General features: G+C 41.7%; 52 protein-coding genes, 3 pseudogenes and 1 riboswitch (1 of these 56 running past the window's edge). Of the genes and pseudogenes, 47 read left to right on the forward strand and 8 right to left on the reverse strand.

What is annotated here, in order from left to right:
• Positions 1 to 172: 172 nt before the first annotated feature.
• From SST111_RS10815 to SST111_RS10840, 6 genes are all read left to right on the forward strand, one after another.
• On the forward strand, positions 173 to 616 hold the full coding sequence (locus SST111_RS10815) for a zinc-dependent MarR family transcriptional regulator (protein ID WP_012774904.1): 444 nt from the start codon (positions 173 to 175) through the stop codon (positions 614 to 616).
• Positions 617 to 1,321 carry a metal ABC transporter ATP-binding protein gene (locus SST111_RS10820; protein WP_024404806.1) on the forward strand — a complete coding sequence of 235 codons (705 nt, stop codon included), beginning with the start codon at positions 617 to 619 and terminating at the stop codon, positions 1,319 to 1,321.
• Complete coding sequence (locus SST111_RS10825; RefSeq protein ID WP_099811314.1) at positions 1,314 to 2,126, forward strand: metal ABC transporter permease; 813 nt, start codon at positions 1,314 to 1,316, stop codon at positions 2,124 to 2,126. The genes SST111_RS10820 and SST111_RS10825 overlap by 8 nt, the downstream gene beginning before the upstream one ends.
• A 9-nt stretch (positions 2,127 to 2,135) precedes the next feature.
• Entirely contained in the window at positions 2,136 to 3,644 is a 1,509-nt protein-coding gene (locus tag SST111_RS10830; protein WP_029172118.1) for a zinc ABC transporter substrate-binding protein AdcA, read from the forward strand.
• A 102-nt stretch (positions 3,645 to 3,746) separates the two neighbouring features.
• The gene (locus SST111_RS10835; protein WP_161944730.1) at positions 3,747 to 4,193 is read left to right on the forward strand and encodes a CopY/TcrY family copper transport repressor; all 447 of its coding nucleotides are present in this window, start codon (positions 3,747 to 3,749) and stop codon (positions 4,191 to 4,193) included.
• Complete coding sequence (locus tag SST111_RS10840; protein WP_004195563.1) at positions 4,190 to 4,399, forward strand: heavy-metal-associated domain-containing protein; 210 nt, start codon at positions 4,190 to 4,192, stop codon at positions 4,397 to 4,399. Before SST111_RS10835 ends, SST111_RS10840 begins: the two co-directional genes overlap by 4 nt.
• Positions 4,400 to 4,445: 46 nt before the next feature.
• Here the strand turns inward: SST111_RS10840 and SST111_RS10845 are convergent, their stop codons facing one another.
• From SST111_RS10845 to tyrS, 3 genes are read right to left on the reverse strand one after another with little or no spacing between them, the layout of a single operon-like run.
• Positions 4,446 to 4,694: an HIT family protein gene (locus SST111_RS10845; protein WP_373560745.1), complete on the reverse strand. Its 249-nt coding sequence runs from the start codon at positions 4,692 to 4,694 to the stop codon at positions 4,446 to 4,448.
• A 53-nt stretch (positions 4,695 to 4,747) separates the two neighbouring features.
• Entirely contained in the window at positions 4,748 to 5,530 is a 783-nt protein-coding gene (locus SST111_RS10850; protein WP_099811318.1) for a TMEM175 family protein, read from the reverse strand.
• A gap of 3 nt (positions 5,531 to 5,533) precedes the next feature.
• Positions 5,534 to 6,790, reverse strand: a complete 1,257-nt coding sequence (tyrS, locus tag SST111_RS10855) for a tyrosine--tRNA ligase (protein WP_099811320.1) — start codon at positions 6,788 to 6,790, stop codon at positions 5,534 to 5,536.
• Positions 6,791 to 6,943: 153 nt separating this feature from the next.
• Between tyrS and pbp1b the strand changes: the two genes are divergently transcribed.
• The 4 genes from pbp1b (at position 6,944) to SST111_RS10880 (ending at position 18,133) form a co-directional block, all read left to right on the forward strand.
• Entirely contained in the window at positions 6,944 to 9,367 is a 2,424-nt protein-coding gene (pbp1b, locus tag SST111_RS10860; RefSeq protein WP_099811322.1) for a penicillin-binding protein PBP1B, read from the forward strand.
• Between the two features lie 853 nt (positions 9,368 to 10,220).
• Complete coding sequence (rpoB, locus tag SST111_RS10870; protein WP_099811325.1) at positions 10,221 to 13,793, forward strand: DNA-directed RNA polymerase subunit beta; 3,573 nt, start codon at positions 10,221 to 10,223, stop codon at positions 13,791 to 13,793.
• Between the two features lie 177 nt (positions 13,794 to 13,970).
• Positions 13,971 to 17,618, forward strand: coding sequence for a DNA-directed RNA polymerase subunit beta' (gene rpoC / locus SST111_RS10875; RefSeq protein ID WP_099811327.1), 3,648 nt, complete (start codon positions 13,971 to 13,973; stop codon positions 17,616 to 17,618).
• A 149-nt stretch (positions 17,619 to 17,767) separates the two neighbouring features.
• On the forward strand, positions 17,768 to 18,133 hold the full coding sequence (locus tag SST111_RS10880) for a DUF1033 family protein (protein ID WP_099811329.1): 366 nt from the start codon (positions 17,768 to 17,770) through the stop codon (positions 18,131 to 18,133).
• Between the two features lie 31 nt (positions 18,134 to 18,164).
• Here the strand turns inward: SST111_RS10880 and SST111_RS10885 are convergent, their stop codons facing one another.
• Complete coding sequence (locus SST111_RS10885; RefSeq protein ID WP_099811331.1) at positions 18,165 to 19,115, reverse strand: S66 family peptidase; 951 nt, start codon at positions 19,113 to 19,115, stop codon at positions 18,165 to 18,167.
• An 85-nt stretch (positions 19,116 to 19,200) separates the two neighbouring features.
• On the opposite strand from SST111_RS10885, the gene comGA reads away from it, so the two are divergent.
• The 13 genes from comGA to SST111_RS10955 all read left to right on the forward strand — a co-directional run bounded on the left by comGA (position 19,201) and on the right by SST111_RS10955 (position 31,458).
• On the forward strand, positions 19,201 to 20,151 hold the full coding sequence (gene comGA, locus SST111_RS10890; RefSeq protein WP_099811333.1) for a competence type IV pilus ATPase ComGA: 951 nt from the start codon (positions 19,201 to 19,203) through the stop codon (positions 20,149 to 20,151).
• Complete coding sequence (gene comGB / locus SST111_RS10895; RefSeq protein ID WP_257211908.1) at positions 20,063 to 21,100, forward strand: competence type IV pilus assembly protein ComGB; 1,038 nt, start codon at positions 20,063 to 20,065, stop codon at positions 21,098 to 21,100. The genes comGA and comGB overlap by 89 nt, the downstream gene beginning before the upstream one ends.
• Before the next feature lies 1 nt (position 21,101).
• Positions 21,102 to 21,383 carry a competence type IV pilus major pilin ComGC gene (gene comGC, locus SST111_RS10900; RefSeq protein ID WP_024376296.1) on the forward strand — a complete coding sequence of 94 codons (282 nt, stop codon included), beginning with the start codon at positions 21,102 to 21,104 and terminating at the stop codon, positions 21,381 to 21,383.
• On the forward strand, positions 21,364 to 21,771 hold the full coding sequence (gene comGD, locus SST111_RS10905; protein ID WP_024419533.1) for a competence type IV pilus minor pilin ComGD: 408 nt from the start codon (positions 21,364 to 21,366) through the stop codon (positions 21,769 to 21,771). The genes comGC and comGD overlap by 20 nt, the downstream gene beginning before the upstream one ends.
• Positions 21,743 to 22,036: a competence type IV pilus minor pilin ComGE gene (gene comGE / locus SST111_RS10910; RefSeq protein WP_024419534.1), complete on the forward strand. Its 294-nt coding sequence runs from the start codon at positions 21,743 to 21,745 to the stop codon at positions 22,034 to 22,036. The genes comGD and comGE overlap by 29 nt, the downstream gene beginning before the upstream one ends.
• A complete protein-coding gene (gene comGF / locus SST111_RS10915) occupies positions 22,023 to 22,457 on the forward strand; it encodes a competence type IV pilus minor pilin ComGF (protein ID WP_024419535.1) in 435 nt (144 codons plus the stop codon). The genes comGE and comGF overlap by 14 nt, the downstream gene beginning before the upstream one ends.
• On the forward strand, positions 22,435 to 22,962 hold the full coding sequence (gene comGG / locus SST111_RS10920; RefSeq protein WP_099811335.1) for a competence type IV pilus minor pilin ComGG: 528 nt from the start codon (positions 22,435 to 22,437) through the stop codon (positions 22,960 to 22,962). Before comGF ends, comGG begins: the two co-directional genes overlap by 23 nt.
• 56 nt (positions 22,963 to 23,018) lie before the next feature.
• Positions 23,019 to 23,972 (forward strand): class I SAM-dependent methyltransferase, encoded by a 954-nt coding sequence (locus tag SST111_RS10925; protein ID WP_099811337.1) that lies wholly within the window; start codon positions 23,019 to 23,021, stop codon positions 23,970 to 23,972.
• 50 nt (positions 23,973 to 24,022) lie between these two features.
• A complete protein-coding gene (locus tag SST111_RS10930; protein WP_099811350.1) occupies positions 24,023 to 25,210 on the forward strand; it encodes an acetate kinase in 1,188 nt (395 codons plus the stop codon).
• Between the two features lie 125 nt (positions 25,211 to 25,335).
• Positions 25,336 to 25,480, forward strand: a riboswitch (THF riboswitch).
• Between the two features lie 44 nt (positions 25,481 to 25,524).
• The gene (locus SST111_RS10940; protein ID WP_099811354.1) at positions 25,525 to 26,076 is read left to right on the forward strand and encodes a folate family ECF transporter S component; all 552 of its coding nucleotides are present in this window, start codon (positions 25,525 to 25,527) and stop codon (positions 26,074 to 26,076) included.
• Positions 26,077 to 26,129: 53 nt separating this feature from the next.
• A complete protein-coding gene (locus SST111_RS10945; RefSeq protein ID WP_099811356.1) occupies positions 26,130 to 27,386 on the forward strand; it encodes a bifunctional folylpolyglutamate synthase/dihydrofolate synthase in 1,257 nt (418 codons plus the stop codon).
• A 140-nt stretch (positions 27,387 to 27,526) separates the two neighbouring features.
• Entirely contained in the window at positions 27,527 to 31,135 is a 3,609-nt protein-coding gene (locus SST111_RS10950) for an SEC10/PgrA surface exclusion domain-containing protein (RefSeq protein ID WP_099811358.1), read from the forward strand.
• A gap of 218 nt (positions 31,136 to 31,353) precedes the next feature.
• The gene (locus SST111_RS10955) at positions 31,354 to 31,458 is read left to right on the forward strand and encodes a putative holin-like toxin (RefSeq protein ID WP_257211909.1); all 105 of its coding nucleotides are present in this window, start codon (positions 31,354 to 31,356) and stop codon (positions 31,456 to 31,458) included.
• Between the two features lie 323 nt (positions 31,459 to 31,781).
• Here SST111_RS10955 and pepA read toward each other — a convergent pair whose 3' ends face one another.
• Complete coding sequence (gene pepA, locus SST111_RS10960) at positions 31,782 to 32,843, reverse strand: glutamyl aminopeptidase (RefSeq protein ID WP_099811363.1); 1,062 nt, start codon at positions 32,841 to 32,843, stop codon at positions 31,782 to 31,784.
• 146 nt (positions 32,844 to 32,989) lie between these two features.
• On the opposite strand from pepA, the gene SST111_RS10965 reads away from it, so the two are divergent.
• Genes SST111_RS10965 through ytpR form a run of 4 tightly spaced genes read left to right on the forward strand, consistent with a single transcriptional unit; the run spans position 32,990 to position 35,234 of the window.
• Positions 32,990 to 33,274, forward strand: coding sequence for a DUF4651 domain-containing protein (locus SST111_RS10965; RefSeq protein WP_044682592.1), 285 nt, complete (start codon positions 32,990 to 32,992; stop codon positions 33,272 to 33,274).
• Entirely contained in the window at positions 33,271 to 33,591 is a 321-nt protein-coding gene (locus SST111_RS10970) for a thioredoxin family protein (protein WP_024375735.1), read from the forward strand. The genes SST111_RS10965 and SST111_RS10970 overlap by 4 nt, the downstream gene beginning before the upstream one ends.
• Positions 33,592 to 33,635: 44 nt before the next feature.
• Positions 33,636 to 34,592: a DUF1002 domain-containing protein gene (locus SST111_RS10975; RefSeq protein WP_099811365.1), complete on the forward strand. Its 957-nt coding sequence runs from the start codon at positions 33,636 to 33,638 to the stop codon at positions 34,590 to 34,592.
• A gap of 18 nt (positions 34,593 to 34,610) precedes the next feature.
• Positions 34,611 to 35,234 carry a YtpR family tRNA-binding protein gene (ytpR, locus tag SST111_RS10980; protein ID WP_099811367.1) on the forward strand — a complete coding sequence of 208 codons (624 nt, stop codon included), beginning with the start codon at positions 34,611 to 34,613 and terminating at the stop codon, positions 35,232 to 35,234.
• 31 nt (positions 35,235 to 35,265) lie between these two features.
• On the opposite strand, the gene SST111_RS10985 is transcribed toward ytpR, so the two are convergent.
• Positions 35,266 to 36,045: a DUF2785 domain-containing protein gene (locus tag SST111_RS10985; protein WP_099811369.1), complete on the reverse strand. Its 780-nt coding sequence runs from the start codon at positions 36,043 to 36,045 to the stop codon at positions 35,266 to 35,268.
• 54 nt (positions 36,046 to 36,099) lie between these two features.
• Here SST111_RS10985 and SST111_RS10990 point away from each other — a divergent pair, with 54 nt between their 5' ends.
• Complete coding sequence (locus SST111_RS10990) at positions 36,100 to 36,495, forward strand: single-stranded DNA-binding protein (RefSeq protein ID WP_099811371.1); 396 nt, start codon at positions 36,100 to 36,102, stop codon at positions 36,493 to 36,495.
• Between the two features lie 126 nt (positions 36,496 to 36,621).
• On the opposite strand, the gene SST111_RS12240 is transcribed toward SST111_RS10990, so the two are convergent.
• Positions 36,622 to 36,858: a hypothetical protein gene (locus tag SST111_RS12240; RefSeq protein ID WP_099811373.1), complete on the reverse strand. Its 237-nt coding sequence runs from the start codon at positions 36,856 to 36,858 to the stop codon at positions 36,622 to 36,624.
• A 197-nt stretch (positions 36,859 to 37,055) separates the two neighbouring features.
• Here SST111_RS12240 and groES point away from each other — a divergent pair, with 197 nt between their 5' ends.
• From groES to fusA, 5 genes are all read left to right on the forward strand, one after another.
• Entirely contained in the window at positions 37,056 to 37,337 is a 282-nt protein-coding gene (groES, locus tag SST111_RS11000) for a co-chaperone GroES (RefSeq protein WP_023369107.1), read from the forward strand.
• 11 nt (positions 37,338 to 37,348) lie between these two features.
• Entirely contained in the window at positions 37,349 to 38,971 is a 1,623-nt protein-coding gene (groL, locus tag SST111_RS11005) for a chaperonin GroEL (protein WP_099811375.1), read from the forward strand.
• Between the two features lie 230 nt (positions 38,972 to 39,201).
• Positions 39,202 to 39,615 carry a 30S ribosomal protein S12 gene (gene rpsL, locus SST111_RS11010; protein WP_002940030.1) on the forward strand — a complete coding sequence of 138 codons (414 nt, stop codon included), beginning with the start codon at positions 39,202 to 39,204 and terminating at the stop codon, positions 39,613 to 39,615.
• A gap of 16 nt (positions 39,616 to 39,631) precedes the next feature.
• Complete coding sequence (rpsG, locus tag SST111_RS11015; RefSeq protein ID WP_002940031.1) at positions 39,632 to 40,102, forward strand: 30S ribosomal protein S7; 471 nt, start codon at positions 39,632 to 39,634, stop codon at positions 40,100 to 40,102.
• 365 nt (positions 40,103 to 40,467) lie between these two features.
• Entirely contained in the window at positions 40,468 to 42,549 is a 2,082-nt protein-coding gene (gene fusA, locus SST111_RS11020) for an elongation factor G (protein ID WP_099811378.1), read from the forward strand.
• 48 nt (positions 42,550 to 42,597) lie between these two features.
• On the opposite strand, the pseudogene SST111_RS11025 reads toward fusA, so the two are convergent.
• Positions 42,598 to 42,741: pseudogene (locus SST111_RS11025) on the reverse strand (transposase); the annotation flags it as partial.
• Between the two features lie 39 nt (positions 42,742 to 42,780).
• On the opposite strand from SST111_RS11025, the pseudogene SST111_RS12500 reads away from it, so the two are divergent.
• The 14 genes and pseudogenes from SST111_RS12500 to SST111_RS11115 form a co-directional block, all read left to right on the forward strand.
• Positions 42,781 to 43,934 (forward strand): annotated as a pseudogene (locus SST111_RS12500) (IS630 family transposase).
• Positions 43,935 to 44,321: 387 nt separating this feature from the next.
• Positions 44,322 to 45,349: pseudogene (gene galE / locus SST111_RS11045) on the forward strand (UDP-glucose 4-epimerase GalE).
• Between the two features lie 26 nt (positions 45,350 to 45,375).
• Positions 45,376 to 46,113: a YveK family protein gene (locus tag SST111_RS11050; protein ID WP_099811382.1), complete on the forward strand. Its 738-nt coding sequence runs from the start codon at positions 45,376 to 45,378 to the stop codon at positions 46,111 to 46,113.
• Positions 46,114 to 46,137: 24 nt separating this feature from the next.
• The gene (locus SST111_RS11055; protein ID WP_099811384.1) at positions 46,138 to 46,860 is read left to right on the forward strand and encodes a CpsD/CapB family tyrosine-protein kinase; all 723 of its coding nucleotides are present in this window, start codon (positions 46,138 to 46,140) and stop codon (positions 46,858 to 46,860) included.
• Positions 46,861 to 46,877: 17 nt separating this feature from the next.
• Complete coding sequence (locus tag SST111_RS11060) at positions 46,878 to 48,674, forward strand: nucleoside-diphosphate sugar epimerase/dehydratase (protein ID WP_099811386.1); 1,797 nt, start codon at positions 46,878 to 46,880, stop codon at positions 48,672 to 48,674.
• Between the two features lie 549 nt (positions 48,675 to 49,223).
• Complete coding sequence (locus tag SST111_RS11075) at positions 49,224 to 50,474, forward strand: DegT/DnrJ/EryC1/StrS family aminotransferase (RefSeq protein ID WP_099811393.1); 1,251 nt, start codon at positions 49,224 to 49,226, stop codon at positions 50,472 to 50,474.
• A gap of 13 nt (positions 50,475 to 50,487) precedes the next feature.
• Entirely contained in the window at positions 50,488 to 51,117 is a 630-nt protein-coding gene (locus tag SST111_RS11080; RefSeq protein WP_099811395.1) for a sugar transferase, read from the forward strand.
• Entirely contained in the window at positions 51,114 to 51,599 is a 486-nt protein-coding gene (locus SST111_RS11085) for a GNAT family N-acetyltransferase (protein ID WP_099811397.1), read from the forward strand. Before SST111_RS11080 ends, SST111_RS11085 begins: the two co-directional genes overlap by 4 nt.
• Positions 51,574 to 52,629 (forward strand): GNAT family N-acetyltransferase, encoded by a 1,056-nt coding sequence (locus SST111_RS11090; RefSeq protein ID WP_029187897.1) that lies wholly within the window; start codon positions 51,574 to 51,576, stop codon positions 52,627 to 52,629. The genes SST111_RS11085 and SST111_RS11090 overlap by 26 nt, the downstream gene beginning before the upstream one ends.
• 22 nt (positions 52,630 to 52,651) lie before the next feature.
• On the forward strand, positions 52,652 to 53,761 hold the full coding sequence (locus SST111_RS11095) for a glycosyltransferase family 4 protein (RefSeq protein WP_099811399.1): 1,110 nt from the start codon (positions 52,652 to 52,654) through the stop codon (positions 53,759 to 53,761).
• 19 nt (positions 53,762 to 53,780) lie between these two features.
• On the forward strand, positions 53,781 to 54,587 hold the full coding sequence (locus SST111_RS11100; RefSeq protein WP_099811401.1) for a glycosyltransferase family 2 protein: 807 nt from the start codon (positions 53,781 to 53,783) through the stop codon (positions 54,585 to 54,587).
• 1 nt (position 54,588) lies between these two features.
• The gene (locus SST111_RS11105; protein WP_099811403.1) at positions 54,589 to 55,659 is read left to right on the forward strand and encodes an EpsG family protein; all 1,071 of its coding nucleotides are present in this window, start codon (positions 54,589 to 54,591) and stop codon (positions 55,657 to 55,659) included.
• An 8-nt stretch (positions 55,660 to 55,667) separates the two neighbouring features.
• Positions 55,668 to 56,783: a glycosyltransferase gene (locus SST111_RS11110; RefSeq protein ID WP_180274065.1), complete on the forward strand. Its 1,116-nt coding sequence runs from the start codon at positions 55,668 to 55,670 to the stop codon at positions 56,781 to 56,783.
• Positions 56,784 to 56,848: 65 nt separating this feature from the next.
• Positions 56,849 to 57,671, forward strand: partial view of a polysaccharide pyruvyl transferase family protein gene (locus tag SST111_RS11115; protein WP_099811408.1) — the 5' portion only. Its footprint extends 140 nt past the window's final position; 823 of the gene's 963 nt are visible here — the first part of the coding sequence; it begins with the start codon at positions 56,849 to 56,851; the stop codon falls past the right edge of the window.

A 57,671-nucleotide genomic window follows, 5' to 3' on the forward strand; every position in this document is an offset into this window, starting at 1 on the left:
TTCTACCTTATTTCTTTGTCTCAGTCTAATTTCCAGTTTTTAAGACAGACTAGAACTTACTTTGGGAATTTAGCCTATGAATAGATATACTCTTTTTCAGTAAATTTTCCTTGTTTTTTTGTTTTCTATGTGGTATACTTAACAAGTTAATTAAAAGGTTAAGGGGATGCCTATGAATCGTATTGCATTAGAAATTGAGAAGTACCTGCACGAGATTGTTTTGAGTTCGGAGAATCAATTGGAGATTTTGGTTGGTTCTTGTCAAAGCACGGTGAAGTTGACGAATACGCAGGAGCATATTTTGATGCTTATTGAAAAGGCTGCATATACTAATACTGAGATTGCTAAGGAGTTGAATGTTAGTCAGGCTGCGATCACGAAGGCTACAAAGTCATTAGTTGCTCAGGGGTTATTGGTGGCGGTTAGAGATGATAAGGATGCTCGTATTGTTCGCTTTAGTTTGACTGAGGCTGCTAAGCCTATTGCTGCAGAGCATGCTCATCATCACGCGCATACCTTGGAAGCTTATGAAGAGCTTTTGGAAAATTATAGTCTCGAAGAGCAGGAGTCAATTGCTCGATTCTTAAGTGAGTTAGTGGAGAAGATTAGAAAATAAATGAGATATATTACTGTGGAAGACTTGTCGTTTTACTACGACAAAGAACCGGTTTTAGAACATATTCATTATTATCTTGATAGTGGGGAATTTGTGACTTTGACTGGTGAGAATGGCGCAGCCAAGACAACCCTCATTAAGGCGACTTTGGGGATATTGAAGCCCAAACAGGGGAGGGTTTCTATTGCTGAGAAGAGTATAAAAGGTAAGAAGTTGAGAATGGCCTATTTACCTCAGCAAATTGCAAGTTTTAATGCTGGTTTTCCGAGCACGGTTTACGAATTTGTAAAATCAGGGCGTTACCCTCGACAAGGTTGGTTTCGTCGTTTGACAGCCCATGATGAGGAACATGTTCGGATTAGTTTGGAATCAGTTGGAATGTGGGAACATCGGGATAAGCGCTTAGGTGCTTTGAGTGGTGGGCAGAAGCAGCGTGCGGTCATTGCGCGTATGTTTGCTTCGGATCCGGATATTTTTATTCTGGATGAACCGACAACAGGGATGGATGCAGGGACCAAGGATGCTTTTTACCAGCTCATGCATCATTCGGCTAAGAAGCATGGAAAGTCGGTTCTGATGATAACTCATGATCCCGATGAGTTGAATAGGTATGCTGATCGAAACATTCACTTGGTTCGTGATCAGCAGTCTCCTTGGCGTTGTTTCAATGTTCATGAAGCGGATGAGGAGGTTGCCGATGTTTGATCTATCTGTATTTCATTATGACTTTATGCAGCGTGCTTTCCTGGCAATCATTGCGATGAGTCTGTTCTCGCCCATTTTGGGGGTCTTTTTGATACTTAGACGGCAGAGTTTGATGTCGGATACTCTTAGTCATGTTTCGTTGGCGGGGGTTGCATTTGGTTTGGTTTTGGGGATTTCGCCTACTCTTTCAACAGTACTTGTTGTAATTGTAGCGGCTGTATTTTTGGAATATTTGAGGACTATTTATAAAAACTTTATGGAAATCGGAACGGCGATCCTCATGTCGACTGGTTTGGCTATTTCGCTCATTGTCATGAATAAATCTGGTGGGAAATCAGGGCTTAGCCTGGAACAATATCTGTTTGGTTCGATAGTGACCATTAGTCAGGAGCAGATAATTGCTTTGTTTACGATTGCTGTGATTGTCATCGTGCTGACATTGTTGTTTTTACGTCCGATGTATATTCTTACCTTTGACGAGGATACGGCATTTGTAGATGGGTTACCTGTGCGAGCTATGTCCATTGCCTTCAATGTGGTGACTGGTGTTGCCATTGCCTTAATGATTCCTGCGGCAGGTGCTTTGCTGGTTTCAACAATTATGGTTTTGCCTGCTTCTATTGCATTGCGACTTGGTAAGAGTTTTAAAGCTGTTATCTTTACTGGGATGGGCATTGGCTTTTTTGGAATGGTCATGGGGTTGCTGACTTCTTATTATGCAGAAACCCCAGCGAGTGCAAGTATTACCTTGATTTTCATTAGTATTTTCTTACTGGTGAATGTTGTTCAAAAATTTAAAAAATAAGGAGTTAAGATGAAAAAAGTTGGTTTATTATTCTTGTCTGTCTCAGCTTTGCTTTTAGGTGCTTGTGGCAATAGCACAGCTTCTGAAGATGGGAAGTTGAATATTGTAACGACCTTTTATCCTGTTTATGAGTTCACCAAGCAGGTGGCAGGTGATGAGGCAAATGTTGATCTGTTGGTTAAGGCTGGGACAGAGGTTCATGGTTATGAGCCGTCAGCTAAAGATATTGCTCGTATCCAAGAGGCAGATGCTTTTGTTTATGAAAATGAAAATATGGAAACATGGGTTCATGATGTTGAAAAATCACTTGATACAACAAAGGTTAATGTGATTAGTGCGACGGAAGGGATGCTCTTGTTACCAGGTAGTGAAGAAGGTGAGGATCACGACCATAGTGAGGAGGGGCATAGCCATGCTTATGATCCGCATGTATGGTTGTCTCCTGAGCGTGCCATCACACTTGTAGAAAATATTCGTGATAGTTTGGTAGCTAAATACCCAGAAAAGAAAGATGCTTTTGAAACAAATGCGGCAGCCTATATTGAGAAATTAGATGCTTTAGATATGAAGTATTCTGAAACATTATCTGCTGCGAAACAGAAATACTTTGTTACACAACATACTGCATTTGCATATTTGGCTTTGGACTATGGTTTGAAACAAGTTTCTATTACAGGTGTTGCTGCAGATGAGGATCCGACTCCATCACGTCTAGCAGAATTGACAGAGTATATCAATAAATATGGTATTAAGTATATCTATTTTGAAGAAAATGCGTCAAAATCTGTTGCAGAAACACTTGCTAAAGAGACTGGGGTTCAGTTGGACGTTCTTAATCCTCTTGAAAGTTTGACGGATGAGGATATGAAAAATGGTAAGGATTATATTTCTGTTATGGAAGATAATCTGACTGCCCTTGAAAAAACAACTTCCCAAGAAGGTTCTGAAATTTTGCCAGAAGAAGGTGCTGAGACTGCGCAAACTGTCTATAATGGTTATTTTGAAGATAGTGCCGTAAAAGATCGTACTCTTTCAGATTATGCAGGTGAGTGGCAGTCGGTTTATCCATACTTGCTTGATGGTACACTAGATCAGGTCTGGGATTACAAGGCTAAGATCAAAGGTGGTATGACAGCTGAAGAGTACAAGGCTTATTACGATACAGGCTACAAAACAGATGTTGATCAAATTAACATTACAGATAATACCATGGAATTTGTAGTAGGAGATAAGAAAGAAAAATTCACATATAAGTATGTGGGTTATAAGATTTTGACCTACAAAAAAGGAAATCGTGGTGTTCGTTTCTTGTTTGAAGCAACGGATGCAAATGCTGGTAACTATAAGTATGTTCAATTTAGCGACCACAATATCGCCCCTGTTAAAACAGGTCACTTCCATATCTATTTTGGTGGAGAGAGCCAAGAAAAACTCTTGGAAGAGTTGGAAAACTGGCCGACATACTACCCTGTTGGTTTGACTGGTTTGGAAATTGGTCAGGAAATGCTGGCTCACTAAGAATAATGAGAAGACTGGGCAAGATGTTCAGTCTTTCTTCTTGACAATTTTTGACTACAAATGTAAACTAAAGTTAGAAAATGATTGTTGGGAGGTGAATGTGTGGAGCAGACAATTTCTGCTGCGGAGTGGCAGGTCATGCGGGTCCTGTGGGCCCATCCTGGTGCAACTTCTCAGGAAATTATTCAGGCTTTGCAGGAAGGCTTTGATTGGCAGGCGACGACTATTAAGACACTTTTAGGGCGGCTGCGGAAGAAAAACTATTTGAGAATGGCTAAGGAAACTAGCAAGTACCACTACTATCCGCTGATCAGTGAAGAGGAACATTTGCAGGGGCAGGTGGAGCTCTTACTAGCTACCATCTGTTCCACAAAACAGGGGCAACTGGTTGAAAAACTGCTAGACACAGGGACATTTTCCCAAAAAAGCCTAGAAAATCTGGCCAGCAAAATCTCGCAGTTACAAAGGACTGCACCCGAGCAAATCGCTTGTCGGTGCTTGGCGGGGCAATGTACCTGTGGGCATCATAAAAAAGGAGAACTACGATGAAACAAATCTTGAAGTTGAAAAACCTGTCTTGTCAAAACTGTGTTAAACATGTGACCAATCGCCTCTTGGACTTGGATGGGGTGGAAGAGGTGAAAATCCAGCTGGATCAGCAGTTGGCGGAGGTGGAAACCTCTGTAGCCTATGACTTGGAAGGTTATCAAGAGGCCTTGGAAGATACGGTCTATGAAGTAGAAGAGTTGGTATAAGCGAAAAAGCAGCTGTCGGGCTGCTTTTTTTCATGTTTTGAAAAATCTATGTAGGTCCAGTTGCACTTGTGCAAGTGAAATCTGGTCCCAAGAGTTTTTCAGTCAAAAAGACTTCCAAGTCCGATAGTTCATAGCGAACAGCAGAAGGGACTTGGCTGAGCGTGTCATAGTGTTCCTTACTAACAATCAGCAAATGTCCAGTTTGAACCGGGTCAATATCCCAGACGACCTTGAAATGTTCCGTCTGGTAGAGAATATCTTCTTCTTTGAGTTGGTGGCAAAAAATGCAGGTCATGTCTTTTCTCCTAGGTTAGCAGAAAAGGAAATCACATAGGATTTCCTTGGGAATTATATGTGTTTTACTCTAACTGCCATTTTTTCTTTCCGCTTCTGCCGTCTCTTTTCGAAGAAGGCTGCTCCTAGGAAAGATACGATTGGCCGTAAAATGTAGAAATAAAAGGCAAGTGTCGGATTAAAGTAAGCAAATAGGATGACGACGATGTTGAAAAGGGCGACGGTCACCAATTGCCGTAAGTGTGCCATGGAAACAAACCGCTTTGTATATGTTGTTCCGGCAAACTTTTCTTGTAGGACAAAGTAATTCAAAATGGATTGACAGAGATTGACTGCAATGGTCACGACCCCATAACCAACAACAGCCGTGGTGGTTATGCCTTCCATCATCCACCGAGTAAAGAGGGGAATGAGGGCCAGCGTTGCCATAAAGTTGAATTGAACAATTAAGATTTTGCTGGTTGCGTGCTCAATCTGCCCCAGAATCTTGTGATTGTCATACCAAAAATCCGCCACGATGAAAAAGGATACAAAGAAGATGAGGATTCCAGTGAAAAAGTGATGTGTATCGACAGTGTCGCTCGGTAAAGGAATTTCCAGCAACATCATGGTGATGATAACCCCAATCACTGCGTCGGAGAACACCTCTAGATGTTCCTTCAGGCGTTTGGCACGACGTGTCTCATCCTCACGATAGAGTTGGTCCAAAAATGCTTGACGTTCATCGGCAGACAAATGCTCTAACTCAGGATGCAAAAGACTGGCTTCCGGAGCCATTTGTTCAAAGTAGTCGTTCAAAAATTCTTGATTTTTAGGATTTTGCTTGGTATTTTTCATCGCTTAATAAGTCAAAACTGAATATTTTTTCTTACCACGACGGATAACGGTTAACTCGCCGTCAATCTTGTCACTGTCAGAAAGGGTATAGTCCAAGTCCTGCACACGCTCACCGTTGACATAAATGGCACCATTTTGCACATCTTCACGAGCTTGGCGTTTTGAGTTGACAATACCAGAGGTGACTAGGAGTTCAACGATGTTAAGGTTGTCTTCAGCCTGGACAGCGTAGTTTGGAACGTTGCTGAGGCCCTGCTTGAGTTCTTTTGCGGACAGGTTTTTGATGTTGCCTGCGAACAATTGCTCGGTGATGTTAAGGGCCTGGTTATAAGCCTCTTCACCGTGTACCAATGTCACGACTTCCTTAGCCAAAATCTTCTGAGCCAGGCGTTCATGACGGGCAGCGTCAAATTGTTTCTCGATTTCAGCAATCTCATCTAATGATAAGAAAGTAAAGATCTTCAAGAAACGAACGGCATCATCGTCCATGACATTGAGCCAGAATTGGTACATTTCATAAGGAGAAGTCTTGTCGGCATCCAACCAAACAGCGTTGCCTTCTGACTTACCAAACTTCTTACCAGTCGAGTCGGTGATGAGGGGAACAGTCATCACGTGACCAGACTTGTCAGCCTTGCGGCGAAGCAATTCAGTACCTGCTGTCATGTTGCCCCACTGGTCAGAACCACCGATTTGTAGGGTCACATTGTGCTTGTCATTAAGCTCGTAGAAGTCATAACCCTGCATGATTTGGTAGGCAAACTCGGTGTAGGAAATCCCTGTTTCAATCCGTTTTTTCACAGAGTCCTTGCTCATCATATAGTTGACCGTGTAGTATTTACCAACATCACGAAGGAAGTCGATAAAGCTGATGCCTGAGAACCAGTCGTAGTTGTTGACCATTTCGGCCTTGTTGTCACCATTTTCAAAATCCAAGAAGCGAGAGAGTTGACCTTGAATTTTTGTCACCCAACCGTCCACGGTGTCCTTAGTTTGCAAGCTCCGCTCCGCATCCTTGAAGGAAGGGTCGCCAATCAGACCAGTTGCACCACCAACTAGGGCGTAAGGCTTGTGGCCAGCCAACTGCAAGCGACGGCTAGTTAAGATAGCAACCAAGTGCCCCAAGTGTAAACTATCTGCTGTTGGATCGTATCCTGTGTAATAAGAAACCTGTCCTTCTGTCAATGCTTTTACCAAGGCTTCTTCGTCTGTCGTTTGAAAGACCAAGCCACGAGCTTTTAGTTCTTCAAAAATGTTCATGTGGGCTGTCTCCTTTAGGTTTAATATACAGGACCATAAACCATTTTATATGATTTTTGGACCGAACTTCATTTTAAACAATTCCTCCCTATTATACCACGAAATTGCGGAAAATAAACAAAATTTGGTATAATGGAACGATAAGGAGTTAATATGGCGACTAAATCAGATAAGCAAGATTTTAAAAAGAAAATCAGTGCCCTAGGCTTAGGGGATGTAGCAGGAGTTTTCCTTCGGACGCTGAAATTATTATTCAATTCAGTAGCTGTCTTGGTGTTCCTATTCGGTCTTTTTGGTGCGGGCATAGGAATTGGTTTCGTGGTTAGTCTTTTTGATGACGTTAAGATTCCCAAAACAGAGGAACTGGTAGCGAAGGTTTCAGAAGTTAGTCGGATTTCCACCGTTACCTATTCGGATGGTAGCTTGGTGTCGGAAGTTAATTCAGATCTGCTTCGTGTACCCATTACTTCGGAAGAGGTCTCGAATTATCTAAAACAGGCTGTAATTGCGACAGAGGATGAAACATTTGAAACCCACAATGGGGTTGTGCCTAAGGCTGTTTTGCGTGCGGCATTGGGATCAGTTGGTCTAGGTTCATCTAGCGGAGGTTCAACCTTGACGCAGCAATTGATAAAACAGCAACTTGTCGGAGATGCTCCAACCTTTACGCGTAAGGCTAATGAGATTGTTTCGGCTTTGGCATTAGAGCGGAATATGACCAAGGAAGAGATTTTGACCATTTACTTAAATGTTTCTCCATTTGGTCGAAATAATCAGGGACGAAATATTGCAGGGGTAGAAGCTGCGGCTCAGGGAATTTTTGGTAAACCAGCGAAAGACTTGACTGTTCCGCAGGCTGCTTTTATTGCAGGCTTACCGCAAAGTCCAATCGTGTATTCCCCTTATGCTTCTGATGGTACTCGTAAGGCGGATGAGGACATGGTATATGGAATCGAACGCTATCAAGATGTTCTCTTTAATATGTATCGGGCGTCATTCTTGACCAAGGAAGAATACGAAACCTACAAAGCTTACGATATTAAACAAGATTTTATTGCTCCAGCTCCTGTAATGGCGGATACGAAAGATTATCTCTACTACGAGGTCATGGAAGAAGCGCAAGAGGTTATGTTTGATTATCTGGTAAAACGCGATAAGGTTTCTGAAAATGACTTGAAAAACGATGAAACTAAGTCTTCCTATGAAGAATTGGCTAAGCAAGAATTGAGTCAAGGTGGTTATACGATCAAGAGTACCGTTGATCAAGTAATCTATGCGGCGATGCAGTCTGTTGTGGCAAATTATGGCTCTGTTTTGGATGATGGAAACGAATATGTCGAGACAGGCAGTGTCTTAATTGATAATGCCACAGGAGCCATTTTAGGATTTGTGGGTGGTCGCGACTATGCAACCAACCAAAATAACCATGCCTTTGATACCCTTCGTTCGCCAGCGTCAACCATCAAGCCTCTGTTGGCTTACGGTATTGCGATTGATCAAGGTTTGATAGGTTCTGCCAGCATCCTTTCCGATTATCCAACGAACTTCTCAAGTGGACAACCGATTATGTATGGTTCAGGACGTGGTACTGGTATGATGAACTTACAGACGGCTATTGACCGTTCTGTTAACATTCCTGCTTTTTGGACCTATAAGATGATGAGAAATGCAGGTGTAGATGCCAAAGCGTACATGGATAAAATGAATTATCATATTCCTATGTACGATATTGAAAGTGTACCGTTGGGCGGTGGTGTTGAAATTTCAGTATTGACAAATACCAATGCCTATCAAACTTTGGCAAATGGTGGCGTTTATAACAAACATTACATTGTTGAAAGCATTACTGCTTCTGATGGAACAGTAGTGTATCAGCATAAAGCAGCTCCGGTTCAGGTCTATTCTAAAGCAACTGCAAGTATTATGAACCAGCTTTTGAGACAGGTTGTCAACTCTGGTTATACTACGACGTTCAAGAGTCGATTGAGTGGTTTAAACCCACAGGCAGCCTCATCTGATTTCGTCGGTAAGACGGGAACAAGTAATGAAGTCAATGATGTGTGGCTCATGCTATCAACCCCTAGAGTAACTTTAGGTACCTGGGCTGGGAATGATGATAACTCAGAAATGTATGTCTGGACAGGCTACCACAATAATTCACAATATGTGGCCTATATGGTTGATGCGCTTTACAATGTTAATGCGGATATGTTCGCAGGAAAATTTGAATTAGACAGTAGTGTTATTGCTTCTAGCGTTGTTGCTTCTACAGGTCAACGTGCAGGGACGACACAGGTAAATGGGCGCCAAGTAATAGTTGGTGGTGCGATGACAACTAGTTATTGGGCTAAAAATGGTGCACCAGTAACGAGCTATAACTTCATGGTTGGGGGGACAGATAGTGACCGAGCACAGGCTTGGAATACAATTATCGGTTCCCAAACGCCAACATCAAGTAGCTCAACCCAACGAAGCAGTTCGACTCGGAGTAGAACGAGTTCTTCAGCTAATAACACGAACCAGTCATCAGAAACGCAAACAGCAACTAGTGAGCAAGCGAATAATGATTCACCTTGATTTTTTCTAGTACTTGTGCTATAATAGTGTAAATTATTTGTCGTGTGTCTTGTTTGAAATATTGTCCAAACAAGGCTTGCAGCAGTTAAATCAAACTTTTTCAAAGGAAGATTTAGCTGCTCTTTTTGTGTCTATGAGGAATTTTTTTGAGAATTGTTACCTATTCTTAAAGATTCTAAAAATTCAGAAAAAGGATGAATGTTGGTCATCACATGGCTGTATATAATTGAACTCGGGCTACACTCCTGTAGAACTTTGACTTTGTTTACCCCTTGGCGTCGTAAACGTCTGAACTTTCTTCGACATTCTGTCTAGAAAGTCCTAGTCGTTCTGACGAGGGTGCGTCAACGAAATCAAAGATTTCGGACTTACCGCTTATTTTCTTTTGGAGTGTTAAACGCCCTCGTATCTTTTAATTGAACTCGCCTACAACTCTGTGAAAAAAGATAAGGTTTGTAGTGCTTTGGTTTTGTTTACTTCGTGGCGTCGTAAACGACTGAACTTTCTTCGACGATTTGTCAAGAAAGTCCTAGTCGTTCTGACGAGGGTGCGTCAACAAAATCAAAGATTTTGGACTTACCGCTTATTTTTCTTTGAGTTGTTTACGGCTTAGTATCTTTTAATTGAACTCGGACTAAATTCGTCGGAAAAAAGATAAATCTCCTAGTGTCTGATGACACTTCGTTGATTTCCTATTTTTCTCTCGAATTTTACGTCCTCGTATCTTTAATTGAACTCGACCTAAAACCTGTGTGAAAAAGATAGAGCTCCTAGTGTCTGATGACACAACGTCACTCTCCTATTTTCACTTTGGTTTTCACGGTCTCGTATCTTAATACAAAGGAGAAAACTTTTGGCAGGACATGAAGTTCAGTACGGTAAGCACCGTACCCGTCGTAGTTTTTCAAGAATCAAGGAAGTTCTTGATTTACCAAATTTGATTGAAATCCAAACGGACTCTTTCAAAGACTTTTTAGATTATGGTTTGAAAGAAGTCTTTGAAGACGTACTTCCAGTATCAAACTTTACGGATACCATGGAATTGGAATTCGTTGGTTATGAATTGAAAGAGCCTAAATACACATTGGAAGAGGCGCGTGCGCATGATGCGAACTACTCAGCTCCAATTTATGTAACTTTCCGTCTGGTGAATAAAGAAACTGGCGAGATCAAGACACAAGAAGTCTTCTTCGGTGAGTTTCCAATCATGACTGAAATGGGTACCTTCATCATCAACGGTGCAGAGCGTATCATCGTTTCTCAGTTGGTTCGTTCACCAGGTGTCTACTTCAATGATAAAGTAGATAAGAACGGTAAAGTAGGTTATGGTTCAACGGTTATCCCTAACCGTGGAGCTTGGTTGGAATTGGAAACAGATTCGAAAGACATTGCCTACACTCGTATTGACCGTACGCGTAAGATTCCGTTCACAACGCTTGTTCGTGCGCTTGGTTTCTCAGGTGATGATGAAATCTTTGACATCTTTGGCGATAGCGAATTGGTTCGCAATACCATTGAAAAAGATATTCACAAAAACCCAGCAGATTCTCGTACGGATGAAGCGCTTAAGGAAATCTATGAGCGCCTTCGTCCAGGTGAACCAAAGACTGCTGAAAGCTCTCGTAGCCTTTTGACAGCTCGTTTCTTTGACCCACGTCGTTACGACTTGGCACCTGTTGGTCGTTACAAGATTAATAAAAAACTCAACCTCCGTACTCGTTTGCTCAACCAAACACTTGCTGAGCATGTGATTAACGGTGAGACAGGCGAAATCGTCTTGGAAGCTGGTACTGTATTGAGTCGTGATGTGCTTGAAAAAGTAGAAGCACAATTCGATGAGCTCAACTTGGTAGAATATATTCCAAATGACAACGCTGTTCTTCTTGAGCCAGTTCTTTTGCAGAAATTCAAGATTGTAGCTCCTAAGGATCCAGAACGTGTTGTGACGGTGATTGGTAATGCTAATCCTGCAGAAAACGTACGTACAGTAACACCTGCGGACATCTTGGCTGAAATGAGCTACTTCCTCAACTTGGCTGAGGGTCTTGGTCGCGTAGATGATATTGACCACTTGGGTAACCGTCGTATTCGTGCCGTTGGTGAATTGCTTGCTAACCAAGTACGTATCGGTTTGACTCGTATGGAACGTAACTTGCGTGAGCGTATGTCTGTTCAAGACAATGAAGTATTGACGCCACAACAAATCATCAATATCCGTCCTGTTACAGCCGCAATCAAAGAATTCTTTGGTTCATCTCAGTTGTCACAGTTCATGGACCAACACAACCCACTTTCTGAGTTGTCTCACAAACGCCGTTTGTCAGCCTTGGGACCTGGTGGTTTGACTCGTGACCGTGCTGGTTATGAGGTTCGAGACGTTCACTACACTCACTATGGTCGTATGTGTCCGATTGAAACGCCTGAGGGACCAAACATCGGTTTGATCAACAACTTGTCTTCTTATGGTCACCTCAACAAGTATGGCTTCATCCAAACACCATACCGTAAGATTGACCGTGCAACTGGTACAGTTACAAATGAGATTGTTTGGTTGACAGCCGATGAAGAAGATGCCTACATCGTAGCGCAATCAACATCACCTCTTGATGAAAACAACCGTTTCGTTGATAAGATTGTTATGGGACGTCACCAAGGTAACAACCAAGAGTTCCCAGCAGATTCAGCAGATTTCATGGACGTTTCTCCTAAGCAGGTAGTTGCTGTTGCGACAGCATGTATTCCTTTCTTGGAAAACGATGACTCCAACCGTGCCCTCATGGGTGCCAACATGCAACGTCAGGCTGTTCCATTGATTGATCCAAAAGCACCTTACGTTGGTACTGGTATGGAATACCAGGCTGCCCATGACTCAGGAGCTGCAGTTATTGCCCAACATGATGGTAAGGTTGTTTATGCAGATGCGGACAAGGTAGAAGTACGTCGTGAAGATGGTTCCTTGGATGTTTACAGCATTCAGAAATTCCGTCGTTCAAACTCAGGTACTGCCTACAACCAACGTACCCTTGTAAAATTGGGTGATGTCGTTGAAAAAGGTGACTTTATCGCAGATGGCCCTTCTATGGAACGTGGGGAAATGGCCCTTGGTCAAAACCCTATCGTTGCCTACATGACGTGGGAAGGTTACAACTTCGAGGACGCGGTTATCATGTCTGAACGCCTTGTGAAAGACGATGTCTATACATCTGTTCACTTGGAAGAATACGAATCAGAAACACGTGATACCAAGTTAGGCCCTGAAGAAATCACTCGCGAAATTCCAAACGTTGGTGAAGATGCTCTTCGCAACTTGGATGAAATGGGGATTATCCGTATCGGTGCCGAAGTTAAAGAAGGCGACATTCTTGTTGGTAAGGTTACACCAAAAGGTGAAAAAGATCTTTCTGCTGAAGAGCGCCTCTTGCACGCTATCTTTGGTGATAAGTCACGTGAAGTACGTGATACATCTCTTCGTGTACCACACGGTGCCGATGGTGTCGTTCGTGATGTGAAAATCTTTACCCGTGCTAACGGTGATGAATTGCAATCAGGTGTTAACATGTTGGTTCGTGTCTACATCGCTCAAAAACGTAAGATCAAGGTCGGAGATAAGATGGCCGGTCGTCACGGTAACAAGGGTGTCGTTTCACGTATTGTACCTGTTGAGGATATGCCATATCTTCCAGACGGAACACCAGTTGACATCATGTTGAACCCACTCGGGGTGCCATCACGTATGAACATCGGTCAGGTTATGGAACTTCACTTGGGTATGGCGGCTCGCAACTTGGGCATCCATATCGCAACACCAGTTTTCGATGGTGCAAGTTCAGAAGACCTCTGGTCAACTGTTAAAGAAGCAGGTATGGATTCAGATGCCAAAACCATTCTTTACGATGGACGTACAGGTGAGCCATTTGACAACCGTGTATCTGTCGGTGTCATGTACATGATCAAGCTTCACCACATGGTTGACGACAAGCTTCACGCCCGCTCAGTCGGACCATACTCACTCGTTACCCAACAGCCACTCGGAGGTAAGGCTCAGTTTGGTGGTCAGCGTTTCGGTGAGATGGAGGTTTGGGCCCTTGAAGCCTACGGTGCTTCAAACGTCCTTCAAGAAATCTTGACTTACAAGTCAGATGATGTGACAGGCCGTCTTAAAGCCTATGAAGCCATCACAAAAGGTAAACCAATTCCAAAACCAGGTGTTCCAGAATCATTCCGCGTTCTTGTCAAAGAATTGCAATCACTTGGTTTGGATATGCGTGTCCTTGATGAAGACAATAATGAAGTAGAATTGCGTGACCTTGATGAAGGTGAAGATGATGACATCATCCACGTAGATGATCTTGAAAAAGCACGTGCAAAAGCCGCAGCTGATGCAGCCGCTGCCTTTGCAGCAGAAGAAGCAGAAGGCAAAGAATAATGAGAATGGATGGAACAAGTTGGTCCAAACCTCAGAACTGAAAGAGATAAGGGCCAACGGTCTTCCACCATCTGATTTATAGAAAAATAGCTTGCTAGCTATCCATTCTGCTGATTATTGTTCAAGAATTTGAGGTCTGGGAATCCAGCCTCTCACAAGAAAAGAAAGGGATTATTAGTGGTTGACGTAAATCGATTTAAAAGTATGCAAATCACGTTAGCTTCACCAAGTAAGGTTCGTTCATGGTCTTACGGTGAGGTTAAAAAACCTGAAACAATCAACTATCGGACACTCAAGCCAGAACGTGATGGACTCTTTGACGAAGTCATCTTCGGTCCAACAAAAGACTGGGAGTGTTCATGTGGTAAATACAAGCGTATCCGTTATAAAGGGATTACTTGTGACCGCTGTGGTGTTGAAGTAACTCGTGCAAAAGTACGTCGTGAACGTATGGGACACATTGAGTTGAAGGCACCAATTTCACACATTTGGTATTTCAAAGGTATTCCAAGTCGTATGGGCTTGACCTTGGATATGAGCCCACGTGCGCTTGAGGAAGTTATCTACTTCGCGGCTTATGTGGTCATCGATCCGAAAGATACACCGCTTGAGCACAAGTCCATCATGACAGAGCGTGAATACCGTGAGCGTTTGCGTGAGTATGGTCATGGCTCTTTCGTTGCCAAAATGGGTGCAGAAGCAATCCAGGACCTCTTGAAACAAGTCGATCTTCCAAAAGAAATTGCAGCCTTGAAAGAAGAATTGAAAACAGCTTCTGGTCAAAAACGTATCAAGGCAGTTCGCCGTTTGGACGTATTGGATGCCTTCAACAAATCTGGTAACAAGCCTGAATGGATGATTCTTAACATCCTTCCAGTTATTCCACCAGATTTGCGTCCAATGGTGCAGTTGGACGGTGGCCGTTTTGCCGCGTCTGACTTGAACGAACTCTACCGCCGTGTTATCAACCGTAACAACCGTTTGGCACGTCTCTTGGAACTTAATGCTCCAGGGATCATCGTACAAAACGAAAAACGGATGCTCCAAGAAGCTGTAGATGCCTTGATTGACAACGGTCGTCGTGGTCGTCCTATCACAGGACCGGGTAGCCGTCCGCTCAAATCACTCAGCCACATGCTCAAAGGTAAGCAGGGACGTTTCCGTCAAAACTTGCTTGGTAAGCGTGTTGACTTCTCAGGACGTTCGGTTATCGCCGTTGGTCCAACCCTGAAAATGTACCAATGTGGTGTGCCACGTGAAATGGCGATCGAACTCTTCAAGCCGTTTGTCATGCGTGAAATCGTTGCCCGTGAAATTGCAGGTAACGTGAAAGCTGCGAAACGCTTGATTGAACGTGGGGATGACCGTATTTGGGATATCTTGGAAGACGTCATCAAAGAACACCCAGTTCTCTTGAACCGTGCACCTACCCTTCACCGTTTGGGTATCCAGGCTTTTGAGCCAGTTCTAATCGACGGTAAAGCCCTTCGTTTGCACCCGCTTGTCTGTGAAGCCTACAACGCCGACTTTGACGGTGACCAGATGGCGATTCACGTTCCATTGTCAGAAGAAGCTCAGGCAGAAGCACGTATCCTCATGCTTGCCGCAGAGCACATCCTTAACCCTAAAGATGGTAAACCAGTCGTAACACCGTCTCAGGATATGGTTTTGGGTAACTACTACTTGACTATGGAGGATGCTGGTCGTGAAGGCGAAGGTATGGTCTTCAAGGATGCGGATGAGGCTGTTATGGCTTACCGCAATGGCTATGTTCACTTGCATACCCGTGTTGGTATCGCAACGGATAGCCTTGACAAACCTTGGAAAGACAATCAAAAACACAAGATTATGATGACAACTGTCGGAAAAATCTTGTTCAACGCGATTATGCCAGAAGGACTTCCTTACTTGCAAGAGCCAAACAATGCAAACTTGACAGAGGGAACTCCTGATAAATACTTCTTAGAACCAGGTTCAGATATCAAGGCTGCTATCGCAGAATTGCCAATCAACCCACCATTCAAGAAGAAAAACCTTGGTAACATCATCGCTGAAATCTTCAAGCGTTTCCGTACAACTGAAACATCAGCCCTGCTTGACCGTTTGAAAGACTTGGGTTACTATCACTCAACACTTGCTGGTTTGACAGTGGGTATTGCCGATATCCCAGTTATCGACAACAAGGCTGAGATCATTGAAGAATCTCACGAACGTGTAGAACAAATCAAGAAACAATTCCGTCGTGGTATGATTACAGATGATGAGCGTTATGCAGCTGTTACAGATGAATGGCGTTCAGCTAAGGAAAAATTGGAAAAACTTCTTGTTGAAAAACAAGATCCGAAGAACCCAATCGTTATGATGATGGACTCTGGTGCCCGTGGTAACATTTCCAACTTCTCCCAGTTGGCCGGTATGCGTGGTCTGATGTCAGCGCCGAACGGACGTATCATGGAATTGCCGATTTTGTCTAACTTCCGTGAAGGTCTTTCTGTATTGGAAATGTTCTTCTCAACTCACGGTGCCCGTAAGGGGATGACGGATACGGCCTTGAAGACAGCCGACTCAGGTTATCTGACTCGCCGTTTGGTTGACGTTGCCCAAGACGTTATTATCCGTGAAGACGACTGTGGAACAGACCGTGGTCTTGACATCCGTTCTATCACAGATGGCAAGGAAATGATTGAGCCACTTGAAGAGCGTTTGCAAGGTCGTTACACTAAGAAAACTGTTAAACATCCTGAAACAGGTGCCGTTATCATTGGTCCAAACCAATTGATTACCGAAGATATTGCCCGTGAAATTGTCAATGCAGGTGTTGAACAAGTAACCATCCGTAGCGTATTTACATGTAACACTCGTCACGGTGTCTGCCGTCATTGTTACGGTATCAACTTGGCGACAGGTGATGCGGTTGAAGTGGGTGAAGCAGTTGGTACGATTGCAGCCCAATCTATCGGTGAGCCTGGTACACAGCTTACGATGCGTACCTTCCACACGGGTGGTGTAGCCTCAAACAGCGATATCACGCAGGGTCTTCCTCGTGTCCAAGAGATCTTTGAAGCCCGCAATCCAAAAGGGGAAGCGGTTATCACTGAGGTCAAAGGTGAAGTTATCGCTATTGAAGAAGATGCTTCTACTCGTACCAAGAAAGTCTTTGTTAAGGGTGTGACTGGCGAAGGCGAATACGTGGTACCATTTACAGCCCGTATGAAGGTTGAAGTGGGTGACCAAGTTGCGCGTGGAGCAGCCCTTACCGAAGGTTCAATCCAACCAAAACGCTTGCTCGAAGTCCGTGATGTCTTGGCAGTTGAAACTTACCTTCTTTCTGAAGTTCAAAAAGTTTACCGTAGCCAGGGTGTAGAAATCGGCGACAAGCACATCGAGGTAATGGTTCGTCAAATGCTTCGTAAAGTGCGTGTCATGGATCCAGGAGATACGGATCTTCTCATGGGTACCCTCATGGATATCACTGACTTTACCGATGCCAATGCGGAAGTGGTCATCGCAGGAGGAATCCCAGCGACTGCCCGTCCAGTCCTCATGGGTATCACAAAAGCGTCCCTTGAAACCAACTCATTCTTGTCTGCCGCATCCTTCCAGGAAACAACGCGTGTTCTTACAGATGCTGCCATTCGTGGTAAACGTGACAACCTTCTCGGTCTGAAAGAGAACGTTATCATCGGTAAGATTATCCCAGCAGGTACAGGTATGGCCCGCTACCGTAATCTTGAACCACAAGCCATCAATGAAGTTGAAATCATTGAAGACACAGTAGCTGAAGAACTTGCAGCAGAAGCAGAACTTGCTGCTGTAACTGAATAAATTAAGATGGCACATCTCTCTTTGGGGGATGTGCTTTTTGATATTCGGAAATAAAACGCATACATAACTTGATAAGGAATTAACAAGCAGAATGTTTTCTTAAATCAGATGAATTCGGTATAATGTGTACGAAAAAGGAAGTATGTGTTATGTATCAAGTAATAAAAATGTATGGAGATTTTGAACCCTGGTGGTTTTTAGACGGTTGGGAAGAAGATATTGTTAGTAGTGTAGCCTTTGACCGTTATGAAGATGCCTTAAAAGCATTTCAGAAGGAATGGGTACGGTTGTCAGAGAAGTTCCCTAAAAAGCAGAGTAAAAATGGCACAATGGTGGCCTTTTGGGATGAATCAGACCAGCATTGGTGTGAGGAATGTGATGAATATTTGCAGCGGTATCATTCGCTGATGTTGGTAGAAGCCAAGGAGAAATCACCCGCTGGTTTTGTTAAGCAGTCTACACACCCCCGCCTACGTCCTTGTAAATTAAAACAAACTAATTGTGTAAATGAATAGTAAAAAGGATTGCCCTAGTGAGCAATCCTTTTTATGTAAATCTGATAGAAAAGGTTTCGGTGTCGAGCTCCACTTGACCACCGATTGTGATGGTGAAAAGAGGCTGGGTATGGGCAAAGTCCAAATTGTAGAGAACAGGAATGGTTTTGAGAATAGGGTGCTTGTCCAAAATCGCCAGTAAAATCTCCTCGGTCATCTTGGTTTCCTTAGGAAAACGACCAATGAGGACGGCTTGGGGATTGGGATAGTTTTGTAAGAGCGCAGCAAAATGCCTTGTAAATTCGGTATAGTGATCTTCTTCAGCTTCTTCAAGAAACAAGATGTACTTTTCGGGTTTTGGAGCGAACTCAGTACCATGTAAGAGCGCAAAAGTAGAGAGATTTCCTCCAATAGCTGTTCCGCTAGCCTGGCCTGGATTGTAGACTTTCCATTCAGTCGGGTAAAAGGTGCGAGGGGAGTCTGGGAGGTACCAAGCGTCGCTAGACCATTCTGGACTCGGAATCAGGTCATAGGAGTCTTGTGTCACAGCCTTGAGCCAGGCTTCTGTTTGATAGTCTTGCCCCAAATCCATTTTGAAGCTTGAATAAGCTGGACCCATGTAGGTTTGCATGCCTGTCTTGGCGTAGATAGCATTGAGCAGGGCAGTTGTATCCGAATAACCGCAGAAAATTTTCGGATGGCGGGCGATTAGGTCAAAATCCAGATAAGGTAGCAGTTCGTTAGAGTTGAAACCGCCAATGGTTGTCAGAATGGCATCGACCGACTCATCCGCAAAGGCTGCTTCCAAGTCCGCAACACGATTGGCAATCGGAGCAGAATCGAAAATATCGTTTTCAAAATAATGTTCTGAGAAAGAGAGTTTGAAGCCCAGTTCTTCCAATTTTTCCTTGGCGGCAAGATTGGCTTCAAAACCACCAATTCTTTCAATAGATGAAGAGGGGCTGACTACGCGTATGTGGTCGCCTTTTTTTAATCTTTTCATAAGAACCTCCAAGCTTTTTTATTATTTTAACAAAAAAGTATGGAAAATCAAGTTTCCTTGCGAATAGATAGGGTGAGGAGGTTTTATGATTCAAGAAAAAGCAAGAAAGATGATTGAAGAGGCGGTGGCAGATAGGGTCAGTGACATCTATCTGGTTCCTCGTGGTCAGGGCTACCAAGTCTACCATCGCATCATGGATGAACGGGAGTTTGTGCAAGACGTGGCTGAGGAGGAAGTAACAGCCATCATCAGCCATTTCAAGTTTTTAGCAGGTTTAAATGTCGGTGAAAAACGCCGTAGCCAGCAGGGTTCCTGTGACTATGATTATGGTAGCGGAGAGATTTCACTTCGCTTATCAACTGTCGGAGATTATCGTGGCAAGGAAAGTCTGGTCATCCGCCTGCTCTATGACAATGACAAGGAACTCAAGTTCTGGTTTGAGGCGGCCGAGCGGCTTGCAGAAGAAATCAAGGGACGAGGGCTCTACCTTTTTTCGGGTCCAGTCGGCTCTGGTAAGACCACGCTTATGTACCATCTTGCCAGGCTGAAATTCCCAGACAAGCAGATTTTGACCATCGAGGATCCTGTCGAAATCAAACAGGAGGACATGCTGCAACTCCAGCTCAATGAAGCTATCGGAGCCACCTACGACAATCTGATCAAACTGTCCCTCCGCCATCGACCAGACTTGCTCATCATCGGTGAGATTCGGGATGCGGAAACCGCTCGAGCAGTCATTCGAGCCAGCCTGACGGGAGCTACCGTTTTCTCAACAGTTCATGCAAGGTCTATTTCAGGTGTCTATGCCCGTATGTTAGAACTAGGTGTCAGCCCTGAGGAGTTAAACAATGCCCTTCAAGGGATTGCCTATCAACGCTTGATTGGGGGAGGAGGTGTAGTGGATTTTGCAAAGGGAAATTACCAAAACCATTCCGCAGCCCAGTGGAATGCGCAAATTGATCGCCTTTTTGCAGCAGGACATATCAGTCTTCGGCAGGCAGAAACAGAAAAAATTGCCCTTGGTTCGCCAGCGTAAGGTCATTGAGCTTTTCAATAATCTTTTTGCTAGTGGTTTTCATCTGGGGGAGATTGTTGATTTTCTCAAACGTAGTCAGCTTCTGGCAGATCCCTACACCCAGGTCTTGTCAGATGGCCTTCTTGCAGGAAAGCCATTTTCAAGCCTATTAGCGGATTTGCGGTTTTCAGATGCGGTGGTCACACAGGTGGCTCTGGCAGAAGTTCATGGCAATACCAGCCTGAGTTTAAGCCATATCCAGTCCTATCTGGAAAATGTCAGCAAGGTTCGTAAAAAGCTGATTGAGGTGGCAACCTATCCGATAATCTTGCTTGGTTTTCTGCTCTTGATTATGCTAGGCTTGAAAAACTATCTTTTGCCCCAGTTGGAGGAAGGTAATGCAGCGACTATGCTGATAAATCATCTGCCGACTATCTTTTTATCCCTCTGTGGACTTAGTTTGGTGGCGGTCTTAGCTGGTATGGTTTGGTTTCGAAAAACCAACAAAATCAAGGTCTTTTCCCGCTTGGCAGCTCTGCCATTTTTCGGAAAACTCATCCAAATCTATCTGACGGCCTATTACGCCAGGGAGTGGGGGAGTTTGATTGGGCAAGGCTTGGACCTGCCGCAGATTGTGAGCTTGATGCAATCGCAGCAATCGCAGCTCTTTCGAGAGATTGGCCAGGACCTAGAGCAGTCGCTTTCCAATGGTCAGAGCTTTCACGAACACATTAAGAATTACGCTTTTTTTAAGCGAGAGTTGAGTTTGATTGTCGAGTATGGTCAGGTCAAGTCTAAGTTGGGGAGCGAGTTGACAGTTTATGCGGCTGAGTGTTGGGAGGATTTTTTCTCTCGGGTCAATAGAGCCATGCAGCTGATTCAACCGCTGGTCTTTCTCTTTGTGGGCTTAATGGTCGTTCTCATCTACGCAGCCATGTTGCTGCCGATTTATCAAAATATGGAGTTATAAAATGAAAAAATTGTTGAAATTAAAAAAGAAAGCTTTCACTCTGGTGGAAATGTTAGTTGTTTTGGGTATTATTAGCCTGCTCTTGCTCATTTTTGTGCCTAATTTGAGCAAGCAAAAAGCAGCTGTTCAAGAGAAAGGAAATGCTGCCGTTGTCAAAGTAGTAGAGAGCCAGATGGAGCTCTATGAATTGGAACATGACAAGGAAGCAACGGTGGCAGACTTGCAAGCGGATGGCTATATTACTGAAAAACAAGCGGAGCAGTATGCTAAGGCGAAAAAATAAGGCTTTTACCCTATTTGAAAGCCTGCTGACCTTGTTGGTTGTCAGTTTTCTGGCAATCAGCCTGTCGGGAACAGTACAAACGGTCTTTCGGTCTGTTCAGGAAGAAATTTTTCTCTGGGAATTTGAGGCCATCTATAAAGACAGTCAGAAATTGGCAGCCAGTTCCCATCAAAAAGTGAACCTTGCTATCGGTGGACAGGAAGTTACAAATGGTTATCAGGCTGTAGAGGTGCCCAGAAACGTAGAGGTCTTGGAGGAGAAAAATATCAAATTTGAAGAAAATGGAGGAAATTCCTCACTGTCTAAAATTCGTTTTCGGCTTAGTCGAAAGACAGTCACATATCAATTATATATAGGGAGTGGTCGCTATAAGAAAACAGAAGAATAAGGCTTATATTTTGCTAGAAAGTCTGGTTGCCCTTGCGACCCTAGTGACTATTTGCAGCTTGATTTTGTCAGCTGTGGATGCAGGTCGTAGGCGACAGGCTTGGGAATTGGAACAACAGGAGGTTCTCAATCTAGCACAGATGGCTGTTCAGATCGGGCAAGATAACCTAGCCTTAAACGGTGTTACAGTTCAGGTTCAACGAACGGCGGATAAGATGATTGTTTTCCACGAGGGAAAGGAGGTTTTATCGGTTGTTAAAAAGTAAAATTCCCGCTTTTACTCTCTTGGAATGCTTGGTAGCCTTAGTCATCCTATCAGGAAGTCTTCTGGTCTTTGAAGGCTTGTCAAAACTGTTGGTTCAAGAAGCGCATTACCAAGGTCAGACTGTTCAAAAGGAATGGTTGGTCTTCTCTAGTCAATTGCGGTCGGAGTGGGACCAGGCTGAATTGGTCAAGGTTGAAAATGGCAAGGTCTATGTCAACAAAGGCGAACAGGCTTTAGCCTTTGGCAAGTCACGGTCGGATGATTTTCGGAAAACAAATGACAGGGGACAGGGCTATCAGCCCATGATTTATCAAGTAGACAGCGCAGCTATTTCCCAAAAAAACCAGCTGGTGCGTATCGACTTTAGCTTTAAAAACGGAGAGGAGCGGACCTTTATCTATGCTTTTAAAGAAAAAAGTTAAGGCGGGTATCCTGCTCTATGCCCTTTTGATGTTGGCGGTTTTTAGTCTCTTGCTTCAGTTTTATCTCCACCGCCAAGAAGCCGAAAGTCGCTTGGTTCAGGTGGCAAGGCAAGAAGCGACAGCCTATATCATGGCCCAGATGGTCTTGGATCAGGTTGAAGAGGAATTACAAGAGCGTGTAGCGATTGCCAAGAAGGTAGCAAGTCAAACAGAACAACAGAAGGGAGTTGAAGTAGCTGCTAGTGATACGGCTAATATTAAGGAAGAAGGGGAGATACAAGAAACAACAAGCACTAAGCCAGAACCAACTACAAAATCAGTTGACACATCATCAACTCAAAACGTGGAAAGCAAACCAATAGAAGATAAGGGAGCGGTCACTTTTCAGGAGGGTCAGGCTCGTTATCAACTTAAAGGAGACCAACTATTGGTTACAGTTGAGTTAACAAGTGATGGTCTGTATACCTATCAATTTCCTTTGGGGCTATCATCGGAAGGAGGGTGAGTTGACTTGCTCTCCTTTTTGGTGCAAAGTCTGTGAAATTTTGATAAGATAGGAGTATGAATTTTGAAAAGATCGAACAGGCTTACGACCTGCTATTAGAAAACGTACAGACTATCCAAAACCAGCTAGGTACCAATATCTATGATGCCATGATTGAGCAAAATGCTGCTTACGTAGCTGATCAACATGAGACGGACCTTGTTGTCAATAACAATCAGACCTTGAAACAACTAGATTTAACCAAGGAAGAATGGCGTCGTGCCTACCAATTCCTGCTCATCAAGGCCAATCAGACTGAACCCATGCAGTATAATCACCAGTTCACACCAGACTCTATCGGATTTATCCTATCTTTTCTAGTAGACCAATTGGTGCCGACTCAAAAGGTGACGGTTCTAGAAATTGGTTCGGGGACAGGCAATCTAGCTCAGACCATTCTCAACGCCAGTCAGAAAGAATTGGATTACTTGGGGATCGAAGTGGATGACCTCTTGATTGATTTGTCGGCAAGTATTGCGGATGTCATGCAGGCAGATATTTCTTTTGCTCAGGGAGATGCGGTACGTCCGCAGATTTTGAAGGAAAGCCAAATCATTCTTGCGGATTTGCCTATTGGCTACTATCCAGATGACCAGATTGCTAGCCGCTATCAGGTCGCCAGCCCAAATGAACATACCTACGCCCATCATTTACTCATGGAACAATCCCTCAAATATCTGGAAAAAGATGGCTTTGCGATTTTGTTGGCTCCAAATGATTTATTGACTAGTCCGCAAAGCGATTTACTGAAAGACTGGTTACAGGAGCAAGCCAATATTGTTGCCATGATTGCCCTGCCACCAAATCTCTTTGGGAAGGCTGCTATGGCCAAGTCTATTTTTGTCTTGCAAAAGAAAGCTGCAAGATCGTTGACGCCGTTTGTTTATCCCTTACAAAGTCTTCAAGAACCAGAAGCGATTCAGAAGTTCATGCTCAATTTCAAAAATTGGAAGCAAGAGAATGCAATTTAAGTGAAAATCTGTTATACTAATTAGGAAAACGCTTTAAAAAGGGGAACGATATGTCAAAAACAATTGCAATTAATGCAGGTAGTTCAAGTCTGAAATGGCAACTTTATCAAATGCCAGAAGAAACAGTGCTAGCGGCAGGGATTATTGAGCGCATCGGTTTGAACGATTCCATCTCAACAGTTAAGTATGATGGGAAGAAAGAAAGTGAAGTTTTAGATATTCCTAATCATACGGTTGCGGTTAAGATTCTCCTAGAAGACTTGCTTAAGCACAACATCATTGCTGCTTACGAGGAAATTACTGGTATCGGACACCGTGTTGTTGCAGGTGGAGAGATTTTCAAAGAATCAGCTGTTATTGGACCAAAAGAGGTTGAGCAAATTGAAGAACTAAGTGCTTTGGCACCACTTCATAACCCTGCACACGTAGCAGCAATTCGTGCATTTGAGGAAGTACTACCAGAAGTTTTGAATGTAGCTGTTTTTGATACAGCCTTTCACACTACGATGCCAAAGCATGCCTATCTTTATCCGATTCCACAAAAGTACTATACCGACCACAAGGTTCGTAAGTATGGAGCGCACGGAACTAGTCACTATTATGTAGCGCATGAGGCAGCAAAAGTATTGGGACGTCCGATTGAGGAATTAAAATTGATTACGGCTCACATCGGAAACGGTGTATCTATTACTGCCAACTACCATGGTCAATCAGTTGACACTTCTATGGGCTTCACTCCTCTAGCTGGTCCAATGATGGGAACTCGTTCGGGAGATATTGATCCAGCGATTATTCCTTACTTGATTGCAAATGTTGATGAGTTGAAGGATGCTGCAGACGTTGTTAACATGTTGAATAAACAATCAGGTTTGCTTGGTGTATCTGGCTTCTCAAGTGATATGCGTGATATTGAAGCAGGCATCCAAGCTCACAATCCAGATGCAGTGTTGGCCTACAATATTTTCATTGATCGTATTAAGAAATTTATCGGTCAGTATCTTGCAGTTTTAAATGGGGCAGATGCTATTGTCTTCACGGCAGGTATGGGTGAAAATGCACCGCTTATGCGCAATGACGTAGTAGAAGGCTTGTCTTGGTTCGGTATTGAGTTGGACCCAGAAAAGAATGTATTTGGCAACTATGGTGACATTTCAACGGCAGAATCAAAAGTTCGTGTCTTGGTTATTCCGACGGATGAAGAATTGGTTATTGCGCGTGAAGTGGAACGCTTGAAATAAGAAAAACGAACTGGTAGTCGGAGACTGCCAGTTTCTCTTATAGTTTATACCTTTAGAAAGGTATAGTTTTTAGCAAGTGGTCAAAATATATAGTGTGTGATACAATAGACTAGCAAAGAAATTTGCACAGAGTAGATGGTTTGCGTCAAGTGTATGTGGATGGGATGTTGCCACATAACGAAGCTGATCTTTGCTTGTATCTGATGTCTCCTAGAGTAGGAACATTGGTCCTGGCTGAGAGCAGCGCGGTAAACCATTGCATCCGCTGTCGAATACACACGACAGCTCCATTTTTTGAAAAAGGAGCATTTTTTATGGAAAAGAAAATTCCAAAACTAACGGTGCAGTTGTTGGCTGCTATTGCGATGACCCTTGCCTTGGTCATGATTGTGGAGAACTATTTCTCTATTCGGATTTCTGATACTTTACAGGTTCAGTTTACCTTCATTCCCAATACTATTTTGGGAGCTATTGCGGGTCCGGTTTGGGCAGCTGTCTTTGCGGCTATTTCAGACCCAGTCTTTGTCTTGTTTAGCGGGCAAACAGTCCTCTTCACTTGGATTTTGATTGAGGCGGTATCGGCTTTTATCTACGGCTGGTTCTTCTATCGAAAACCGCTAGACACCAAGAACAAGGCTGATTGGCTCTATGTTGCAGGGGTTGTTGTCTTGATTCAGGTTGTAATTTCCTTTATCATGACACCGATTGCCCTCCATTTCCATTTTGGAACACCTTGGATTGTTCTGTATAGCAGTCGTCTGATTAAGGCAGTTTTTGAAATTCCATTACGGATTGTCGTGACCATGCTTATCTTGCCAAGTTTACAAAAAATACCTGAATTGGCCAAGTTAATGGGCATTAAATAAAACAGTATCAAGCAACAGGTCATCCCCCTGTTGCTTTTTATAGAGAGGGAATCATGAATTATCAAGAAACTCGCCGGTGGCTATCGAATCGCCCTGCTTCTGATTTGGAACACGGGATTGCACGTGTCAACTGGATTTTGGAACGCTTGGACAATCCCCAACTTCAAGTTCCGACCGTTCACTTCGTAGGGACAAATGGTAAAGGTTCGACCTTGAATGCGTTACAGTCTATCTTACGGTCTTCGGATTACACCGTCGGCCGCTTTACATCACCGTCTATCATTGATTTTCGAGAGCAGATTGTCTTTAAGCAAGAGATGATTTCAGAGGAAGATTTTTCGAGGATTGTGACAGACTTGCAACCCTTGATTGAGGACTTGGACCAGACGGCTGGACTGGATGCCATCTCGGAGTTTGAGATTGTAGTAGTGGCTATGTTTGTCTACTTTGCCTACTACCAGCGTCCCGACATTCTCTTGGTGGAGGCAGGCATGGGCGGTTTGCAGGATGCGACCAATGTCCTTGCCCCATTGGCAGTAGTTTGCCCGTCCATTGGCTTGGATCATCAGGCATTTTTGGGGGAGACTCACGCAGCCATAGCCCGTCACAAGGTCGCCGTCTTGCGTGAGCGGGTTCCCCTCCTCTATGCGACCGATTTGCCAGAAGTGGTGACAGTTTTTGAGGAGCAGGCTCGTCAGCTTCAGAATCCGACCTATGCGGTGGGGCGGGAGATTCTTTTGGAAAATAGCAGAGCAGGCTTTGCAGTTTCAAGCCCCTTCGGTCGAGTTGAGGATTTGAGACTACAGATGCAGGGGCGTCACCAAGAGGTCAACGCAGCCTTGGCAGTGACAACTGCCCAGCTCATCAAACCTTATTTTCCAACAATTACCAATGAAACCATCCGCCAGGGCTTGTCCCAAGCCATCTGGCCGGGCCGTTTAGAGTTGATTAGACCTAATCTCATGATTGACGGAGCCCACAATAATGAAAGCATCGCCGTCCTGACACAACACTTGGAAGAAAAGTATGCTGACAGGGATATTGAAATCCTCTTTGCAGCCATCAATACCAAGCCGGTCGATCAGATGTTGTCCCAGCTCAGTCAATTTGGACCTGTTAGCGTTACGACTTTTGACGATTTCAGAGCGGTACAGTTAGAAGATTATCCGTCAGGCTATGAACGAGTTCAGACCTATCAGGAATGGTTGGAGCAGGCGGACTTGGACAATCCTCAAAAACTCTACCTGATTACGGGGTCATTGTATTTCATTACCTATGTGAGGAAGTATATTTTAGAAAAGTTATTCTGATATTAAAATTTTTCCAAAAAATGTTTTGACAAAATTCTTAAAAATCATGCAAAATACTTGACAAAAGCCCTGCTATACTAGTATAGCAGGGCTTGACACTTCGGCCAAGCCCTTCCTATTAGCCTAAACAGGAGGAAACAATGAAAAAGAACAAGTATATATATGGTACGATCGCCGCAACCACTGCTATCACCCTTGCAACCGTTGGTGCGTCTACCGTATCAGCAGATACACAATATGGTATTGTTTTAAACCGTGTGACAGGCGAGTGGCAAACTGTCAATCGTACCACAGGCGAAATTGTAAAATCTGAACCAAACGGTACATACTCTACATATGACGAAGCAAACGCAGGTTTATCCTCATGGTTAGAAACTCAAGCATCAACTGTTGAAACACCAGTAACTGAAACAACTGTTGCGGAAGCGCCTCAAACATCAGCTGATATTAAACCAGCTATTGATGCACAACAAGCTGTTGTTGATGCTACTGCTCAAGATGCAACTAACGCTCAAGCTGATGCAGACGCAGCTAACCAAGCTGTTACCACTGCTCAAGCAGACGTTGACGCCGCAACCCAAGCTGTCAAAGACGCTGAAGCTAATGCTGTTAACACAACACCAGAAAACATTGCAGCTAACCAAGCTGATCAAGCAGCTAACCTTGCAGACCAAACTGCTAACGCTACTGAAACAGATGAAGTCAACGCTGAAATCGCATCACAAACACAGACAGTTGCAGACGCACAAGTTGCGGTCGATACTGCTCAAGCAGAAAAAGCCCAAGCTGATAGCGCCGTTACTGCTGCTGAAGCTGATGTAAAAGCAGCTCAAGACGCTATTTCTGGTACTGGTCTTGCTGAAGCTCAAGCAACCCTTGACCAAGCAACTAAAGATGTCACAACTGCACAAGACAACGTTACAACTGCTACTACAGCTGTTGATACAGCTAAGAAAGCAGATGCAGACCGCCGAACTGCAATTGACGCAGCAACAACTGACCTGGCAGTTAAAACAGATGCTGTTGATACAGCAAAAGCAAAATTGACGACTGCAACTGAAGCAAAAAGTATTACTGAGACGAATTTATTAAAAGCTGAGGAAGATCTTCAAAAAGCAAGTAAGAATTTTGATAATTTTCGAGAACAAACGATACTCATAGAGGCAAAGAAAGTAGCTGAAGAAGCAAAGAGTGCCTACCAAGACGTAAAGACGAAGGTAGAAGATACCCAAGGCGAGCTAGACAAACAAAAAGAATATCAGAATAGTCTTGTTAGTGCTGTTAATAGAGCTACTGAGAATCTTAATCAAGCTATTGAAGAAGAGAGCAAGTTGCAAGAAAAGTTGGCAACTGCACAAGAGGAATTATCTAAACAAAGATCATTACTAGAGGAAGCTACTAGCGATCTATCAGAAAAAACATTAGCCCTTTCGAAAACTGAAGAAGCGTACAAGGAAAAGCAGAATGAACTAGAGCAATTAAAGGAAAATCTGGTTGGTAAAGATTTAACAGGGATCTATCGAGTTGAGTTATCACCAAGTTTAACTCGTTGGAGTTTGCGTCCTGGTAGACCTGAAATAGTGATAACTTCCGAGGATTCTGAAGAGTTCAAACAATTGACATCTGAGCAACAAAGTCTGTATCGTCAACGTAAGCAAGAGACGGATGCTTTATATAAGAAAGCCGCAATAATCTTTGGCGATAAGCGGATGGGGCAAGTAGACGGTTCTATTCAAGTTGCTCCAGAATCAGATAAGGATCGCTTAGTAGATATTCACAATATGAGTTTTGAAGACTATGTGGAAATCAATGAGCTTGGAGCTCGAATTCTAAATGATTTGCGCTATCAAACTAGTCAAAAGGCTGGGGAATCGGATACATTTGCACCTTCAATTATCACAACAGGTAGTATCGAAATTAGTAAGAATATCGTAGAAGCATATAGTAACTTACCAAAGCATCCGAGAGGGCATGTGCTTTCCATCTTGGATAAATTCGGAGGTCCTTCAATTGTAGAAAATTACTATAGCGCGGGCAGGTATTCTGTTCCGGGTCAGGGTGAGAAAAAATCTATTTATAGTATGTATCATCTCAAGCAAGCTCTAATTACCTCTATCACTAATTCAACTCTTAATGATGCTCATTACTATGATGGTCACGCTAAATTAAATATGGATTATAAGAGTGGAACAGTTGGCTTTGGTTTTTCCATCACAGTTGGGGGAGTCTTACAAGTACATACCTTTAGTAGAATTGCAATCGGTCCATATGGAACTAAGGAAGAAAACGATAGCGATAAATACAATTATACTAACGAACGTTATTTAAATTCACTCATACCAAGAGCACAAGCAAATCAGGAGAAGATTGATGACCTGAGGGAAGTGTTGGAGAAAGCAAAATCAGAGCTACTTGAACTCCAAAACAAACTAGCTAATAGTCAACAGATTGTTCAAGAAAAACAATTGACAGTAGAGTTGGCTTCTCAAAAAGTAGAAGAACTGGCAACAAGAACTGATACTGTTGCAATGGCAAGACAGGAGTTGGAAAGTCAAGAAAACCTACTAAAAGATTCAAAATCTAGTATTTTAACCTTATCTAATGATTTAGAACGTTTACGAAGTGATTTAATTGAAAAGGAATCATTACAAGAACAAGCACAGGTTAAATATCACCAACTAGAAGAACAGGTTTCCAATGAAAAAGTCAAACTTCAGTCGCTTCTAGTTCAAGCTCAAGCAGCTCTCACAGTAGCACAAACTGCATCTGACGCAGCTAAAGCTGAATTGACTAAAGCAAGTGCTGATTACGCTACCGCACTTGAAGCAAAAACCGCAGCAGAAAAAACTCTTGCTGATGCTACTGCAACACCACTTCAAACACAAGTTGCTGAAAACAACCTACGTCTTGCAGAAATTGCACTTCAAAATGCAGAAGCTCGCAAGGCAGATGCACAAAAAGCAGTTGACAACTTCTCAGCTGATTTGGCAACTAAGAAAGCTGCACTTGATACAGCGAAAGCTGACCTTGCTCAAGCACAAGCTACTGCTACTGCAAAAGCAACTGCTCTTGAAACAGCTAAAGCTGAGCTTGCTACACAAAAGGCAACACTTGATAGCTTGAACAAAGAAAAAGCAACTCTTCTTGCAGAAAAAGACCGCTTGGTTGAAGAAGCAAAAGCACTTGCTACTGAGTTGAAAGGTTATCTTGAAGCACCAGCTATTCTTGCTGACGCACAAGCAACACTTGTTGAAAAACAAACTGCTCTTGTAGACGCACAAGCTAAAGCTGAAACTGCACAAGACAAACTTGAAACTGTTACTGCTAAACTTGCTGAAGAAAAAGCTAAATTGTCTGAACTTCAAGCAGAGTACGACAAACTCAAAGACCTTGAAGACAAAGCAAAAGATAATGTCATTGCAACACTTCCAGACGGAACAATTGTTGCAGTACCAAAAGATGCACCAACTGCTGTTGAAAAACCAGCTATCAACATTGATGCAGTCAAAGACGCTCTTGATAAAGGTCAAGATGTGACAGTTGTTGACGGTAAGGTTGTGGTGGCGAACCCACAAGCAGGTGTCACCGTGACACAAACAGCTACTGGAGAAAAAGTGACATACTCACGTGTAGAACGTGCTAAGGCCTTGCCAAACACAGGGGAGCAAACAAGTTTGTTGGCACTCGCAGGTGTGGCAGTATTATCTAGTCTTGGTCTTGCAAGTGCAAGAAGACGCAAACAAGGATAGGTAGCGAATATGAAAAAAATCTTCTTACTATGACAGTAGGAAGATTTTTTGGATTGCTAAAAATTTCGGAAAGACTACGCTATTCCAACAATTTTTAGGGATGAAATATGATACACTAGATGAGTAGAAAAGTGAAGACGGTAGCTCTTGATTTTCTGAAAGTGAGGTGATGCCTATGGGCAATTCATCAAAATCTGACGGAAAGGAGGAGCGTTCTTTTGACAGCTTTTGAAGTTGTGCAGATGATTTTAAGTTTCGGTGGTTTCACAGTTGCTTTGATTGGTTTGTGCTATAAAATCTTCAAAGATAATGACAAAAAATAATCCGTCCCCACTTTTGCGCGAGTAGGACGAATTAAATCTGTAATACGAGCCGCCGTCTTTTTAACGGTTCTACATGGGGTTGGTTTGCAGACCAACTCCTTTTCTATTTCCATTATATCAGATTACTTGTAAAATGCAAACGCTATGTTAACTTAACTTTGGTGATTCGTTTGCTATAGGTTTGTTTCTTATAGTAGGCTCAGACTTATCGGTGAATACCATAATATGACGATACAGGTTAGAGAGCGTTTACTGCTATATTATTTTTTACTAGTTGGGTAGACTCAGCGATCATAGGGGACTTTTTCGCTTTGCATAACTGTCTAATAACTCTTGATCAAATCAACCGTTGAGCGGTCTAGTTTTTTAACGATGGCTTGCAAGAAGGCTTGAGCTTCTAAGAAGTCATCCATGCTGTAGAGAGTTTGATGGGAGTGGATGTAGCGAGCGCAGACGCCGATTGTCGTTGATGGAACACCATGGTTTTTCAAGTGGGCTGCACCGGCATCTGTTCCACCTTTACCACAGTAGTATTGGAATTTGACACCTGCTTCTTCGGCAGTTGTGAGGAGGAAGTCTTTCATGTTTTTTAACATGATATGACCTGGATCATAGAAACGAAGCAGAGTTCCGTTACCAATTTTTCCTTGGTCGCCATAGATGTCGCCAGCTGGTGAGCAATCAACAGCAAGGAAAATGTCTGGATTGAACTTGGTTGTAGAAGCATGAGCTCCACGTAAGCCAACCTCTTCTTGCACATTGGCCCCAGCAATCAACTGATTTGGCAATGCTTGACCGGATAGGTTTTCCAGTAATTCAGTCACCATAAGGACACCATAGCGGTTGTCCCAAGCCTTAGAAATAACATTTTTTCCGTTGGCAGTAAGGATAGTTTCATTTTTGGGAACGAGGACATCCCCCGGACGAACACCGAAAGCCCAGGCTTCGTCATAATTGGCAAAACCAGCATCGAAAATAATATCAGCAATGGCAGGCATGCCAGGAGCGTTAGCCCCCCGTGAAAGGTGAGGTGGTACTGAGCCTGAGATGGCTGGAATGGTCCGACCGTCCTGCAGCTGAAGAGTGAAGGCTTGGCTAGAAACAACCAGAGGATTCCAGCCACCTAGCTCAACAACACGGAAAGTACCGTCTGGCTTGATTTGGCTAATCATAAAGCCAACTTCATCCATGTGAGCGGCCACTAGGATACGAGGAGCATTTTCAACAGCCGTATCCTTAATGCCAAAAATTCCACCTAGCCCATCTGTTTCAATGCGGTCCACATGTGGCGTGATTTTCTGGCGGATGTGGTTGCGAACCTGTCCTTCAAATCCCGGTAAGCTTTGCAATTCTGTAACTTCTTTAATTTTTTCAAAAAGAGTCATTCTTCTTCCTCCATGACATGATTACTACTATTTTATCACGAAGAGCTAGACTTGTCTTGAAAATATAGAAAAATGTTTGTCTCAGCTGTCACAAGTCCAATGGCATTTTTGGGAAAAATCCTGGGAAATATGATAAAATAGTCAACATGAAAAAGAAAAAGACAGCCTTACTAGCAGGCTTATTGGGGGCAGGTGTGCTCACCGCTAGTGCTCAATTTTACCGTAAAATCCAAGAAGACCGTAAAAAAGCACAGGCCTTGCAGGAGGTGCGTGACTTTTTCGCTGATTTAGGAGAGATTGCCACGGTCTATGTGGATGAAACAGCTTCAACTCGTGACCAGCTTATTGGCGGGGTTGTGATGGAGGCAGGACAGGTGTTTTTATTTGAAAATACCAAAGGTTCTATTCAGTACAGGGAGGAAGAAAGATGATTTTTCCAACAAATCTTGAAGAAGTAGCTGCCTTGATTGAAGATGGTAAGCCAACTGTTTTTCTATTTGTGACGACTTGGTGTGGAGATTGCCACTATATCAAACCGCATTTGCCAGCTATCGAAGAAGCTTTTCCAGATTTCCGTTTTGTGCAACTGGACCGAGATGACTTTATGCCTTTGGCACAGGAATGGGCTATTTTAGGCATTCCAAGTCTGGTTGTTTTGGAAAATGGTAAGGAAATCGGTCGTTTTGTCGATAAGAATCGCAAGACCAAGGAAGAAATCATGAACTTCTTATCTGGGTTGGGTAGATAAATTAGCAGAGAAGCTCTGCCATTTCCCAAAAGAAAGGAAAGAACATGAAGAAATCACTAGGAAAAATCCTTCTAGCACCTGTGGTGCTGGGGTTGGGTTTGAGTCTTGCTCCCTTGGTGCAGGCTGAGATTCAAACAGATGTTATCAATGAAAAATGGGGCAAGCCAACACTGGCCTACGGTGGAGGTTTGTCAGATGCGCAGGCAACAGAGGTTAACAATCTATTTGGTATTTCGGATGTTAATAATGTCAGTCGTCAGGTGGTTGTTGGTACGGATATGGACCAATATTTAGGTACATCTGGAGCGGACACGGCCTCTCTTTACTCGTCTGTCTTGGTGCAAAAGCAGGACGCTGGCAAAGGGGTTGTGGTGGATATCAAGACTCCGCAGAACATCACCTTGATTACCGAAACGCAGTATGCCAATGCGGCTATTACAGCTGGTGCGACAGATGTCTTGATTGACGTTGCGGCACCCATTCAGGTGACGGGAGAGTCCGCCCTGACAGGTGTTTACAAGGCTCTTGCAGCCAATGGTGAAACAGTTGATACCGCTCGAACTGAAGTAGCTCAACAGGAGCTAGAGACAGTCAATGAAGTGGCAACGGCTCACACAGGTGACACTAATTTTGATAGTTCGGCCTTGGATAAGGCAGTAGCAGAAATCAAGACAGCTCTTGCCGACTACAAAAAGTCTAATGGTCAGGTAGCTTCCGAATCAGACATCAATACTATGATTAACGATGTCTTGGCCAATAACGGTTTGGAAAATGTCATCACAGCAGATGAAATTTCTAAGCTAGTCACATTTGCCAAAGCTTATCAGGAAACCTCTGCTATTGATTCGGCTGAGGTTGCTGCCCAGCTCAACCAGTTCAAGCAACAGGCGGAGCAACAAATTTCAGAAGCCTATAAGAATCTACAAGATTCAGGGATTTTAGAAAAAATCGGTGCCTTCTTTGAAAATCTTTGGAAAGGCTTGACCGGTCTATTTGCATAAAGGAGAAATGAAAAAGAAATGATTTTTACATATAATAAAGAACAGGTTGGCGATGTCCTTATGGTGATTGTGGCTGAAGACAAGGGGCAGCCTGTTCAGTTTGAACGCAAGGGTCAAGTGGCGCGTGTTTTCCTAGAGGACACAGGAAAAACAGTAGCCTGGAATATTTTTGAAGCATCAAGTTTGGTTGAGATTGCTGGAAATGGTCAAGTTTTCATGACAGACGAGCAAGTTGCGACCTTGAATGCTGAATTGGCTAAGGAAGGTTTTGCTGAAGGCTTGGTTAACGACAATGCTCCAAAGTTCGTAGTCGGTCAGATTGCGGAATTGGTTCCTCATCCAGACAGCGACCACCTCAATATCTGTCAGGTCAATGTTGGGGACAAAACGGTGCAAATCGTAGCTGGTGCCCCAAATGCTGCCCAAGGATTGAAAACCATTGTGGCTCTTCCGGGGGCAATGATGCCGAGCGGTAGCCTGATTTTCTCAGGAAAACTACGTGGTGAAAATAGCTTTGGTATGATGTGCAGTCCGCGTGAATTGGCTCTACCAAACGCCCCACAAGTCCGTGGTATTATCGAATTAGACGACTCCGCAGTAGTCGGAGAAGCCTTTGATCCAGTTAAACACTGGAAGGGATAGAAAAGAAGAATTGGTCGCTTGGCCAATTCTTTTATGCTGGTTCAATTTTTCCTTCAATAGCCTGTTCGATTTCTTCGGTCGATGCTTGATGTGACCTAAGTTGGAAGTAAAGACTAGACAGAAAATGTTGGAGATTGAGCCACCGGAAGTAGTCTACTGGTTCTTGATTTGGAAAGTCCAGCTTGCTAATCCATCCTGTCAGCTCTTGGCTGGTTACTTTTTCATTCAGTAGTAAATATATAAGAATTTGTGCTAGACGGATTTCCTCGCCAGCTGAGAAAACTTTACTTTGTTTAGTTAGACAAGTGACAATAGTTTGCCAGACTTCTTTGCTTTTTTCAGCGGGAAATTGATCATGACAGCTTGCAGCCAGAAGAAAATCTGCTCCGTGGGCAACGGTATGGATCCAACCGAGTTTTTCATCGTAGCCAGACCAGTCATTTTCAATCGCCAAATAATCCAAGGCCTGCTGGAAGAGTAGCTCACGGTCGTTAGTGCTTAAAAATGCATGATAAATAGACTCTGGCTCATTATCGACAGACAGCAACAGACAGTAAAGTAGGCAAGTAAAACTTCGTTTTTGTGTGGAACCTTCTGGGGAAAATGGCTTGGTTTCTTGAGAGAATTGCAGTAGCGACTGTGCTTGCTCTCTTGTAATCAAGCCCCCCAAAAAGATGTGGCAAAAACTAGCATAGACCAGTTCGTCGCGTATAGCAGGGTCTGGATGGCCGATGTTTTCCAACAACCAATCCAGTTCGGCATTGGTATATGGTTGGGAGGTCTGTATCTTTTCCATCAAAAATTCTTTCATGATTTTCGCTCCTTTTCTAATCCTTCTACGAATAAATAAGTAGGAGGATATAAAATGTATAATAAAGTTATTTTAATCGGTCGCTTGACGGCCCAACCTGAACTCACACAAACACCAAACGGAAAAAATCTGACTCGTGTAACCGTCGCAGTCAATCGCCGATTTAAGACAGAAAATGGCGAACGTGAAGCAGATTTTCTCAATGTTATTTTCTGGGGCAAACTGGCGGAAACGCTTGTTTCCTATGGCAGCAAGGGTAGTCTGATTTCTATTGACGGTGAGTTGCGAACCCGTAAATACGAAAAAGACGGCAGCAACCACTATGTGACGGAAATCTTGGGCAATACCTTCCAGCTGCTCGAAAGTCGGGCTCAACGTGCCATGCGTGAAAACAATACTGGTGATGACCTAGCTGACTTGGTCTTGGAAGAGGAGGAATTACCGTTTTAAAGCAATATCGGTCCTAAGACTGATGGAGAACGAGAAAAAGTAGGCTATACTATAGTCAATCCTAAATATTTTTCATATCTCCTTAAAAACACCGACGAAAGTTGGTGTTTTTTGCTACTTATTTCTCTATTTCCACCATTCTATCAGCATGATAATTAGAGAAAGTAGGAGAACTCCGTAGAAGAAAAAGATGATGTAATGAGGGTGGCTAAAGAAAAATATCCAGACTAGCCAGAGTAGATAGGCGAATATCATTTTCCCCCAAAAGCCTAATTTACGTTTTAAAAACCATTCAGCAAAACTTTCGTGGGCTGAAAATCGGCTTTCTAGGTAATCTGTTTTTAGTTCTCTAAAAAATTTCATAAATCCCCCTTAACTTTTTAATAATAGTATAGCATAGTTTACCAATAATGAATAGGTAAATTCTGTCTCATACTTAAGAAGGATTTTTACGAAAAAGGAATAGAATTTCCTTGACTATTTTTGACCAAGTGATACAATAGGAAATGTGAATTAGCACTCGGAGGTGAAGAGTGCTAAAAATACCAGGAGGTAATAAGATGTTGAAACCATTGGGCGATCGTATCGTCGTAAAAATTGAAGAAAAAGAACAAACAGTTGGTGGCTTTGTCCTTGCAGGTGCAAGCCAAGAAAAGACAAAAGAAGCAAGTGTCCTAGCGATTGGGCAAGGGATTCGTACCTTGAACGGAGACTTGGTTGCCCCAGCGGTGGCAGTTGGAGATACTGTTTTGATTGATGCTCATGCTGGTGTAGAAGTCAAAGACGGTGATCAGAACGTTCACATCATCCGTGAAGCAGACATTTTGGCAATTGTAGAATAAGAGGTAGGAAAATGGCAAAAGAAATTAAATTTGCAGCAGATGCGCGTGAAAGCATGGTTCGTGGTGTAGATATTTTGGCGGATACTGTCAAAGTAACCTTGGGACCAAAAGGTCGCAATGTTGTTTTGGAAAAAGCTTATGGTTCACCACTCATTACAAACGACGGTGTGACTATTGCTAAAGAAATTGAATTGGAAGACCATTTTGAAAATATGGGTGCTAAGTTGGTATCCGAAGTGGCGTCAAAAACCAATGACATCGCTGGTGACGGTACAACAACTGCAACTGTATTGACTCAGGCTATTGTTCGTGAAGGCTTGAAAAACGTAACTGCAGGTGCCAATCCAATCGGTATCCGTCGTGGGATTGAAGCAGCAGTTGCAACAGCGGTTGAGGCCTTGAAAGCACAAGCAAGTCCTGTATCCAATAAAGCTGAAATTGCTCAGGTAGCAGCCGTGTCTTCACGTTCTGAAAAAGTTGGTGAGTACATTTCAGAAGCAATGGAGCGCGTGGGTACAGATGGCGTTATTACCATTGAAGAATCTCGCGGTATGGAAACTGAGCTGGATGTGGTAGAAGGTATGCAATTCGACCGTGGTTATCTCTCACAATACATGGTAACAGATAACGAGAAAATGGTGGCAGAACTTGAAAATCCATTTATCTTGATTACAGATAAGAAAATTTCTCATATCCAGGATATTTTGCCGCTCTTGGAAAGTATTCTCCAGACTAGTCGTCCGCTCTTGATAATTGCTGATGATGTGGATGGTGAAGCACTTCCTACCCTTGTTCTCAACAAGATTCGTGGTACATTCAACGTTGTTGCTGTTAAAGCTCCAGGCTTTGGGGACCGTCGTAAAGCTATGTTGGAAGACATTGCTATCTTGACAGGCGGTACAGTGATTACAGAAGACCTTGGTTTGGACTTGAAAGATGCAACCATTGAAGCACTTGGTCAGGCTGCAAAAGTTGTGGTCGACAAAGATGGCACAACCATTGTTGAAGGTGCTGGAAATCCAGAAGCTATTGCCAACCGTGTTGCTGTTATCAAGTCACAAATTGAGGGAACAACTTCAGAATTTGACCGTGAAAAATTGCAAGAGCGTTTGGCTAAATTGTCAGGCGGTGTTGCAGTCATCAAAGTTGGTGCCGCTACTGAGACTGAGTTGAAAGAAATGAAACTCCGTATCGAAGATGCCCTCAACGCAACACGTGCCGCAGTTGAAGAAGGAATCGTTGCTGGTGGTGGTACAGCCCTTGTAAATGTTATCGATAGCGTAGCGAAATTGGAGTTGAAAGGCGACGATGAAACAGGACGCAATATTGTCCTTCGTGCCTTGGAAGAACCAGTTCGTCAGATTGCCTATAACGCAGGTTATGAAGGTTCAGTTATCATTGATAAATTGAAGAATTCGGAACTTGGGATTGGTTTTAATGCTGCGACAGGTGAATGGGTGAATATGATGGATGCAGGTATTATTGACCCTGTTAAGGTGACTCGTTCGGCCCTTCAAAACGCAGCTTCTGTAGCCAGCTTGATTTTGACGACAGAAGCAGTTGTTGCCAACAAGCCAGAACCAGCTGCTCCAGCTATGCCACAAGGTATGGACGGAATGGGTATGGGCTACTAAGAAATAGCAAAATGACACAGCTACTTGGCTGTGTTTTTTCTTGAAAATTTCAAACATATCTATTTGACAATGGTTTTGGGATGTGGTACTATATTAGACGGTACTTTTTACTTTTGGTCTCTCAAGAGTGTACAGGGACGTGCTGACAAATGTTGCAAAAGTACACACAGATAGGGGTTGTCACCAATGCCTTATCACCAAAAATAAAAAATATATACAGGAGAATGTAGATGCCTACAATTAACCAGTTGGTACGTAAACCACGTAAGTCTAAAGTAGAAAAATCTAAATCACCAGCTTTGAACGTTGGTTACAACAGCCGTAAAAAAGTTCAAACAAACGTTTCATCACCACAAAAACGCGGTGTTGCAACTCGTGTCGGAACAATGACACCTAAAAAACCTAACTCAGCCCTTCGTAAATTTGCTCGTGTACGTTTGAGCAACCTTATCGAAGTTACTGCTTACATCCCAGGTATCGGTCACAACTTGCAAGAGCACAGCGTTGTTCTTCTTCGTGGTGGACGTGTAAAGGACCTTCCAGGGGTACGTTACCATATCGTTCGTGGTGCACTTGATACAGCAGGTGTTAATGATCGTAAGCAAGGCCGTTCTAAATACGGTACTAAACGTCCAAAAGGGTAAGAAGGGAGAAATATAAATGAGTCGTAAGAATCAAGCGCCTAAGCGCGAAGTATTGCCAGATCCATTGTATAACTCAAAATTGGTAACTCGTTTGATCAACCGTGTTATGTTGGACGGTAAACGTGGTACTGCTGCATCAATCGTTTACGGTGCCTTTGATCAAATCAAAGAAGCAACTGGTAACGATGCACTTGAAGTATTTGAAACAGCAATGGAAAACATCATGCCTGTACTTGAAGTACGTGCACGTCGTGTCGGTGGTTCTAACTACCAAGTCCCAGTTGAAGTTCGTCCAGAGCGTCGTACAACACTTGGTCTTCGTTGGTTAGTAACAATCGCTCGTAACCGTGGTGAGCACACTATGATCGATCGCCTTGCGAAAGAAATCATGGATGCAGCAAACAACACAGGTGCAGCTGTTAAGAAACGTGAAGATACTCACAAAATGGCAGAAGCAAACCGCGCATTCGCACACTTCCGCTGGTAAGATTAAGATACAGAGAACGTGCCTGCCGACGAAAAATAGGAAATCGAAGCAGAATGCTTTTGCATTCAATGAGATTTATACCTAAAGGTAGCCACACTTGTAATTGGCAAAAGCCAAAACAATTGCGTCTCTTTTTTCGTTGACAGCAGGCCGTTCGAGTTCAGTTTCTACATTGGATATATGGAAGTTAACTGAACTTAATTAAGATGAAGGAACTTCGTTCAACCATCACAAACCGGATTGAGGATGACCTCATCCATTTCACACCATTAGTAAGAAATCAAGCGGGTGGGATTTGCCCACTCGCTTTTCTTAAAATATGGTATAATAAAGTATAAAACTAAAAAAATAGGAGAACAAACCTCATGGCACGCGAATTTTCATTAGAAAAAACTCGTAATATCGGTATCATGGCGCACGTTGACGCGGGTAAAACAACGACAACTGAGCGTATTCTTTACTACACTGGTAAAATCCACAAAATCGGTGAAACTCACGAAGGTGCATCACAAATGGACTGGATGGAGCAAGAGCAAGAGCGTGGTATCACTATCACATCTGCTGCGACAACAGCTCAATGGAACAATCACCGTGTAAACATCATCGACACACCAGGACACGTGGACTTCACAATCGAAGTACAACGTTCACTTCGCGTTCTTGATGGTGCGGTAACCGTTCTTGATTCACAATCAGGTGTTGAGCCACAAACTGAAACAGTATGGCGTCAAGCAACTGAATACGGTGTTCCACGTATCGTATTTGCTAACAAAATGGATAAAATCGGTGCTGACTTCCTTTACTCAGTAAGCACACTTCATGAGCGTCTTCAAGCAAATGCTCACCCAATCCAATTGCCAATCGGTTCTGAAGATGAGTTCCGTGGTATCATCGACTTGATCAAGATGAAAGCTGAAATCTATACTAACGACCTTGGTACAGATATTCTTGAAGAAGATATTCCAGCTGAATACCTTGACCAAGCTCAAGAATACCGTGAAAAATTGGTTGAAGCAGTTGCTGAAACTGATGAAGAATTGATGATGAAATACCTTGAAGGTGAAGAAATCACAAACGAAGAATTGAAAGCTGCTATCCGTAAAGCAACTATCAACGTTGAATTCTTCCCAGTATTATGTGGTTCTGCTTTCAAGAACAAAGGTGTTCAATTGATGCTTGATGCGGTTATCGACTACCTTCCAAGTCCAGTTGATATCCCTGCTATCAAAGGTATCAACCCAGATACAGATGCTGAAGAAGAGCGTCATGCTTCTGATGAAGAGCCATTTGCAGCTCTTGCCTTCAAGATCATGACTGACCCATTCGTAGGTCGTTTGACATTCTTCCGTGTTTACTCAGGTGTTCTTAACAGCGGTTCATACGTAATGAACACTTCTAAAGGTAAACGTGAGCGTATCGGACGTATCCTTCAAATGCACGCAAACAGCCGTCAAGAAATTGAAACTGTTTACGCAGGTGACATCGCCGCTGCGGTTGGTTTGAAAGATACTACAACTGGTGACTCATTGACAGATGAAAAAGCAAAAGTAATCCTTGAGTCAATCCACGTTCCAGAACCAGTTATCCAATTGATGGTTGAGCCTAAGTCTAAAGCTGACCAAGACAAGATGGGTATTGCCCTTTCTAAATTGGCTGAAGAAGATCCAACATTCCGCGTTGAAACAAACGTTGAAACTGGTGAAACAGTTATCTCTGGTATGGGTGAGTTGCACTTGGATGTCCTTGTTGACCGTATGCGTCGTGAATTCAAGGTTGAAGCAAACGTAGGTGCTCCTCAAGTATCATACCGTGAAACATTCCGTGCTTCTACACAAGCTCGTGGTTTCTTCAAACGCCAGTCTGGTGGTAAAGGTCAATTCGGTGACGTTTGGATCGAATTCACACCAAACGAAGAAGGTAAAGGATTCGAGTTCGAGAACGCTATCGTCGGTGGTGTGGTTCCACGTGAATTCATCCCAGCGGTTGAAAAAGGTCTTGTAGAATCTATGGCTAACGGTGTTCTTGCTGGTTACCCAATCGTCGACGTTAAAGCTAAGCTTTACGATGGTTCATACCACGATGTCGACTCATCTGAAACAGCCTTCAAAGTGGCAGCATCTCTTGCCCTTAAAGAAGCAGCTAAATCAGCTCAACCAACTATCCTTGAGCCAATGATGCTTGTAACAATTACTGCACCAGAAGATAACCTTGGTGACGTTATGGGTCACGTTACTGCACGTCGTGGTCGCGTTGATGGTATGGAAGCTCGTGGTAACACACAAATCGTTCGTGCTTATGTGCCTCTTGCTGAAATGTTCGGTTACGCAACTGTTCTTCGTTCAGCAACACAAGGTCGCGGTACCTTCATGATGGTATTTGACCACTACGAGGATGTACCAAAATCTGTACAAGATGAAATCATTAAGAAAAATGGTGGCAATGCTTAATTAATTGCCAAAGCGGCTCTTTGTCAACTGTAGTGGGTAGACGAAAAGCTAACACCTAGAGAGGACGAACTTCGTTCTCTCTTTTTCAATATTCAAAGCGATGTAAATCTTTGTTTTAAAGTTCTTACAGTTCCTAAAGCCGAAAGCCTGTCTCTTGATGTCCTTGATGAGTTTATTGGTCGCTTCCAGTTTATACTTAACTAAAAACAAAATCTGAAGTATAATAGAAACATGGAATTTACTAACGAAATGATTAAAGAGCTCAAAACAGCTCTAAAAGATAAAAACTTAGCACCTTATCACAAACGTATTCAGGCAGTATATCTCAGGGCTATCCATACTCCCTACAAAGCGATTATGGACATGCTGGATGTCTCACACGATACAATTTGGAGACTGACTAAGAAATATCAAGAACATGGTTTAACAGGTCTTACTTCAGATGCTAGAGGAGGTCGTCGCCACTCTTATATGACAGTTGAAGAAGAACAAGCTTTCTTGAGTGAGCAGTTAACTTCTGCTGTAAATGGAGAATTTGTAACTGTTGAATCCCTCTATAGAGCTTATCAAGATAAAATTGGTCGCACGACAACTAAAGATGGCTTCTACCAACTATTGAAACGTCATGGATGGGTCAAAGAATCAAAAGATTCTTTGAGACGGGAAATAAAGCTTACGCAGTAAGCAACAAAAGTTAGCCACCGTCCAGAACATCCAAAGAAAGCAGACGCCGAAACAATTCTAGCGTCTAAAAATAAAATCTTTGTACAAGGAAAAGTCAGGCGAGCGGTTTCTTGAACAAAATTCCTATAAGCAAACCTGTCTTCGCTTTCCAATTTCCGAGCTCAGGAAAAAGTCTGCTCCCAGCAGACTTTTTGTATCAAGATGAGGCAGGGTTTGGTCGGATTAGTAAACTAGGGGCATGTTGGAGCCCTAAAAACCACCGTCCGAATATCTCAAGTCATCACATCCGCGAATTTCGTTACTGCTATGGTGCGGTAGATGCCCATACAGGTGAATCATTCTTCATCATAGCTGGTAGTTGTAATACCGCTTGGATGAATGAATTTTTACGACAATTCTCAGAAGCTTATCCCAATGACTACATCATTTTAGTCATGAACAATGCAAATTGGCATAAATCTCAGACACTTGAAATTCCTGATAATATTGAATTTACATTCATACCACCATATACCCCAGAGATGAATCCCATTGAACAAGTTTGGGCAGAAATCCGGAAACGTGGCTTTAAGAACAGAGCCTTTCAAACATTGGAATCAGTCATTGATAAGCTCCAAGAAATCATTTGAGGGTTAAATAGTGAGAATCTAAAAAGTATTGTCCATAGAAAATGGGTTTGTTCAGATTTTGAAATTGAATGAGTATAAACCTAAGACTTCACCAAAGCGTAGACCTGTTTTTAATTGAAGATAGAGCAAGTAGTCAAGAATATTGTATTCCTTGTTTATGCTATATTTTCAAGTTGATAGAAGCTTATAGTAATCAACAGTACTTGTGATAGCTTTTTCAGTTTTGACTTTCCGACTAGCTTGTCCTGCGAGGATAACTCCGTCAGTAAAATCGGTAATGGAAAGTTTGTCTCGTTTAGCGAATTTTAATACTTTTCGTATTTCTGAATTTAGTCTTCTAACAGTATGGTTACATGCATTTTCTTCATGCGTTTGTCCTGCGGCGTGGGTTGAAAATTTGACAAAATGACGGGGGGGGGGTACAATAGAAGTATTAGTGTCTGAAAATAGAAGGAAAAAATGAAGAAAATATTAATTACAGGTGGTTGTGGTTATATTGGTTCTCATACTTGCATAGTGTTACTTGAAGCAGGCTATAAGCAGGCTATGATGTTGTTGTGATTGACAACTTGATTAACTCTAGCAAGAAAAGTTTAGAGGCTATCGAAACAGTTACAGGAAAATCTTTAACATTTTACCAAGGTGATATTCGTGATAAGGAATTGTTGGAGAATATTTTCAAACAGGAACAGATAGAAGCTGTTATACATTTTGCAGGGCTAAAAGCTGTTGGGGAATCAGTTGAAATACCTTTGGAATATTATCACAATAATGTGGCAGGAACATTGACATTACTCGAGGTGATGCGACAGTACAATTGTAAAAAGATAATATTTAGTTCTTCAGCCACAGTGTATGGAGATCCCGAGATAAATCCAATTCCAGAAGATGCAAAACTTTCTGTAACCAATCCATACGGTAGAACAAAATTGATGCTTGAGAATATTTTGCGTGATTTATACCACTCAGATCAGACTTGGAAGATAACCCTATTAAGGTATTTTAATCCTATAGGTGCTCATCAGTCGGGATTACTGGGAGAAAGTCCACAAGACATCCCTAATAACTTGCTTCCCTATATCACACAGGTCGCTATTGGTCAGCTTCCCTATATTCGGGTTTTTGGTCAAGACTATCCGACCAAGGATGGTACGGGAGTGAGGGACTATATTCATGTGATGGACTTGGCTACAGGGCATTTAGCGGCTTTAGAACATTTAGAAAATCAACAAAGTTTAGAAGTTTATAATTTGGGAACAGGTCAGGGTTACTCTGTTTTAGAACTAATCCAGATGACGTCTGAAGTTGTTGGTCAGTCGCTCCCTTATAAAATCATGGACAGGCGTCCTGGTGATATTGCAACATGTTTTGCGGATGCAAGTAAAGCTGAACAAGAATTGGGATGGAAAGCTCAGTTTGATATTAAAGACATGTGTCGAGATTCTTGGAGATGGCAACAAAAGTATCCTCAAGGATTTAAAGATTAAGTAGAAAAAGGAATGATATTCTCGTTATGGAAGAAATTAAAAATGAGCAAATAGATTTGATGAATGTTGTTCGATTTTTGCGGACAAATCTTTTTAAAATAATTATTCTAGGACTAATTGGTGCTATTATCATGTTTGGATATGCTATGTTTATGGTTGCTCCAAAATATAGTTCTACAACTCAGTTATTGGTCACGCGTAATGAGACCATTGAGCAACAAAGTTACCAAAATGAAACAAGAACCAACCTAGAGATGATACCGACTTACAAAGAAATTTTGATGAGTGAACCGGTGTTAGATGAAGTGGTCAAGGAAGTTGGAGGACAGGTTACAGTAGGTCGTTTGAAAAGCAATTTAACATTCAACCATTCTGATGAGAAATCTCAAACCTTTACGCTATCATTAAAATGGGATAGCCCTGATGAGGCACAACGAATACTAACGATTATAACAGAGAAGTTTACACAGGTCTTACAGACGATTTATGGGGACAATGTATCTAAGGTGGTTGTTCTATCAAAAGCGTCTTATAGTGCGGGGAAAACGGAACCAAATTTAAAAAAATACGCCTTAATTGGTGCTGTGATTGGCGGAGTTTCAGCCATTGTACAAGCACTTTATATGATGTTGGCAGATAATACAGTAACTAATGCAGAATTTTTAGAAAGTATGAACCTAGTTGTTTTGGGGGAACTGTATACCATGTCCCCAAAAGAACAGCAAAATAGTCGCTTAGAAGAACAGAGTTCAAGACGTAGATAGATAAGTTGGAAAGGAGGCAATCTAATGTTGTTTAAAAAGAAACGTAGAAATAGACAGAGTTTGGCTGTTGAACAAAAAAAAGGAGCACCACTTTATACATATGTAGAACCAGAAGCACTAAATTCTGAACGAATTCGAATGTTGCGCACTAATTTAGAGTTCATACAAGTTAATGATTCATTGAAGTCGATTGCGGTGACATCGTCTATTCCTGGAGAGGGAAAGTCAACAGTAGCGGCAAATTTGGCGGTAAGTTTAACGGCGACAGGAAAGAATGTTTTGCTTGTTGACACTGATTTAAGAAGACCAACTGTTCATAAGACACTTAGGGTGTCAAGATTTCCTGGGATATCAGATTTAATCTTAAACCCCAATCTTCCAGCCAAAGATGTTATTTATTTCAAGGAAGATATCTCGCTCTTTGTTATGCCAGCGGGCGAGTTGCCACCAAATCCATCAGAGTTGCTCGCCTCTCAGAATATGAAGAAAATTATGGGGGAACTGGAAAAGCATTTTGATTATATCATTTATGATGTTCCGCCGATTAATAGCGTTACAGACCCTCAAATTATAGCGAGCCGTGTTGATGGAGTTATCCTTGTCGTACGCTCTGGCTATGTGCAAAAAGATGAGGTGAGAAGGAGTAGGACAGCTTTGGAAAATGTCGAGGCGCGGATTTTAGGTTGTGTGTTAAACGATGTGCCAATGGACCAGGATGATAAATACTATTATTACAAAAAAGAGTGAAGATTTAGGAGAGAAGAATGTCTAGAAGTTTAAAAATCCTTATATTGATTGCCGTGGATTTGATAATGCTGGCTGTATCGATGTATGCAAGTATGCAATTCCTAGACATTCTTTTTTCAATGACTTGGTCCACTTTTGGGCTTACCTACGTCCTTGTTGGTGCGGTCTATGTGTTTTTTTCTAGAAAACAGAGGCTTTTTTCAAGAGTAACACGCTTTACTGATCAAGATACATTGTTGAGACTGACTTTTAGTTTAGTACTTGCTTATGTCGTCGGATTTCTGTTTTCTGCGCTTGTCTTACATTTTGTAAGTTTTCGTTTTTCTCTTATCTCCCTCGTTTTTTCAATCGTATTATTAACTTTTCCACGTTTGACTTGGAGAAGCTATTATCAGATCTATAATCGAAAAGTAGGGGCATCAAATCAGTCTCTCTCTACATTAGTAGTTGGTGCAGGTGAAGGGGCACATTTGTTTATAAAAATAATCGGCGAAGAAAAACTTCCTTATCGTATTGTCGGTATTGTTGATGATGATGTAAAGAAGAGGGGAACTCATATTGGCGGTGTGGGTGTTTTGGGAACGATCCGAGATATTCCAGATATTATCCTTCAACAAGATGTAAAACAAGTTGTCATTGCGATTCCCTCGTTATCAGGTAAAGAACGTGAGCGCATTGTTGAGATTTGTCAGCAAGCACATGTTCCAGTATTCAATATGCCGAATATTGAGGATGTTCTATCTGGGAAGTTATCTGTCAGTGCACTGAGGGAAATTGATATTGCTGATTTGCTAGGAAGACCTGAGGTAGTCTTGCAACAAGAACGTTTGAGTGAGTATTTTGCACAAAAAACAGTTCTGGTTACTGGTGCCGGTGGATCAATCGGTTCGGAGATTTGTCGGCAGGTTGCGCGTTTTTCACCCAAGCGATTACTGTTGTTGGGGCATGGTGAAAATTCTATTTACCTCATTCATAGAGAATTGCAGGCTAGCTATAAGGGTGTGATTGATATTGTTCCAATCATTGCCGACATCCAAGACAGAGAGCGCTTATTTCAGATTCTTGCAGACTATCGTCCCAATATCGTTTATCATGCAGCAGCACATAAACATGTTCCCTTGATGGAATACAATCCACATGAAGCAGTAAAAAATAATATTTTCGGTACAAAAAATATCGCCGAAGCCGCAAAGGCGAATCAGGTTGAGAAGTTTGTCATGGTTTCGACAGATAAAGCTGTCAATCCACCAAACGTCATGGGAGCAACAAAACGTGTTGCAGAAATGATTGTCACAAACTTAAATGAAAAAGATAGTACGCAATTTGTTGCTGTACGCTTTGGTAATGTACTAGGCAGTCGAGGAAGTGTTGTTCCACTCTTTAAAGAACAGATAAAGAATGGAGGTCCTGTTACAGTGACCGACTTCCGTATGACTCGTTACTTCATGACGATTCCTGAAGCTAGTCGATTAGTGATACAGTCGGGTTATCTAGCGAAGGGTGGAGAGGTATTTGTTTTGGATATGGGAGAGCCCGTTAAGATTTTGGACTTGGCACGTAAAGTCATCAAACTCAGTGGACATACTGAGGAAGAAATTGGTATTGTCGAATCGGGTATTAGACCAGGTGAAAAATTGTACGAAGAATTGCTCTCTACGGATGAACGAGTCAGCGAACAAATCTATGACAAAATTTTTGTTGGTCGAGTGCAAAATTATGACAAGGAAACGGTCGAACAATTCATCCAAAGTTTAGCCGCAAAATCTACTGAAACCTTGAAAAAAGCTTTAATTGACTTTGCAAAACAGGAATAGAGGGAGCGGGAAAGAACTCGACTGGTCAAAAAAAGAGTTCCCCTCACTTCCAAACAGTAGGTTCGGGCTAAAATAGTCCACTGGACTATTTTACTCCCACCCCCACACAGCTCAAACTGTCTGGGAGACAGTTTGAGGTTGGAAATAAGGCGAACTCTGTTCGCAACAGTAGTTAAGGTCAGATTTGGAGTGTGAAACACGAATTGCTGAGATTTGCTTTGCAAATCTTATCTCCAACCTTTAACAGTCCACTGGACTGTTAAAGCCAATCAACCACTGCGCTGAGATGTTGACACGAACTCTGAGTAGTGGAGCTGGGCTTTTTGCCCAGCCTCCTAGAGTGTAAAAAATATCTTTATACTCAATGAAAATCAAAATCCGACTAGGCGACGCAGATGCAGATAGAACTGAAGTTCATCAAATCAAGTCAACAACGTCTGATTTTGATTTTCGAAGAGTATTACATTCTAGGAAGACTAGAAAAAGTAATGGTACAGGATGTATCAGTGTATTCTCCCTGTCTTAGAATGAAATAGTTAGGAGTAAGATATGGCGTTTGAACGTTCAAGGAGCTTTTTCCCTTTTGAAAATAAAGTTTGGCTCTCATCTCCCACAATGCATGGAGATGAAATGACCTATATGCAAGAAGCATATGATAGCAATTGGATGACAACAGCAGGTTCTAATATCAATGCTCTAGAAGAATTGATCCAAGATTATACAAAGAGCGAACATGCGGTGGCCTTATCATCTGGTACAGCTGCTTTGCATCTGGCTATCAAATTGGCAGGAGTGAAGACAGGTGATTATGTTTTTTGTTCCGACATGACTTTTTCAGCGACAGTCAATCCTGTGACATATGAGGGTGGGATTCCAATCTTTATTGACTCAGAAGCAGATACTTGGAACATGGATCCTAAAGCATTGGAAAAAGCTTTTGAGTTGTATCCAGATGTGAAGGTAGTGGTACTGGTTCATCTGTATGGCGTTCCAGCAAAACTTGACGAAATCCAAGAAATCTGTGAAAAGCATGGTGCGGTTTTGATCGAAGATGCAGCAGAGTCATTAGGGGCAACCTATAAAGAAAAACAGACTGGGACATTTGGTCGCTATTCCATCATCTCCTTTAATGGAAATAAGATTATTACCGGTTCAAGTGGCGGTGCATTACTAACTTCTGACTTACATGCAGCCAATAAGACGAGGAAATGGTCAACACAGGCACGTGAGCAAGCTGCTTGGTATCAACATGAGGAAATCGGCTATAACTATCGTATGAGTAATGTGATAGCTGGAGTGGTGCGTGGACAGATGCCTTATCTTGAGCAGCACATTGCACAGAAAAAAGCTATCTATGAACGCTATCAGGAAGGTCTGAAAGATTTGCCTATTCAGATGAATCCTTTTGATGAGGAAAATAGTTCACCAAACTACTGGTTGTCCTGTCTGACTATCAATCCAGAAGCAATGACCAAGCAAGTTCGTTCGGATAATGATGTGCTTTATACGAAGGAAAAAGGAAAGACTTGCCCGTCAGAAATTTTAGATGCCCTGAACTCAATCAATGCTGAAGGTCGTCCTATCTGGAAGCCCATGCATTTGCAGCCCATTTTTAGGTTAAATCCTTTTATTACTGCAAGGGGAGATGGTCGTGCACAAACAAATGCCTACATTGTAGAAGAAACCGCTGAAGTAGGGACAGATATCTTTGAAAGAGGGTTGTGCCTACCGAGTGATAATAAAATGACAGTGGAAGAGCAAAATCGCATTATCGAAGTAATTAGAGCATGTTTTGAGTAGGAAAGAAGGAGTAATGACAAGAAAACAAGGGATTTATGAAAGATATTTAAAACGTACACTTGATGTTGTGCTATCATTCTTAGCGCTAATCGTATTATCACCAGTTATCTTAATAGTAGCTATTCTAGTGCGTTTGAAACTTGGAACACCGATCTTTTTCACGCAAGAACGACCAGGAAAAGACGAGAAGATTTTTAAAATGTACAAGTTTAGAACGATGACGGATGAACAAGATGCAAATGGTCAGTTACTGCCAGATAGTGTACGTCTAACCCCCTTTGGAAAGTTTTTACGTTCTACCAGCTTGGATGAATTGCCAGAATTATGGAATATTTTAAAAGGGGATATGAGTATTGTTGGACCACGGCCACTTCTAATCAAATACTTACCGTACTATTCTGAACGTGAGAAATTTCGTCATTCAGTTAGACCAGGTCTAACTGGGTTGTCTCAAATAAATGGTAGAAATTGCTTGGATTGGGATACAAGGTTAGAATTAGATGTCCGATACTCCCTAAACATTACGATGTGGACTGATATTCAAATTGTATTAAAAACAGTTCTTAAAGTTGTAAAACGTGAAGATGTAGTGGTAGTGGATACTGGTACAATAAAAGATTTAGATATTGAAAGAAAAAAATGATTACAGAAATAACGTATAATAATCTTCCTCAATATAAGGATGATATATTGGAATTATTGAGAGAGGTATACAGTAGTAGCTTTGTCATTGATGATTCGTATTTGTGCACAGTTGTAAATGAAAAATATGCAGATATGTCAAGGATATTGGCGAATAATTCAGGTTTTGTACTCTCCTATATTGAGAAGAGTGAAGTTTTAGGTTTTTTATGGTATTATCATAAAAATGATTTTGGGGTTGATAAAATTTTCATAAATTTTATTGCAACAAAACATTCTGTACGTGGTCGGGGTATTGCAAGTCAATTGTTGTTTCGCCTAAAGGAAGTTGCAAAGGCGAGAGGTATTTCGAATATTGAACTTATAGTAACCACTAGTAATGAAACAGCTGTTCAATTTTATGAGCATCATGATTTTACAGAATACAGAAAAGTCATGGTGTTGGAGATGGAGAACGATGATAAAAAAAATAACCTTAGCTGAGAGTGAATTATGGAATCAAATTATTTCTACATTTGATGATGTAGATATTTACTACACTGCTGAGCATGCTCAATTATATAAAATTCACGGGGATGGTGAACCCATTCTTATTTATTATTATGATGATTTTATTCGTGCAATAAATGTTGTCATGCTTCGTGATATTGCCCACTCGGGCCTTTTTAATGGCTTACCTGAAAATACATATTTTGATATTGCAACTCCGTATGGTTATGGTGGAATGCTGATACAAGGAAACAATAGTGAGCATAGCATGTTTAAATTGAAGCAAGAATATTTGGAGTTCTGTAGGAATAACAGTATCATCTCAGAATTTGTTCGATTCCATCCAATACTAGAAAACTATAAAAAAAGTGCGACACTATATAATATAACTGAAATTGGTCCCAATATTACTATAAAACTAGAATCTAAAGAAGCAATTCAAGTCTCTTACGAAAATTCCAATCGAAGAAATATCAATAAGGCGAAGAAAAACAAACTAGATGTTTATTTAAGTAATGACCCAGCTTTAGTAAATACATTTATGGGTATTTATAAGGAAACAATGGATAGAGATGATGCAACGGAGTATTACTATTTCGAAAAGGAATATTATGACTATCTATTTGACGCTTTAAAACAAAATGTCCTTTTTGCCTATGTAAAGAAAGATGATTCAATCATTGCTATGTCAATATTTTATTTATACAACAGCAAAATCCATTATCATCTTTCTGCTTCAAAAACAGACTATGCTTCGCTATATCCAACAAATCTACTAATTGATTTTATGGCACATTGGGGTAGTGAGCATGGTTTTACTGAAATGATGTTGGGAGGCGGTCTGGGAGGACGAGAGGATAACCTTTTCCGCTTTAAGCGAAAATTTAATAAGAACTTTGATAGAAAGTTCTATATTGGTCAACGTATCTTTGATAAGGAAATGTACGAGAAACTTGTCAAACTTCGCGGAGAAGAATTGAAAGATTTAGAAACAAATTATTTTCCAAAGTATCGGAAACCTTAAAGAATATCATCGAGACAAAATAATGAAAATTTTATACGTAACAACCATTTCAAATACACTGAATGCTTTTTTGATACCTCATATTGAACAATTGGTTGAAGATGGGCACACGGTTGATGTGGCTTGTAAACTAGAAAGACCTTTTGAGGACAACTTATTGAACTTGGTAGGGACAACCTATGAGTTACCATTTAGCCGTAGCCCCCTACGCAATCCATATAAACAGCTTATAGGTCAGTTAAGAGATATCGTTAAAAATGGGGGATATGATATTATTCATACCCATACCCCGATTGCATCTGCTATTGTACGTTTGGCTTGTCGTAATCTTACAAACGTTAGAGTATTTTATACTGCTCATGGTTTTCACTTTTTAAAAGGTGGTCCATTATTTAATTGGTTAACCTATTATCCTGTTGAAAAAATCCTCTCTCGCTATACAGATACCTTGATAACGATTAATCACGAAGATTATGCGATTGCAAACAAGAATTTTCAGATGAAGCACCTTTACTTGGTCAATGGGGTAGGGATTGATACAGAAAAGTTCCAACCTGTGAACGAGGAAGAAAAGAGTGAACTCAAAAAAAGACTAGGATTTGATGTCGATAAAAAATACTTGATTTTTGTTGGAGAACTCAATGCTAATAAGAATCAAACCGTCTTAATAGAGATGATGGAGCAACTCTCTAAAAAGCGACAAGACCTAGTACTCTTGTTGGTTGGTCATGGTGTCCTTGCAGATACTTACCAACAGCAAGTTGATGAAAAACAGTTGGGAGACTTTGTTCACCTATTAGGTTACAGAAGTGATGTTCCTGATTTAATGAAAATTTCAGAGCTTGCTTTATCTAGTTCCAAGCGTGAGGGTCTACCTGTCAATTTAATCGAAGCAATGGCGACGGGTCTCCCCTTGGTTGTTTCAAATTGTCGGGGCAATCGTGATTTGGTTGAAACCGGGCAAAATGGCATTGTTTTGAAAGAAGCAACAGCAGAAGCATTTGCGGATGCGGTGGAACAAATGATAGATGATGAGGAATGGTATCAGTCCTATTCTGCTGATTCTTATCGGAAAAGTCAGAACTATGCTGTAGCTAACATAAAGAAAGATATAGCAGCTACATACAATTAATGTTACTGGGAGGAAGAGTGTGGAAGATAGTTTAGTCAGTATTATCATGGGTGTTTATAATGTTCAGGAGACGATTTCAACGTGCATTGATTCTATCATAAATCAAGATTATCACAACTGGGAATTTATCATTTGTGATGACTGTTCTACGGATAAAACACTTTCTATTGTTAAAAAATATGCTCAGAAAGATTCTCGTATTAAAGTCATTCAAAACACCAAAAACGAGAAGTTGGCTTATTCTTTAAATCACTGTTTAAAATATAGTAGTGGAGAATACATAGCTCGGATGGATGGTGATGATATTGCTTTACCTCACCGCTTGCGTACTCAGGTAGAGTTTTTGAAGCACCATCCGGAGTACCAGCTAGTTGGCAGTTGTTCATATGTTGATGATGGATCTGGCGAGCAGTCTATCAAAACAGTCAAGGAAATCCCAGAGTCTACAGATCTTTTATATGGTGCGCCATTTATGCACCCTACAATAATGATGCGAAAAAGTGCCTATGATGCCTTGAAAGGTTATACAGTTTCTTGGCGAACTCAAAGAGGACAAGACTTGGATTTATGGTTTCGTTTTTATGCGAAAGGGTATAAAGGTTATAACTTACAGCTTCCTTTGTTGGTGTATCATCAAAGTTTAGATGATTTTAAAAAGATTTCATGGCGAAATGCATGGATGTATTTTTTTACCACGCTCAATGGTTACCGCTTGATTGCTATTCCATTTTATAAGTATCCTATAGCTTTCAAACCTCTATTGAGTGCAGCTATACCAAACCGTATCAGAATGTTCTACCATCAAACACGAAGAGATAGGAAATAAGATGCTAGAGTTACTTCCCTACTTTATCACGTATGGTATTGTTACAATTTTATTAGCCGTACCTACTAGAGACAAACTACTTAGAGTCATTTGTACTGTTTCTGCCTTTGTCATTATTTTTATTTTTTCAGGTGGACGCTACATGGTGGGAACTGACTCTGTTACCTATCAACAAATCTTTGAGAGCTATGCTGAAATGCCATGGTCAGAAATTTTTTCACCTGAGCGTAAGGAAATATTGTTTGCTATATTATCTAAAGTAACATATAGCTATGGTGGTATGTTCTTAACCCAAGGAATCTTTGGTGTGCTAACTCTTCTTCCTGTATATGCTACGCTGAAAAAAGATTATAAACAGATTCCAATGCACTATGCAATGACAATCTTTTTGCTACTCTTTTTTACAACGTCATTTAATATTTTAAGACAAATGCTAGCAGTATCCATTGTCTTTTGGGGATTCAAGTTTATCGAGCGAGGACACTTGCTACGTTATATTTTGACGGTATTAATTGCAATGGGCTTTCATAGTACAGCACTCATCGCCCTAGCTATCCTCCCCTTGTGGAATTTTCGAGAAAGAAAAGTTTTGTCTAATATTCCACTTGTCATCTTTTGGGCGACAGCTTTCTCTGTTATGGTATTTTTTAGAGGACAGGTCATATCATTCATTGAAGCGTCAGATGATTATGGAAATTACGCTTCTCCAGAAACGAGTGGAGGGAATAGAGACTTTATTTTATACGTTATTGAATTAGCTTATGTATCTGCTGTCTTGTATAAACGTCGTAAAAGTGAGCATGTTCTTTTACTCTATCAAACGATGCTGATGGTTGTACTAATTGGTTTGACAGGTTTCTTCAGCCCCTATATTAAACGTTTGGCCTTTTTCTTTTCACTTCCTAGCAGGGTATTGCTGTTTCCAGAAATAGAGCAATACTTTGTACCGACTAGTAAAAAAGTTGTTCATTTTTTAGGATATGCTTGGTTCATTCTTATTTTTATTGTGACAGTATATATTTTAAAACAAGGTAATTTACTTCCCTATCAGTTTAAATTTGTATGGGAATGAGGAGGAAAATGAAGAAAATATTATTTATGGTTCCTTCGTTAAGCGGTGGGGGAGCTGAAAAGGTCTTGGTTAACCTGGTCAATAATTTAAACAAGAAATATGATATTACAGTGCTAACGTTGTTTGATGTTGGAGTCAATAAACAGTTTCTGAATGAGAGAGTCAACTATAAGTTTGTGTTTCCGAGAGTATTTAGAGGAAATAGGTTGTTATTGCAATTGGCTTCACCAGAATATCTTTATAAAAAAATGGTGAAAGGCGATTATGATATTGTTGTTTCCTTCTTTCAAAGTCCAACAACTCGCATTATCGCAGGTGGAAATAAGCAATCCACCAAGTTTGTTCAGTGGATTCATAATGAATTTCATAATAAGCAAGAACTATTATCATGTTACCGTTCGGAAAGAGAGTTCAGAAGACTTCAACAAAAGTATGATGCAACTATTTTTGTTGCAGAGACGGTAAAGACATCATACGAGTCACTTTTCCCTAGGCTTGTTCGTCATCCTCAAGTTCTATACAATGTGATTGAGACTGATAAAATTAGAAGGCTATCTTTGGAGCAAGTAGACGCGGATAAGTCATCCAATCCTCAGAACTTACAGCTTATTTCTGTTGGACGTTTGGTGCCACAAAAGGGATTTGAACGACTAATTCGTATTGTCTCACGATTGGCAAAAGAAGGCTATTCTATAGAATTGTCTCTGTTAGGGACTGGCGAACTACATTCTGAGTTACAACGGTTGATAGAAGCAGAAGAAGTTGATTCAATTGTTCATTTGCTTGGATATAAAGAAAATCCGTATGCTTATGTCAAAAATGCAGATCTATTTGTCTGCTCCTCGCTTCATGAAGGGTATAGCACCGCAGTGACGGAATCACTGATTGTTGGGACACCAGTTCTGACAACAGATTGCTCAGGAATGGCTGAATTATTGGGTGAACAGAATGAATATGGAATGATTGTTGAAAATTCAGAAGACGCTTTGTATGAGGGGTTGAGAGAACTATTAGAAAATCCAACTAAAATTTCACACTATAGTGAAATGGCAAAACTTCGAGGTAAGTCATTTGAACTATCTGCTAATATAAAAGCGGTGGAAAATATGCTAGATAGTTTGTAAAATAATATGGATAAGTATTTGTTTTTGCTATATTATTAGCAATTGAATTAAGAAGGACTAGTTTAATGGAAAAGATAACAGTATTAGATACATCAGTAGCTACTGCAAATCTGGGAGACCAGATTATTGTTGATGCAGTTCGGAAGGAATTAAAAGAATTATTCCCACAGGATATGTTTTTTCAGGTGCCCACTCATACCCCAGTTGGAAGATACGGAAGACGTCTAATAAAAGAATCAAAGCACTCTTTTGTGGCTGGTACAAATCTATTAACTTCCCATTTTCATCTGATTAGAAGTAAGTCATGGGATTTATATCCTCTTGATATTTTTCAATTAAAAGATATAACTTTATTGGGAACGGGATGGTCAACTTATCAAAAGGATGTATCTGTTTTGCAGAAATATGCTTATAAGAGAATTTTATCAACATCGAAATTGCACTCAGTTCGTGATAGCTACACACTCAAAAAGTTACAAGCAGCAGGTATTACCAATGTGATTAACACAGGTTGTGCAACGATGTGGCGTTTAACACCAGAACATTGTTCAGAAATCCCAGCACGGAAAGCAAAAAATGTAGTATTTACACTTACAGACTATTCTAAAGATATCATAAAAGATCAAAAAATGATTGATATTTTAAAATCTGAGTATGAAACAGTTTATTTTTGGCCACAAGGGTCAGGAGATATGTGCTATTTCAATCAGCTTAATTCAGATGGTATTAAAATTTTACCACCAATATTAGAAGATTATGATGCACTATTAAAAAGTGACTTAGATGTAGAGTTTGTCGGTACAAGGCTACATGGTGGTATACGTGCAATGCAATTCAAACGAAAAGCGACGATTATTGGCATTGACAATCGAGCGGAAGAAAAGAAAA

It is taken from the genome of Streptococcus suis YS161 (assembly GCF_002760245.1).
GTDB lineage: Bacteria > Bacillota > Bacilli > Lactobacillales > Streptococcaceae > Streptococcus > Streptococcus suis_I.

Bases quoted from the DNA above. Each gene is read 5' to 3' on its own strand.
- SST111_RS12240 (WP_099811373.1), bottom strand. From the start codon at position 36,858: ATGAAATTTTTTAGAGAACTAAAAACAGATTACCTAGAAAGCCGATTT.
- comGB (WP_257211908.1), top strand. From the start codon at position 20,063: ATGCGCAAATTGATCGCCTTTTTGCAGCAGGACATATCAGTCTTCGGC.
- SST111_RS11060 (WP_099811386.1), top strand. From the start codon at position 46,878: ATGTCTAGAAGTTTAAAAATCCTTATATTGATTGCCGTGGATTTGATA.
- SST111_RS10975 (WP_099811365.1), top strand. From the start codon at position 33,636: ATGAAGAAATCACTAGGAAAAATCCTTCTAGCACCTGTGGTGCTGGGG.
- SST111_RS10940 (WP_099811354.1), top strand. From the start codon at position 25,525: ATGGAAAAGAAAATTCCAAAACTAACGGTGCAGTTGTTGGCTGCTATT.
- SST111_RS11050 (WP_099811382.1), top strand. From the start codon at position 45,376: ATGGAAGAAATTAAAAATGAGCAAATAGATTTGATGAATGTTGTTCGA.
- SST111_RS10945 (WP_099811356.1), top strand. From the start codon at position 26,130: ATGAATTATCAAGAAACTCGCCGGTGGCTATCGAATCGCCCTGCTTCT.
- SST111_RS10990 (WP_099811371.1), top strand. From the start codon at position 36,100: ATGTATAATAAAGTTATTTTAATCGGTCGCTTGACGGCCCAACCTGAA.
- groL (WP_099811375.1), top strand. From the start codon at position 37,349: ATGGCAAAAGAAATTAAATTTGCAGCAGATGCGCGTGAAAGCATGGTT.
- pbp1b (WP_099811322.1), top strand. From the start codon at position 6,944: ATGGCGACTAAATCAGATAAGCAAGATTTTAAAAAGAAAATCAGTGCC.
- SST111_RS10845 (WP_373560745.1), bottom strand. From the start codon at position 4,694: ATGACCTGCATTTTTTGCCACCAACTCAAAGAAGAAGATATTCTCTAC.
- SST111_RS11090 (WP_029187897.1), top strand. From the start codon at position 51,574: ATGATAAAAAAAATAACCTTAGCTGAGAGTGAATTATGGAATCAAATT.
- SST111_RS11105 (WP_099811403.1), top strand. From the start codon at position 54,589: ATGCTAGAGTTACTTCCCTACTTTATCACGTATGGTATTGTTACAATT.
- SST111_RS11085 (WP_099811397.1), top strand. From the start codon at position 51,114: ATGATTACAGAAATAACGTATAATAATCTTCCTCAATATAAGGATGAT.
- SST111_RS11075 (WP_099811393.1), top strand. From the start codon at position 49,224: ATGGCGTTTGAACGTTCAAGGAGCTTTTTCCCTTTTGAAAATAAAGTT.
- SST111_RS10950 (WP_099811358.1), top strand. From the start codon at position 27,527: ATGAAAAAGAACAAGTATATATATGGTACGATCGCCGCAACCACTGCT.
- comGA (WP_099811333.1), top strand. From the start codon at position 19,201: ATGATTCAAGAAAAAGCAAGAAAGATGATTGAAGAGGCGGTGGCAGAT.
- SST111_RS11055 (WP_099811384.1), top strand. From the start codon at position 46,138: ATGTTGTTTAAAAAGAAACGTAGAAATAGACAGAGTTTGGCTGTTGAA.
- SST111_RS10925 (WP_099811337.1), top strand. From the start codon at position 23,019: ATGAATTTTGAAAAGATCGAACAGGCTTACGACCTGCTATTAGAAAAC.
- rpsG (WP_002940031.1), top strand. From the start codon at position 39,632: ATGAGTCGTAAGAATCAAGCGCCTAAGCGCGAAGTATTGCCAGATCCA.
- SST111_RS10885 (WP_099811331.1), bottom strand. From the start codon at position 19,115: ATGAAAAGATTAAAAAAAGGCGACCACATACGCGTAGTCAGCCCCTCT.
- SST111_RS10985 (WP_099811369.1), bottom strand. From the start codon at position 36,045: ATGAAAGAATTTTTGATGGAAAAGATACAGACCTCCCAACCATATACC.
- SST111_RS11110 (WP_180274065.1), top strand. From the start codon at position 55,668: ATGAAGAAAATATTATTTATGGTTCCTTCGTTAAGCGGTGGGGGAGCT.
- SST111_RS10880 (WP_099811329.1), top strand. From the start codon at position 17,768: ATGTATCAAGTAATAAAAATGTATGGAGATTTTGAACCCTGGTGGTTT.
- SST111_RS10815 (WP_012774904.1), top strand. From the start codon at position 173: ATGAATCGTATTGCATTAGAAATTGAGAAGTACCTGCACGAGATTGTT.
- SST111_RS10970 (WP_024375735.1), top strand. From the start codon at position 33,271: ATGATTTTTCCAACAAATCTTGAAGAAGTAGCTGCCTTGATTGAAGAT.
- SST111_RS10965 (WP_044682592.1), top strand. From the start codon at position 32,990: ATGAAAAAGAAAAAGACAGCCTTACTAGCAGGCTTATTGGGGGCAGGT.
- fusA (WP_099811378.1), top strand. From the start codon at position 40,468: ATGGCACGCGAATTTTCATTAGAAAAAACTCGTAATATCGGTATCATG.
- rpsL (WP_002940030.1), top strand. From the start codon at position 39,202: ATGCCTACAATTAACCAGTTGGTACGTAAACCACGTAAGTCTAAAGTA.
- SST111_RS10840 (WP_004195563.1), top strand. From the start codon at position 4,190: ATGAAACAAATCTTGAAGTTGAAAAACCTGTCTTGTCAAAACTGTGTT.
- SST111_RS10825 (WP_099811314.1), top strand. From the start codon at position 1,314: ATGTTTGATCTATCTGTATTTCATTATGACTTTATGCAGCGTGCTTTC.
- SST111_RS11095 (WP_099811399.1), top strand. From the start codon at position 52,652: ATGAAAATTTTATACGTAACAACCATTTCAAATACACTGAATGCTTTT.
- SST111_RS10820 (WP_024404806.1), top strand. From the start codon at position 617: ATGAGATATATTACTGTGGAAGACTTGTCGTTTTACTACGACAAAGAA.
- SST111_RS11080 (WP_099811395.1), top strand. From the start codon at position 50,488: ATGACAAGAAAACAAGGGATTTATGAAAGATATTTAAAACGTACACTT.
- ytpR (WP_099811367.1), top strand. From the start codon at position 34,611: ATGATTTTTACATATAATAAAGAACAGGTTGGCGATGTCCTTATGGTG.
- comGC (WP_024376296.1), top strand. From the start codon at position 21,102: ATGAAAAAATTGTTGAAATTAAAAAAGAAAGCTTTCACTCTGGTGGAA.
- groES (WP_023369107.1), top strand. From the start codon at position 37,056: ATGTTGAAACCATTGGGCGATCGTATCGTCGTAAAAATTGAAGAAAAA.
- SST111_RS10830 (WP_029172118.1), top strand. From the start codon at position 2,136: ATGAAAAAAGTTGGTTTATTATTCTTGTCTGTCTCAGCTTTGCTTTTA.
- pepA (WP_099811363.1), bottom strand. From the start codon at position 32,843: ATGACTCTTTTTGAAAAAATTAAAGAAGTTACAGAATTGCAAAGCTTA.
- SST111_RS10930 (WP_099811350.1), top strand. From the start codon at position 24,023: ATGTCAAAAACAATTGCAATTAATGCAGGTAGTTCAAGTCTGAAATGG.
- comGD (WP_024419533.1), top strand. From the start codon at position 21,364: ATGCTAAGGCGAAAAAATAAGGCTTTTACCCTATTTGAAAGCCTGCTG.
- SST111_RS10850 (WP_099811318.1), bottom strand. From the start codon at position 5,530: ATGAAAAATACCAAGCAAAATCCTAAAAATCAAGAATTTTTGAACGAC.
- comGG (WP_099811335.1), top strand. From the start codon at position 22,435: ATGCTTTTAAAGAAAAAAGTTAAGGCGGGTATCCTGCTCTATGCCCTT.
- tyrS (WP_099811320.1), bottom strand. From the start codon at position 6,790: ATGAACATTTTTGAAGAACTAAAAGCTCGTGGCTTGGTCTTTCAAACG.